The 55,359-nt window shown below is 51.2% G+C and carries 68 protein-coding genes, 2 rRNA genes and 1 other annotated feature (1 of these 71 only partly in view); of the genes, 3 read left to right on the top strand and 67 right to left on the bottom strand.

What is annotated here, in order from left to right; all coding sequences use genetic code 11:
• The 32 genes from BMW84_RS23465 to BMW84_RS23310 all read right to left on the bottom strand — a co-directional run.
• Positions 1-587, bottom strand: partial view of a DNA-directed RNA polymerase subunit alpha gene (locus BMW84_RS23465; protein WP_091072790.1) — the 5' portion only. The gene continues 358 nt to the left of window position 1, outside the view; 587 of the gene's 945 nt are visible here — the first part of the coding sequence; its start codon is at positions 585-587; the stop codon falls past the left edge of the window.
• A gap of 130 nt (positions 588-717) precedes the next feature.
• Positions 718-1,113, bottom strand: a complete 396-nt coding sequence (gene rpsK, locus BMW84_RS23460) for a 30S ribosomal protein S11 (RefSeq protein WP_020427052.1) — start codon at positions 1,111-1,113, stop codon at positions 718-720.
• 19 nt (positions 1,114-1,132) lie between these two features.
• Positions 1,133-1,501 (bottom strand): 30S ribosomal protein S13, encoded by a 369-nt coding sequence (gene rpsM, locus BMW84_RS23455; RefSeq protein WP_091072789.1) that lies wholly within the window; start codon positions 1,499-1,501, stop codon positions 1,133-1,135.
• Positions 1,502-1,521: 20 nt separating this feature from the next.
• A complete protein-coding gene (rpmJ, locus tag BMW84_RS23450; RefSeq protein ID WP_003322638.1) occupies positions 1,522-1,635 on the bottom strand; it encodes a 50S ribosomal protein L36 in 114 nt (37 codons plus the stop codon).
• Between the two features lie 106 nt (positions 1,636-1,741).
• Positions 1,742-1,957, bottom strand: coding sequence for a translation initiation factor IF-1 (gene infA / locus BMW84_RS23445; RefSeq protein WP_006212898.1), 216 nt, complete (start codon positions 1,955-1,957; stop codon positions 1,742-1,744).
• Between the two features lie 14 nt (positions 1,958-1,971).
• Positions 1,972-2,265 carry a KOW domain-containing RNA-binding protein gene (locus BMW84_RS23440; RefSeq protein WP_175499023.1) on the bottom strand — a complete coding sequence of 98 codons (294 nt, stop codon included), beginning with the start codon at positions 2,263-2,265 and terminating at the stop codon, positions 1,972-1,974.
• Between the two features lie 12 nt (positions 2,266-2,277).
• Complete coding sequence (gene map / locus BMW84_RS23435; RefSeq protein WP_091072787.1) at positions 2,278-3,030, bottom strand: type I methionyl aminopeptidase; 753 nt, start codon at positions 3,028-3,030, stop codon at positions 2,278-2,280.
• A 3-nt stretch (positions 3,031-3,033) separates the two neighbouring features.
• A complete protein-coding gene (locus BMW84_RS23430; protein ID WP_091072785.1) occupies positions 3,034-3,678 on the bottom strand; it encodes an adenylate kinase in 645 nt (214 codons plus the stop codon).
• 97 nt (positions 3,679-3,775) lie between these two features.
• Entirely contained in the window at positions 3,776-5,074 is a 1,299-nt protein-coding gene (gene secY, locus BMW84_RS23425; protein WP_091072783.1) for a preprotein translocase subunit SecY, read from the bottom strand.
• Positions 5,074-5,514 carry a 50S ribosomal protein L15 gene (gene rplO, locus BMW84_RS23420; protein ID WP_091072781.1) on the bottom strand — a complete coding sequence of 147 codons (441 nt, stop codon included), beginning with the start codon at positions 5,512-5,514 and terminating at the stop codon, positions 5,074-5,076. Before rplO ends, secY begins: the two co-directional genes overlap by 1 nt.
• A gap of 40 nt (positions 5,515-5,554) precedes the next feature.
• Positions 5,555-5,740, bottom strand: a complete 186-nt coding sequence (rpmD, locus tag BMW84_RS23415; protein WP_091072776.1) for a 50S ribosomal protein L30 — start codon at positions 5,738-5,740, stop codon at positions 5,555-5,557.
• Between the two features lie 14 nt (positions 5,741-5,754).
• Entirely contained in the window at positions 5,755-6,252 is a 498-nt protein-coding gene (gene rpsE, locus BMW84_RS23410) for a 30S ribosomal protein S5 (protein WP_091072774.1), read from the bottom strand.
• A gap of 27 nt (positions 6,253-6,279) precedes the next feature.
• Positions 6,280-6,648: a 50S ribosomal protein L18 gene (gene rplR, locus BMW84_RS23405; RefSeq protein WP_091072772.1), complete on the bottom strand. Its 369-nt coding sequence runs from the start codon at positions 6,646-6,648 to the stop codon at positions 6,280-6,282.
• Positions 6,649-6,733: 85 nt separating this feature from the next.
• Positions 6,734-7,276: a 50S ribosomal protein L6 gene (gene rplF / locus BMW84_RS23400; protein WP_091072770.1), complete on the bottom strand. Its 543-nt coding sequence runs from the start codon at positions 7,274-7,276 to the stop codon at positions 6,734-6,736.
• 30 nt (positions 7,277-7,306) lie between these two features.
• Positions 7,307-7,705: a 30S ribosomal protein S8 gene (gene rpsH, locus BMW84_RS23395; protein WP_039877390.1), complete on the bottom strand. Its 399-nt coding sequence runs from the start codon at positions 7,703-7,705 to the stop codon at positions 7,307-7,309.
• Positions 7,706-7,737: 32 nt separating this feature from the next.
• On the bottom strand, positions 7,738-7,923 hold the full coding sequence (locus BMW84_RS23390) for a type Z 30S ribosomal protein S14 (protein ID WP_036589425.1): 186 nt from the start codon (positions 7,921-7,923) through the stop codon (positions 7,738-7,740).
• 41 nt (positions 7,924-7,964) lie between these two features.
• Positions 7,965-8,507 carry a 50S ribosomal protein L5 gene (rplE, locus tag BMW84_RS23385; protein ID WP_091072767.1) on the bottom strand — a complete coding sequence of 181 codons (543 nt, stop codon included), beginning with the start codon at positions 8,505-8,507 and terminating at the stop codon, positions 7,965-7,967.
• A gap of 30 nt (positions 8,508-8,537) precedes the next feature.
• Positions 8,538-8,891: a 50S ribosomal protein L24 gene (gene rplX, locus BMW84_RS23380; RefSeq protein WP_091072764.1), complete on the bottom strand. Its 354-nt coding sequence runs from the start codon at positions 8,889-8,891 to the stop codon at positions 8,538-8,540.
• 49 nt (positions 8,892-8,940) lie between these two features.
• Positions 8,941-9,309, bottom strand: coding sequence for a 50S ribosomal protein L14 (gene rplN, locus BMW84_RS23375; protein ID WP_091072762.1), 369 nt, complete (start codon positions 9,307-9,309; stop codon positions 8,941-8,943).
• Between the two features lie 38 nt (positions 9,310-9,347).
• Entirely contained in the window at positions 9,348-9,614 is a 267-nt protein-coding gene (gene rpsQ, locus BMW84_RS23370; protein WP_091072760.1) for a 30S ribosomal protein S17, read from the bottom strand.
• 46 nt (positions 9,615-9,660) lie between these two features.
• Positions 9,661-9,858, bottom strand: coding sequence for a 50S ribosomal protein L29 (gene rpmC / locus BMW84_RS23365; RefSeq protein WP_091072758.1), 198 nt, complete (start codon positions 9,856-9,858; stop codon positions 9,661-9,663).
• A complete protein-coding gene (gene rplP / locus BMW84_RS23360; protein ID WP_091072755.1) occupies positions 9,848-10,282 on the bottom strand; it encodes a 50S ribosomal protein L16 in 435 nt (144 codons plus the stop codon). The genes rpmC and rplP overlap by 11 nt, the downstream gene beginning before the upstream one ends.
• A gap of 2 nt (positions 10,283-10,284) precedes the next feature.
• A complete protein-coding gene (rpsC, locus tag BMW84_RS23355; RefSeq protein WP_091072753.1) occupies positions 10,285-10,950 on the bottom strand; it encodes a 30S ribosomal protein S3 in 666 nt (221 codons plus the stop codon).
• A 13-nt stretch (positions 10,951-10,963) separates the two neighbouring features.
• Positions 10,964-11,296: a 50S ribosomal protein L22 gene (gene rplV, locus BMW84_RS23350; RefSeq protein WP_091072751.1), complete on the bottom strand. Its 333-nt coding sequence runs from the start codon at positions 11,294-11,296 to the stop codon at positions 10,964-10,966.
• 34 nt (positions 11,297-11,330) lie between these two features.
• Positions 11,331-11,609 (bottom strand): 30S ribosomal protein S19, encoded by a 279-nt coding sequence (rpsS, locus tag BMW84_RS23345; RefSeq protein ID WP_091072748.1) that lies wholly within the window; start codon positions 11,607-11,609, stop codon positions 11,331-11,333.
• A gap of 71 nt (positions 11,610-11,680) precedes the next feature.
• Complete coding sequence (gene rplB, locus BMW84_RS23340) at positions 11,681-12,511, bottom strand: 50S ribosomal protein L2 (RefSeq protein ID WP_091072745.1); 831 nt, start codon at positions 12,509-12,511, stop codon at positions 11,681-11,683.
• 28 nt (positions 12,512-12,539) lie between these two features.
• Positions 12,540-12,833, bottom strand: coding sequence for a 50S ribosomal protein L23 (rplW, locus tag BMW84_RS23335; protein WP_091072742.1), 294 nt, complete (start codon positions 12,831-12,833; stop codon positions 12,540-12,542).
• Entirely contained in the window at positions 12,833-13,456 is a 624-nt protein-coding gene (rplD, locus tag BMW84_RS23330; protein WP_091072739.1) for a 50S ribosomal protein L4, read from the bottom strand. The genes rplW and rplD overlap by 1 nt, the downstream gene beginning before the upstream one ends.
• Positions 13,457-13,482: 26 nt before the next feature.
• Entirely contained in the window at positions 13,483-14,106 is a 624-nt protein-coding gene (gene rplC, locus BMW84_RS23325) for a 50S ribosomal protein L3 (protein WP_091072737.1), read from the bottom strand.
• A gap of 37 nt (positions 14,107-14,143) precedes the next feature.
• Positions 14,144-14,452, bottom strand: coding sequence for a 30S ribosomal protein S10 (rpsJ, locus tag BMW84_RS23320; RefSeq protein ID WP_091072734.1), 309 nt, complete (start codon positions 14,450-14,452; stop codon positions 14,144-14,146).
• A 233-nt stretch (positions 14,453-14,685) separates the two neighbouring features.
• Positions 14,686-16,035, bottom strand: coding sequence for a globin-coupled sensor protein (locus tag BMW84_RS23315; RefSeq protein ID WP_091072731.1), 1,350 nt, complete (start codon positions 16,033-16,035; stop codon positions 14,686-14,688).
• Between the two features lie 171 nt (positions 16,036-16,206).
• On the bottom strand, positions 16,207-16,920 hold the full coding sequence (locus tag BMW84_RS23310; protein WP_091072729.1) for a Crp/Fnr family transcriptional regulator: 714 nt from the start codon (positions 16,918-16,920) through the stop codon (positions 16,207-16,209).
• Positions 16,921-17,084: 164 nt separating this feature from the next.
• On the opposite strand from BMW84_RS23310, the gene BMW84_RS23305 reads away from it, so the two are divergent.
• Both BMW84_RS23305 and BMW84_RS23300 read left to right on the top strand, forming a co-directional pair.
• On the top strand, positions 17,085-17,537 hold the full coding sequence (locus tag BMW84_RS23305) for a V4R domain-containing protein (RefSeq protein ID WP_091072726.1): 453 nt from the start codon (positions 17,085-17,087) through the stop codon (positions 17,535-17,537).
• Positions 17,538-17,561: 24 nt separating this feature from the next.
• Positions 17,562-17,906, top strand: a complete 345-nt coding sequence (locus tag BMW84_RS23300) for a cupin domain-containing protein (protein ID WP_254773124.1) — start codon at positions 17,562-17,564, stop codon at positions 17,904-17,906.
• 130 nt (positions 17,907-18,036) lie between these two features.
• On the opposite strand, the gene tuf is transcribed toward BMW84_RS23300, so the two are convergent.
• From tuf to BMW84_RS23175, 25 genes are all read right to left on the bottom strand, one after another.
• Positions 18,037-19,227, bottom strand: coding sequence for an elongation factor Tu (gene tuf / locus BMW84_RS23295; protein ID WP_091072720.1), 1,191 nt, complete (start codon positions 19,225-19,227; stop codon positions 18,037-18,039).
• A 115-nt stretch (positions 19,228-19,342) separates the two neighbouring features.
• Positions 19,343-21,421, bottom strand: a complete 2,079-nt coding sequence (gene fusA, locus BMW84_RS23290) for an elongation factor G (protein WP_091072718.1) — start codon at positions 21,419-21,421, stop codon at positions 19,343-19,345.
• Between the two features lie 45 nt (positions 21,422-21,466).
• Positions 21,467-21,937, bottom strand: coding sequence for a 30S ribosomal protein S7 (rpsG, locus tag BMW84_RS23285; RefSeq protein WP_091072715.1), 471 nt, complete (start codon positions 21,935-21,937; stop codon positions 21,467-21,469).
• Between the two features lie 46 nt (positions 21,938-21,983).
• Entirely contained in the window at positions 21,984-22,403 is a 420-nt protein-coding gene (gene rpsL, locus BMW84_RS23280) for a 30S ribosomal protein S12 (RefSeq protein WP_091072713.1), read from the bottom strand.
• A gap of 132 nt (positions 22,404-22,535) precedes the next feature.
• A complete protein-coding gene (locus tag BMW84_RS23275; protein ID WP_091072712.1) occupies positions 22,536-22,787 on the bottom strand; it encodes a ribosomal L7Ae/L30e/S12e/Gadd45 family protein in 252 nt (83 codons plus the stop codon).
• A 185-nt stretch (positions 22,788-22,972) separates the two neighbouring features.
• Entirely contained in the window at positions 22,973-26,584 is a 3,612-nt protein-coding gene (gene rpoC / locus BMW84_RS23270; RefSeq protein ID WP_091072709.1) for a DNA-directed RNA polymerase subunit beta', read from the bottom strand.
• Between the two features lie 119 nt (positions 26,585-26,703).
• Positions 26,704-30,249: a DNA-directed RNA polymerase subunit beta gene (gene rpoB, locus BMW84_RS23265; protein ID WP_091072706.1), complete on the bottom strand. Its 3,546-nt coding sequence runs from the start codon at positions 30,247-30,249 to the stop codon at positions 26,704-26,706.
• Between the two features lie 432 nt (positions 30,250-30,681).
• Positions 30,682-31,278 carry a class I SAM-dependent methyltransferase gene (locus tag BMW84_RS23260; protein ID WP_091072703.1) on the bottom strand — a complete coding sequence of 199 codons (597 nt, stop codon included), beginning with the start codon at positions 31,276-31,278 and terminating at the stop codon, positions 30,682-30,684.
• A gap of 99 nt (positions 31,279-31,377) precedes the next feature.
• On the bottom strand, positions 31,378-31,740 hold the full coding sequence (rplL, locus tag BMW84_RS23255; protein ID WP_091072700.1) for a 50S ribosomal protein L7/L12: 363 nt from the start codon (positions 31,738-31,740) through the stop codon (positions 31,378-31,380).
• 66 nt (positions 31,741-31,806) lie between these two features.
• Positions 31,807-32,310, bottom strand: a complete 504-nt coding sequence (gene rplJ, locus BMW84_RS23250) for a 50S ribosomal protein L10 (protein WP_091072815.1) — start codon at positions 32,308-32,310, stop codon at positions 31,807-31,809.
• A gap of 60 nt (positions 32,311-32,370) precedes the next feature.
• Positions 32,371-32,522, bottom strand: a sequence feature (ribosomal protein L10 leader region).
• Between the two features lie 65 nt (positions 32,523-32,587).
• Positions 32,588-33,280, bottom strand: coding sequence for a 50S ribosomal protein L1 (gene rplA, locus BMW84_RS23245; protein ID WP_091072698.1), 693 nt, complete (start codon positions 33,278-33,280; stop codon positions 32,588-32,590).
• An 80-nt stretch (positions 33,281-33,360) separates the two neighbouring features.
• The gene (rplK, locus tag BMW84_RS23240) at positions 33,361-33,786 is read right to left on the bottom strand and encodes a 50S ribosomal protein L11 (protein WP_025691673.1); all 426 of its coding nucleotides are present in this window, start codon (positions 33,784-33,786) and stop codon (positions 33,361-33,363) included.
• A gap of 79 nt (positions 33,787-33,865) precedes the next feature.
• Positions 33,866-34,399, bottom strand: coding sequence for a transcription termination/antitermination protein NusG (nusG, locus tag BMW84_RS23235; protein WP_091072695.1), 534 nt, complete (start codon positions 34,397-34,399; stop codon positions 33,866-33,868).
• Between the two features lie 21 nt (positions 34,400-34,420).
• Positions 34,421-34,612: a preprotein translocase subunit SecE gene (gene secE / locus BMW84_RS23230; protein ID WP_091072693.1), complete on the bottom strand. Its 192-nt coding sequence runs from the start codon at positions 34,610-34,612 to the stop codon at positions 34,421-34,423.
• 20 nt (positions 34,613-34,632) lie between these two features.
• Positions 34,633-34,782 carry a 50S ribosomal protein L33 gene (gene rpmG, locus BMW84_RS23225; protein WP_091072691.1) on the bottom strand — a complete coding sequence of 50 codons (150 nt, stop codon included), beginning with the start codon at positions 34,780-34,782 and terminating at the stop codon, positions 34,633-34,635.
• Positions 34,783-35,103: 321 nt separating this feature from the next.
• Positions 35,104-35,748 carry an RNA polymerase sporulation sigma factor SigH gene (gene sigH / locus BMW84_RS23220; protein ID WP_091072689.1) on the bottom strand — a complete coding sequence of 215 codons (645 nt, stop codon included), beginning with the start codon at positions 35,746-35,748 and terminating at the stop codon, positions 35,104-35,106.
• Between the two features lie 131 nt (positions 35,749-35,879).
• The gene (locus BMW84_RS23215) at positions 35,880-36,401 is read right to left on the bottom strand and encodes an NYN domain-containing protein (RefSeq protein ID WP_091072687.1); all 522 of its coding nucleotides are present in this window, start codon (positions 36,399-36,401) and stop codon (positions 35,880-35,882) included.
• Between the two features lie 2 nt (positions 36,402-36,403).
• The gene (rlmB, locus tag BMW84_RS23210; protein WP_091072684.1) at positions 36,404-37,165 is read right to left on the bottom strand and encodes a 23S rRNA (guanosine(2251)-2'-O)-methyltransferase RlmB; all 762 of its coding nucleotides are present in this window, start codon (positions 37,163-37,165) and stop codon (positions 36,404-36,406) included.
• Between the two features lie 43 nt (positions 37,166-37,208).
• On the bottom strand, positions 37,209-37,646 hold the full coding sequence (locus BMW84_RS23205) for a Mini-ribonuclease 3 (protein WP_091072683.1): 438 nt from the start codon (positions 37,644-37,646) through the stop codon (positions 37,209-37,211).
• On the bottom strand, positions 37,643-39,049 hold the full coding sequence (gene cysS / locus BMW84_RS23200; protein ID WP_091072681.1) for a cysteine--tRNA ligase: 1,407 nt from the start codon (positions 39,047-39,049) through the stop codon (positions 37,643-37,645). The genes BMW84_RS23205 and cysS overlap by 4 nt, the downstream gene beginning before the upstream one ends.
• Positions 39,050-39,093: 44 nt before the next feature.
• Positions 39,094-39,786 (bottom strand): serine O-acetyltransferase, encoded by a 693-nt coding sequence (gene cysE, locus BMW84_RS23195; protein ID WP_091072678.1) that lies wholly within the window; start codon positions 39,784-39,786, stop codon positions 39,094-39,096.
• Positions 39,787-40,263: 477 nt separating this feature from the next.
• Complete coding sequence (gene gltX / locus BMW84_RS23190) at positions 40,264-41,727, bottom strand: glutamate--tRNA ligase (RefSeq protein ID WP_091072675.1); 1,464 nt, start codon at positions 41,725-41,727, stop codon at positions 40,264-40,266.
• A 51-nt stretch (positions 41,728-41,778) separates the two neighbouring features.
• Complete coding sequence (gene ispF, locus BMW84_RS23185; RefSeq protein ID WP_091072673.1) at positions 41,779-42,267, bottom strand: 2-C-methyl-D-erythritol 2,4-cyclodiphosphate synthase; 489 nt, start codon at positions 42,265-42,267, stop codon at positions 41,779-41,781.
• Entirely contained in the window at positions 42,264-42,962 is a 699-nt protein-coding gene (gene ispD, locus BMW84_RS23180) for a 2-C-methyl-D-erythritol 4-phosphate cytidylyltransferase (protein ID WP_091072670.1), read from the bottom strand. Before ispD ends, ispF begins: the two co-directional genes overlap by 4 nt.
• A 94-nt stretch (positions 42,963-43,056) precedes the next feature.
• Positions 43,057-44,145, bottom strand: a complete 1,089-nt coding sequence (locus BMW84_RS23175) for a PIN/TRAM domain-containing protein (protein ID WP_091072668.1) — start codon at positions 44,143-44,145, stop codon at positions 43,057-43,059.
• A gap of 165 nt (positions 44,146-44,310) precedes the next feature.
• Here BMW84_RS23175 and BMW84_RS23170 point away from each other — a divergent pair, with 165 nt between their 5' ends.
• A complete protein-coding gene (locus BMW84_RS23170; RefSeq protein ID WP_091072666.1) occupies positions 44,311-44,706 on the top strand; it encodes a nucleoside triphosphate pyrophosphohydrolase family protein in 396 nt (131 codons plus the stop codon).
• A gap of 96 nt (positions 44,707-44,802) precedes the next feature.
• On the opposite strand, the gene pssA is transcribed toward BMW84_RS23170, so the two are convergent.
• The 10 genes from pssA to BMW84_RS23120 form a co-directional block, all read right to left on the bottom strand.
• On the bottom strand, positions 44,803-45,540 hold the full coding sequence (pssA, locus tag BMW84_RS23165) for a CDP-diacylglycerol--serine O-phosphatidyltransferase (RefSeq protein ID WP_091072662.1): 738 nt from the start codon (positions 45,538-45,540) through the stop codon (positions 44,803-44,805).
• A 65-nt stretch (positions 45,541-45,605) separates the two neighbouring features.
• Complete coding sequence (gene disA, locus BMW84_RS23160; protein ID WP_091072660.1) at positions 45,606-46,682, bottom strand: DNA integrity scanning diadenylate cyclase DisA; 1,077 nt, start codon at positions 46,680-46,682, stop codon at positions 45,606-45,608.
• Between the two features lie 13 nt (positions 46,683-46,695).
• Positions 46,696-48,063 carry a DNA repair protein RadA gene (radA, locus tag BMW84_RS23155; protein WP_091072658.1) on the bottom strand — a complete coding sequence of 456 codons (1,368 nt, stop codon included), beginning with the start codon at positions 48,061-48,063 and terminating at the stop codon, positions 46,696-46,698.
• Positions 48,064-48,285: 222 nt separating this feature from the next.
• On the bottom strand, positions 48,286-50,760 hold the full coding sequence (gene clpC, locus BMW84_RS23150) for an ATP-dependent protease ATP-binding subunit ClpC (RefSeq protein WP_091072656.1): 2,475 nt from the start codon (positions 50,758-50,760) through the stop codon (positions 48,286-48,288).
• Positions 50,761-50,797: 37 nt separating this feature from the next.
• Positions 50,798-51,862 carry a protein-arginine kinase McsB gene (locus BMW84_RS23145; protein WP_091072653.1) on the bottom strand — a complete coding sequence of 355 codons (1,065 nt, stop codon included), beginning with the start codon at positions 51,860-51,862 and terminating at the stop codon, positions 50,798-50,800.
• A gap of 26 nt (positions 51,863-51,888) precedes the next feature.
• A complete protein-coding gene (locus BMW84_RS23140) occupies positions 51,889-52,413 on the bottom strand; it encodes a protein-arginine kinase activator protein McsA (protein ID WP_091072651.1) in 525 nt (174 codons plus the stop codon).
• Positions 52,414-52,442: 29 nt separating this feature from the next.
• The gene (locus tag BMW84_RS23135) at positions 52,443-52,904 is read right to left on the bottom strand and encodes a CtsR family transcriptional regulator (RefSeq protein ID WP_091072648.1); all 462 of its coding nucleotides are present in this window, start codon (positions 52,902-52,904) and stop codon (positions 52,443-52,445) included.
• 309 nt (positions 52,905-53,213) lie between these two features.
• Complete coding sequence (locus BMW84_RS23130) at positions 53,214-54,383, bottom strand: GNAT family N-acetyltransferase (RefSeq protein WP_091072647.1); 1,170 nt, start codon at positions 54,381-54,383, stop codon at positions 53,214-53,216.
• 435 nt (positions 54,384-54,818) lie between these two features.
• A 5S ribosomal RNA gene (gene rrf / locus BMW84_RS23125) occupies positions 54,819-54,935 on the bottom strand.
• Positions 54,936-55,072: 137 nt separating this feature from the next.
• Positions 55,073-55,359, bottom strand: a 23S ribosomal RNA gene (locus BMW84_RS23120); the annotation flags it as partial.

The raw sequence follows: 55,359 nt of genomic DNA, 5'->3' as shown, positions 1-55,359 counted from the left end.
AGCGTCAATTTATCGTAGTTGGTCACTTGACCAACACGAGTGTTGTCGATGACATAATTAACGCGGGAAATAGGCGTGTAGATGGAGTCAACCGGAATGACACCGATTGGCTGGTCTTCGCGTTTATTCCGATCCGCTTGGACATAGCCACGGCCCCGACCTGCAAAAATACGCATATGAAGTCTCGCACCTGGTCCCAGCGTTGCAATATGAAGATCCGGATTCAGGATTTCGACATCGCTATCCGCACGGATATCTCCGGCGGTCACGATGCCTTCCCCTTCGGCGTCGATTTCAAACACTTTCTCTTCGTCTGAATGGATTTTCAGAGAAAGAGCTTTAAGGTTCAAAATGATCTCCGTCACGTCTTCCATTACGCCAGGAACGGTGGAGAACTCATGCAGAACGCCGTCAATTTGAACCGATGTTACTGCTGCTCCCGGCAGGGAGGACAACAGAATCCGGCGAAGCGAGTTCCCCAGCGTCGTGCCATATCCACGTTCCAGCGGTTCAACTACGAATTTCCCATAGGTTCCTTCATCATTCGCTTCTACGGTTTCAATCTTCGGCTTTTCGATTTCTATCACGAGTGTACCCTCCTTCAAACGTCGCTCCTATATGAAACTGTCACCCCATCAGGTGTATCATGTAGTATGCCTAAACACCTATTATTAGCAGATGCGTCAGAATTATACCACAATCACAATTCTGATTTCACTATACGCGACGACGTTTTGGCGGACGGCATCCATTGTGAGGAACCGGAGTTACGTCTTTAATAAGGTTTACTTCAAGACCAGCGGCTTGAAGGGAACGGATGGCTGCTTCGCGGCCCGCGCCCGGTCCTTTAACCATAACTTCAACGGATTTCATGCCGTGTTCCATAGCTGCCTTAGCGGCAGTTTCGGCTGCCATTTGCGCTGCAAACGGAGTCGATTTACGGGAACCCTTGAATCCTTGGCCGCCGGAGCTTGCCCAGGAAATTGCATTGCCGTGCGGATCCGTGATGGTAACGATGGTGTTGTTGAACGTGGAACGGATGTGTGCCACGCCACTTTCGATATTTTTACGGTCGCGACGTTTTGTACGTACGACTTTTTTCGGTTTAGCCATTGTCTCTTATCCCCCCTTATTATTTCTTTTTGTTTGCTACCGTACGACGCGGGCCTTTCCGGGTACGGGCATTGGTTTTGGTACGTTGACCGCGAACAGGCAATCCACGACGGTGGCGAACACCGCGGTAGCAACCGATCTCGGTAAGACGTTTAATATTCAAGGAAATTTCACGACGCAGGTCACCTTCAACCTTGACCGATTTGTCGATCGTTTCACGAAGTTTGCTGACCTCATCTTCCGTCAGATCACGGACACGTGTGTTAACGTCAATGCCTGTTTCTTTAAGGATTTTCTGGGAAGTCGTTTTACCGATTCCGAAAATATAAGTCAAGGCGATCTCAACGCGTTTGTCACGTGGCAAATCCACACCAGCTATACGAGCCATTTTACGCTACACCCCCTTCTTTAACCTTGTTTTTGTTTGTGTTTCGGATTTTCGCAAATCACCATTACTGTACCTTTGCGGCGAATGACTTTGCATTTTTCGCAAATCGGTTTTACAGAAGGTCTAACCTTCATGTTCATTACCTCCTCAACGTTTTACATTAGTAAAACTGACTTCATAAATGATTCACTCAGTTTTACTTAAGTAAAACTGGGTTCGAAAGCATACGTATAGTTCCGTCTATTTACGGTAAGTTATACGGCCTTTGGTTAAATCATAAGGCGATAACTGCACGACTACTTTGTCCCCGGTAAGGATACGGATGAAGTGCATCCGCAATTTGCCGGACACATGAGCCAGAATTTGATGACCGTTCTCGAGTTCGACCTTAAATGTTGCATTAGGCAGCGGCTCAATGACCGTTCCTTCCACTTCAATGACATCTTCCTTAGCCACAGTCAGTCTCCTTTCTAATCAGCACTTATTACAGCGGGTTTGCCGTACTTCGCGACCGCGAAGCGCAGCTTTCCGTTGGTTACCCTTCCGGTCTCCTGCAGGCTGTTCACAATCTCACTGGCAACGAAGGGGATAAGCTCGAGGTGCTGAATGTTTTTCTTCTTCGGCCCGTCGAACTTCCGTTTCTCTCCGTCGGCAATGAATACGAATCTGCTATCGATAACTGCGATAACAACGGCAACCTCTCCGGCATCTTTGCCTTTGAGAATTCTCACCAATTGACCAACCTGCGGGGTATTTCCACTCATCACGGAGATCACCTACGCATTCAGTTTTGTGAAAATTTCCATGCCGTCCGGCGTAACCGCCACTGTATGCTCGAAATGGGCGCACAGCGAGCCGTCGACCGTAACGACCGTCCAGTTGTCTTCCAATGTTTTGACATATCGTTCCCCTGCGTTTACCATCGGTTCAATCGCGAGCACCATGCCCGGCTTCAGACGAGGTCCGCGGTCCGCTATGCCATAGTTTGGAATTTGCGGTTCTTCATGCAGTTCTGTCCCGATGCCATGCCCGACATACTCGCGGACGACGGAAAATCCGGCATCCTCGATATATTTCTGGATCGCATGGGAGATTGTAAACAGGCGCACGCCCGGTTTGACTAACGCCAGTCCCGCGTACAGCGAGCCTTCCGTGACGTCCAGCAATTGCTGGGCCTCTGCAGAAATGCTGCCTACGCCGTAGGTCCAGGCGGAATCTCCGTGGTACCCGCGGTACTCCGCACCGATATCCAGCGTCACGATGTCGCCTTCAACCAGTTTGCGTTTCCCCGGAAACCCATGCACCAACTGTTCGTTGACTGAAGCGCAAATGTTGGCAGGAAAACCGTTGTACCCTTTGAAAGACGGCACAGCACCTTGACTGCGGATGTACTCATCGGCGATTCTGTCGAGTTCCCCCGTTGTGATCCCGGGCTCAATAGCCTCAGCAATCAGACGGTGACTCTCGGCAACAATTCGACCAGCTTCCCTCATAAAGGCAAGTTCCTGTTCGGATTTACAGATGATCATACATTAACCCCGCAGCAAAGATACGATTTCGGAAGTAACGGCGTTGATTTCGTTCTCTCCGTTTACCTGACGCAAAAGACCTTTATTGTCATAAAATGCGAGCAGCGGCGCTGTTTTGTTATCATACTCATCCAGGCGTTTGCCCACACTCTCTTCATTGTCATCAGGACGTTGATACAATTCGCCGCCATCCACATCGCAAATGCCTTCTTGCTTCGGCGGGTTGAAAATTAGATGGTAGGATCTTCCGCAAACTTTACAGATCCGGCGGCCGGTCAGGCGCGCCATGAGCAGTCCACGGTCCACATTCAGGTTGATGACATGATCCAGCGAAGCGTTTCGGCGGCTCAGAATCTCATCCAGCGCTTCCGCTTGCGAAAGGGTTCTTGGAAAACCATCCAATAAGAAACCTTTTTCGCAATCGGACTGCTGCAGCCGTTCTTCCACGATACCGATGGTTACGTCATCAGGCACAAGCAATCCTTGGTCCATGTAGGACTTGGCTTTAAGGCCAATCGGAGTATTCTGCGAAATCGCCAGGCGAAATGCATCGCCCGTAGAAATATGCGGAATCCCCATCTCCTTCACGATCTCAGCCGCTTGCGTACCTTTTCCTGCCCCAGGAGGGCCCATGAATAAAATGTTCACGATTTTCTTTTCCCCCCTAAAACTTCGCACCAAGCAAGAAACAGCACAATAGGTGCCGGGAAGTCAATGAAACGAGCGCTTCGCCGGAACCTATCGCCTATTTATTGATGAAGCCTTTGTAATGGCGTTTGATCAATTGGCTTTCGATCTGCTTCATCGTGTCCAGTGCTACGCCGATAACGATCAGCAGCGAGGTACCGCCAATCTTAACGGAGCGAGGCAGGCCTGACAAGTTCGCAAAGACTATCGGCAGCAAGGAGATCAGGGCCAAGAAAATCGCGCCGGACATTGTCAGGCGAGTCAATACCTTGGTCAAATATTTCTCGGTTGCTTTCCCTGGACGAACACCTGGGACGTAGCCGCCATTCTTCTTCATATTCTCAGCCATTTGCTGCGGGTTCATCTGGACGAACGTGTAGAAGAACGTAAATCCGATGATCATGATCACATAGAGTACCATGCCGAGCGGCTTGTCATATGCAAGATTGCTGGCAACCCATTTAGCCCATTCATGCGTGGACCAGAAACTCGATATTACAATTGGGAACTGGAGCAGGGACACGGCGAAGATGACCGGAATAACGCCTGCCGCATTGATTTTAAGCGGAATATGCGTATTCTGTCCACCGTACATTTTGTTACCAACAACGCGCTTGGCGTATTGTACCGGAATTTTCCGGATACCTTGTTGTACAAAAATGACCGCTGCAATAATCGCGATAACCACGATTACTACAATAACGACTTTAAGAATATTCAGGAAAGTCTGATCCGGTTGGATAAAGCTCGATGAAGCTGCTGCAGAGAAATATCCCGGTATGGCGGCGACGATTCCCGCAAAAATCAGGATCGAAATCCCGTTACCTATTCCCTTTTCCGTGATCTGTTCACCAAGCCACATCAAGAACGATGTGCCCGCTGTCAGGACGATCGCAATGAGCAGATAATCCGCAAATGTAGCATTCGGAATCATTTCGGTGTTATACAACCGGTTGAACCCGATCGATGTTGCAAACGCCTGAATCAGACCGAGTACTACAGTACCGTAACGTGTGACTTGCGCAAGCTGCTTTTTCCCGTGCTCCCCTTGTTTAGCCCATTCGGCAAACTTAGGAATAACATCCATCGACAAGAGCTGCACGATGATGGATGCTGTGATGTACGGGTAAATGCTGATTGCGAAAATCGAGAAGTTTTTGAGCGCTCCACCCGAGAAGGTGTTCAAAAGACCCATCAAAGCTTCTCCGCTTTGATTCGCTGCTTCCAGTGCTTCCTTGTTCACACCTGGAACCGGTACATACGAACCGATACGGTAGATGATCAGAACGAACAGGGTAAACAGGATCTTTTTGCGCAAATCTTCAACATGCCAAATATTCTTAAGCGTCTTGAACATTAGATCACCTCGGATTTACCGCCGGCAGCCTCGATTTTCTCTACCGCAGATTGGGAGAACTTATTTGCTTGGACAGTCAATTTAACTGTAAGTTCGCCATTGCCGAGGATCTTGATGCCGCTCTTGGTATTCTTGACAACACCAGTCTCAACAAGCAACTGTGGAGTCACTTCTGTACCTTCAGCAAAGCTGTTCAGATCTTCCAGGTTTACAATCGCATACTCTTTACGGGTAGGATTGAGGAAACCACGTTTAGGCAGACGACGATAGAGTGGGTTTTGACCACCCTCGAAGCCAGGACGGACACCACCGCCGGAACGAGCGTTTTGACCCTTGTTACCGCGACCGGAAGTTTTACCGTTACCGCTACTAGGACCGCGACCAACGCGGTTGCGTTCTTTGCGGGAGCCAGGAGCTGGAGCAAGTTCATGTAACTTCATCGTTTGCACCTCCTTATGTTTGTGTTTGTATGTGTGGCGTTTAGCCTTCGATTTCGGTGACTTTCAGCAAGTGGCTAACTTGGTTGATCATTCCGCGAATTGCCGGAGTATCGTTGTGAACCACTGTGGAATTCGTCTTACGCAGGCCGAGCGTCTTAACCGTAACACGTTGTGTTTCAGGACGTCCGATTACACTGCGAACGAGGGTAATTTGCAATTTTGCCATTGACGTTCCCCTCCTTAACCGCGCAGTTCTTCGACAGATTTGCCGCGAAGTTTCGCGACTTCTTCAATACGTTTCAGGCGGGAAAGTCCCTCCAGAGTCGCATTGACCATGTTCATGGAATTCGAAGAACCCAGAGATTTTGTCAAGATATCGCCAACGCCTGCCAGTTCCAGTACCGCACGAACAGGACCGCCGGCGATAACGCCAGTACCTTCGGATGCCGGTTTCAAGAGCACGCGTCCTGCGCCGAAATGTCCGGTAACCAGATGCGGGATCGAAGTTCCTACGATTGGAATGTGAATCAGGTTTTTCTTGGCGTCTTCAATGCCTTTACGGATGGCATCCGGAACTTCGCCGGCTTTACCGATTCCTGCACCGACATAGCCTTTGCCGTCGCCCACAACTACGAGTGCGCTGAAGCTGAAACGGCGTCCGCCTTTTACAACTTTTGCAACACGGTTGATGTGTACAACTCTTTCTGTCAGTTCTAAACTGTTCGGATCTACACGCAAGTCGTTAACCTCCTTTTAAGAATTGTTCTAGAATTCAAGACCAGCTTCACGAGCTGCGTCAGCCAAAGCTTGAATCCGTCCATGGTACAGGTATCCACCGCGATCGAATACAATCGCTGTATGTCCTTTTGCTTTTGCACGCTCAGCGATCAGTTGACCTACTTTAGCTGCAGCTTCTACGCTGCCGCCGTTGCCGATGGATGCAGTCAGCTCTTTATCAAGTGTCGAAGCGGAAGCGAGCGTTACGCCAGCCACGTCATCGATCAGTTGTGCATAAATGTGTTTCGAAGAACGGAACACGTTCAAACGCGGACGCTCAACAGTACCCTGGATCTTCGTGCGAACACGCAGGTGTCTTTTGAGACGAGCCTTGTTTTTATCGCCTTTAGTAATCATGACTTCCTATTCACTCCTTTCAGTTTGCCGCTAGGCAGCTTCACTTACAGACGCACGGAGTATCTTACGAAGAAGAAGAGGCCGGTTATTTCTTCTTACCGGCTTTACCTTCCTTACGGATGATACGTTCGCCTTCATATTTGATACCTTTGCCTTTGTATGGCTCAGGTTCGCGTACGGAACGAATTTTAGCGGCATATGCGCCAACGCGTTCTTTGTCGATGCCTTTAACGATGATCTTGGTGTTGGCAGGAACTTCGAACTCGATGCCTGCTTCCGGTGTGATTTCAACCGGGTGGGAGTAGCCCACGTTCAGGACGATTTTATCTCCGGATTTGCTTGCACGATATCCGACCCCAACCAATTCCAGAGATTTCGAGAACCCTTCAGTTACACCGCTAACCATGTTGCTGACAACGGAGCGGGTTGTGCCGTGAAGCGAACGATGCAATTTGTTGTCCGACGGGCGAACAACGAGGATTTCGTTATTTTCAACCGTAACCTTCATGTCTTTATGAAGTTCACGAGTCAAAGTGCCTTTTGGACCTTTAACTGTAATCACGGTGTTGTTCAGTGTTACATCTACACCGCTAGGTACTGCGATTGGCTTGCGACCAATACGAGACATGTGTTGCACCTCCTTATCTTGTGACGTTTATTACCAAACGTAGCAGACAACTTCTCCGCCCGATTTAGATTGACGAGCTTCTTTGTCGGTCATAACTCCCTTGGAAGTGGAGATAATCGCGATGCCCAGACCGCCGAGTACACGAGGAACTTCGTTGCTCTTCGTGTAAACGCGAAGGCCTGGTTTACTGATTCTTTTCAGACCAGAGATAACGCGCTCTTGGTTAGGACCGTATTTCAGGAAAATACGGATAATCCCTTGTTTGCTGTCTTCGACGAATTCAGCATCACGAATGAAGCCTTCACGCTTCAGAATGTCCGCGATTTGTTTCTTCATAGTAGAAGCAGGCATTTCTACTGTTTCGTGACGCACGATGTTGGCGTTACGAATACGAGTAAGCATATCTGCAATAGGATCAGACATAGTCATGTGTGTAAACCTCCTTCCCGTTTATAAACTTCTTACCAACTTGCTTTTTTCACGCCAGGAATCTGGCCTTTATAAGCTAACTCACGGAAGCAAATTCTGCAAATTTTGAACTTTTGCAGTACCGAGTGTGGACGACCGCAACGCTCGCAGCGTGTATATGCACGCACTTTGAATTTAGGCTCGCGTTGTTGTTTGACTTTCATCGAAGTTTTTGCCACTTTAGCCTGACACCTCCCAAACCTTTTCGGAGAATTTGTTGTTACTTAGTGAAAGGCATTCCCAGCTGGTTGAGCAGCTCACGGGATTCCTCGTCCGTCTTAGCAGTCGTTACGATAACGATATCCATACCGCGTACTTTATCAACTTTATCGTACTCGATTTCCGGGAAAATCAGTTGTTCTTTCAGACCCAGCGTATAGTTGCCGCGTCCGTCGAACGCTTTGGTCGACACGCCGCGGAAGTCGCGTACGCGTGGAAGCGTTACGTTGAACAATTTGTCCAGGAAGTAGTACATCCGTTCGCCGCGCAGGGTTACTTTAACACCGATCGGCATGTTTTCGCGCAGTTTGAAACCGGCGATGGATTTCTTTGCTCTGGTGATAACCGGCTTTTGACCAGCGATCAGCTGCATGTCGTTTACTGCGGAATCAAGCACTTTCGAGTTTTGTACGGCGTCACCCACACCCATGTTGATGACAACCTTCTCGATCTTAGGTACTTGCATAACCGTTGTATAGTTGAACTTCTGCATCAGAGCAGGCGTGATTTCATTCAAATAACGTTCTTTCATTCTTGCTGCCATGAAGAATTTACCTCCTTTCTTTAGGACTTATTAGTCGATAATCTCTCCGGATTTCTTAGCTACGCGCACCTTTTTGCCGTTGTCGAGCACTTTGTAGCCGATACGGGTAACTTTACCGCTCTTCGGATCAACATGCATTACGTTGGACACGTGGATCGAAGCTTCCTGTTCGATGATTCCGCCTTGCGGATTCAGCTGGTTCGGCTTTTGGTGTTTCTTCACCATGTTCACGCCTTCGACCAGCACGCGGTTTTCGCGAGGATAAGCAGCGATGACACGGCCTTTTTTGCCTTTGTCCTTACCGCTGATCACGATCACCACATCATCTTTTTTCACGTGCAGATTATTGTTATGGGATTCCAGAACTTTTTTTACTCTAGGCATTCATTACACCTCCTAAAACACTAAATGGCCAGGCTCTATATGGAACTTCTTAGATAACTTCCGGTGCCAAGGAAACGATCTTCATGTAGTCCTTATCGCGAAGTTCGCGGGCCACAGGTCCGAAGATACGAGTTCCGCGTGGGCTTCTGTCGTCTTTAACAACTACAGCCGCGTTTTCGTCGAATGCGATGTAAGAACCGTCTTTACGGCGAACGGAACGTTTCGTACGAACCACAACCGCTTTAACTACATCACCTTTTTTGACAACGCCGCCTGGTGTTGCTTGTTTTACGGAGCAAACGATCAGGTCACCGATGGCTGCTGTACGACGTCCAGTACCACCCAGTACACGGATACACATCAGTTCCTTCGCACCGGAGTTGTCAGCCACTTGCAAACGTGTAAATGGTTGAATCATTATTAATTTCCTCCTTCCGGGAAAACTTTCTGATTATCTTAGATGATAACCGCTTTTTCAACCACTTCAACCAGTCTCCAGCGTTTGTCTTTGGAGAGCGGACGAGTTTCCATGATTTTCACGGTGTCACCGATTTTTGCGATGTTTTCTTCATCATGTGCCTTGAATTTCTTCGTGGACTTGATGCGTTTGTGGTACAGGTCATGCTTCTTGTAGGTTTCAACGGCGATTACGATCGTTTTGTCCATTTTGTCGCTGACCACTTTACCGATTTGCACTTTACGTGCGTTACGTTCTTCGCTCATTAGTTAGCCTCCTTCCTGAATACGGATCATAGTATCCGTCCTCAACTTAACTAATCCCAAGTACTCTTTCATGGATGACGGTTTTAGCACGAGCTATTTCCTTACGCACATCACGAATCCGAGTCGGGTTATCCAGCTGGCCGGTAGCCAATTGGAAACGGAGATTGAAAAGCTCTTCCTTGAATCCGGCGATCTTTTGTTCAATCTCGGCAGTGGTTAAGTTGCGAAGTTCATTAGCTTTCATTTGCTTCACCACCCAATTCTTCACGTTTCACAAACTTAGTCTTAACAGGCAGCTTGTGAGCCGCAAGACGCATCGCTTCACGAGCGATCTCTTCCGACACGCCTCCGAGTTCGAACATAATCTTGCCCGGTTTAACGACTGCTACCCACTTTTCTACGTTACCTTTACCGCTACCCATCCGGACCTCAAGAGGCTTTTGAGTAATCGGTTTGTCAGGGAAAATCTTGATCCAAACTTGGCCGCCCCGTTTGATGTAACGAGTCATCGCGATACGGGCTGCTTCGATTTGGCGGTTAGTTACCCAGGATGGTTCAAGAGCTTGCAGACCGAATTCGCCGAAGTTCAGCGTGGTGCCGCCTTTTGCCATACCTTTCATGTGACCGCGTTGTTGCTTGCGGTGTTTAACGCGTTTTGGTACCAACATGATTAGTTGCCTCCTTCCTGAACAGCTTGTTTCTTAGCTGCGGGAAGAACTTCTCCACGGTAGATCCATACTTTTACGCCGATACGGCCATAAGTGGTATGAGCTTCAGCCGTTCCGTAGTCGATATCGGCACGAAGCGTATGAAGTGGAACTGTTCCTTCGCTGTAACCTTCAGAACGGGCGATCTCAGCGCCGCCAAGACGACCGCCAACTTGTGTTTTGATTCCTTTGGCGCCTGCACGCATAGTTCTTTGGATAGCTTGTTTCAGCGCACGACGGAACGATACACGACGTTCCAATTGTTGCGCGATGCTTTCAGCAACCAAGATTGCGTCCAGTTCCGGATGTTTGATTTCATTGATGTTAATATGCACTTTTTTGCCGCCGGCGATAGCGGTAACCGCGCTGCGAAGTACTTCCACTTCAGCGCCGCCTTTACCAATTACCATACCCGGTTTAGCAGTGTGAATTGTAACATTCACGCGGCTTGCCGCTCTTTCGATCTCAATGCGGGAAACAGCGGAATCCTTCAATTTGCCCTTCAGGTATTCCCGGATTTTAACGTCTTCCATTAAAAGAGTACCGAAATCTTTGCCTGCATACCATTTGGATTCCCAATCACGAATGATACCGATTCGGAGTCCGACTGGATTTACCTTTTGACCCACGTGTTATCCCTCCTTATTTCTCAGATACCACCAAAGTGATGTGGCTCGTGCGTTTATTGATCCGGCTAGCGCGGCCCATAGCGCGCGGACGGAAACGTTTCATCGTTGGACCTTGGTTAACGAAGATCTCGCTAACGAACAAGTTGTTCACGTCCATCGAGTAGTTGTGCTCGGCATTGGCGATCGCCGAGTTCAGCAGCTTCTCAACGACCGGAGAAGCGGACTTCGGAGTGTGGCGAAGAATTGCAATGGCTTCCCCCACTTGCTTGCCGCGAATCAGGTCAACAACCAGTTTCGCTTTACGAGCAGAAATCCGTACCGATCTAGCGTGTGCTTTTGCTTCCATTTGTTTACCCTCCTCTCGAACAGAGAACTAGTTCTTATCTTCTTGTTTTCTTATCGTCATTCGCGTGGCCTTTGTAAGTACGTGTTGGCGCGAACTCGCCCAACTTGTGACCTACCATATCTTCCGTTACGTATACAGGCACGTGCTTACGGCCGTCATATACACCAAACGTATGTCCGATAAATTGAGGGAAAATGGTTGAGCGACGGGACCAGGTTTTAACCACGACTTTCTTTTCTGCCGCGTTCAGTTCCTCAACTTTTTTCAGCAGGTAGCCATCGATGAACGGCCCCTTTTTCAAACTGCGACCCATGTGTAAATCCTCCCTTCATCCGGTTTCTCAAACCGCGAATCGACGCTTCGCGCTAACTTGCTTGAAGCGTCTTATTTCGTGCGGCGGCGTACGATATATTTATCAGAAGCCTTGTTTTTCTTACGCGTTTTGTAACCGAGGGTTGGTTTGCCCCAAGGAGACATAGGCGATTTCCGTCCGATTGGAGCGCGGCCTTCACCACCACCGTGAGGGTGATCGTTAGGGTTCATGACGACACCGCGTACTTCAGGACGTTGTCCGAGCCAGCGGCTACGTCCGGCTTTACCGATCTTCACGAGTTCGTGATCTTCGTTGCCTACGGAACCGATGGTAGCGCGGCAAACGCTGAGGATTCTGCGAACTTCGCCGGAAGTCAGGCGTACGGAAACGTATTTTTCTTCTTTACCAAGAAGTTGAGCTTCAGTACCGGCAGCGCGTACCAATTGTCCGCCTTTGCCTGGTTTCAGCTCGATGTTGTGGATAACTGTACCTACCGGAATATTTTCCAGAGGAAGGCTGTTACCGATTTTGATGTCGGAATTAGGTCCCGATTCAACTTTATCCCCAACTTTAAGGCCTTTAGGAGCGATGATGTAACGTTTCTCCCCGTCGGCATAGTGGATCAAAGCGATATTCGATGTACGGTTCGGGTCATACTCGATTGTAGCAACGGTTCCTGGTATGCCGTCTTTCGTACGTTTGAAGTCGATGATACGGTATTTACGTTTGTGTCCGCCGCCATGGTGACGAACCGTAATTTTACCTTGGTTGTTGCGGCCGGCTTTTTTGCTCAGCGGCGCCAACAACGATTTCTCAGGCTGGTTTGTGGTGATTTCCTCAAACGTCGACACGGACATGCCGCGTCTTGCCGGAGATGTCGGTTTGTACTTTTTGATTGGCACTTAAGTTCCCTCCTTACTTCAAGAGTTATTATTCTACCGCTTCAAAGAACTCGAGCGGCTTGCTGTCCGGGCTGAGCTTCACGATGGCTTTTTTCCACTCTGGAGTATATCCGGAGTATTTGCCATAGCGTTTCAGTTTGCCAGGTACGCGCATCGTGTTCACACTAACAACTTTAACTTTGAAAATAGCCTCAACGGCCTGTTTGATTTCGGTTTTGTTAGCACGGATATCCACTTCAAAAGCGTACTTCAAATCGCTCATGTATTCGGATGTGCGTTCCGTAATCACCGGACGCTTGATAATATCGCGAGGATCTTTCATTATGCGAACACCTCCTCAACCTTCAGAACTGCATCCTTCGTGATGATCAGTTTGTCATGCGTCAGGACGTCAAGAACATTGATGCCGTCAGCTGCTACAAACTTCACTCCAGGGATGTTACGGGCGGAAAGAGCAACGTTGTCGTCGTAGCTAGGAGCTACGATCAGCGCTTTGCTGTCCACTTTCAGATTGTTCAGAATGGCTGCGAATTCTTTCGTCTTCGGAGCATTCAGGGTCAGGCTGTCAAGTACGATGATGTCCTGCTCAAGCACTTTAGAGGACAATGCGGATTTGATGGCCAGACGGCGAACTTTCTTAGGCAGTTTCCAGGAATAGCTGCGTGGAGTTGGTCCGAAGACTACGCCGCCGCCTTTCCATTGTGGAGCACGGATAGAGCCTTGACGAGCGCGACCTGTACCTTTTTGTTTCCAAGGCTTACGTCCGCCGCCACGCACTTCAGAGCGTCCTTTAACTTTATGTGTACCGCGACGAAGGGAAGCTCTTTGCAGCAGCACAGCTTCGTGCAGGACATGCACGTTCGGTTCGATACCGAATACTGTTTCGCTCAATTCAACTTCGCCGACTTCGTTGCCGCTGATATTAAACAGTGTTACTTTTGGCATTTCATGTTCCTCCTTTCTTCGAGAAATTATTTCTTAACTGTTTGTTTCACTTTCACAAAGCTGTTCTTAGGGCCTGGGATGGCGCCTTTAACCAGCAATACATTGCGTTCTGCGTCTACGCGGATGATCTCCAGCTTTTGAACCGTTACGGTCGTGTGACCCATATGTCCTGGCAAGTGTTTGCCCTTAGGAACGCGGTTAGCTTGGATGGAACCCATGGAACCCGGTCTTCTATGGTAACGGGAGCCGTGAGCCATTGGTCCGCGGCTTTGTCCCCAACGTTTGATAACGCCTTGGAAGCCTTTACCCTTGGTTGTGCCGGTTACGTCAACAAATTCGCCTTCTGCAAAAATGTCGGCTTTCAGCTCTTGTCCAACCTCGAGTGTCCCGAGGTCAACACCGCGAATTTCGCGAACGTAGCGCTTAGGTGTTGCGTTTGCCTTTTTGGCGTGACCTTGTTCAGGCTTGTTGGAACGGCTTTCTTTCTTGTCGGAGAAACCGAGTTGAACCGCTTCGTATCCATCAGTAGCCAGGTCTTTCTTTTGCAGTACCACACAAGGGCCAGCTTCGATTACAGTAACAGCTACTACGTTACCTTCCGGAGTGAACACTTGAGTCATACCGAGTTTTTTTCCCAAGATACCTTTCATGTTGACACCTCTTTTCTTTACCTAAATGGCAGTATTATTACAGTTTGATTTCGATATCTACACCGGACGGCAGGTCCAAGCGCATCAAGGCATCCACAGTTTGCGGCGTAGGATTCACGATGTCGATCAGACGTTTGTGAGTACGCATTTCAAACTGCTCACGGGAATCCTTGTACTTGTGCACCGCACGGAGAATAGTTACTACTTGCTTCTCGGTTGGCAGCGGGATCGGCCCGGATACACCAGCACCGGAACGTTTTGCTGTTTCAACGATTTTCTCTGCGGATTGATCAAGAATTCTGTGGTCGTATGCTTTCAAGCGGATACGAATTTTTTGCTTTGCCATTTTAGTCCCTCCTTCTATCGCCCAATTTATTATCGGACATACTCCGTGAAAATTTTCTGACGTCGACCTCATGGCAAAGGGGCCGGGTGTGTCAGTAACCTCTCACATCATCGCAACGTCTCAGAACAACATTCATTATTATATAGAATAGGCGAACACTTTGCAAGCAAAAATAAAAAACAACGCATAATTTTTTTCATACGTTGTTTTTCTTCTATATATATGCGGTTCCATTAAAGATTCTGGGTCGCCGACTTAAAGTATTCTGCCGATGCTGCGGTCTGCGCGGTTGTGGAACCAATTCCTTCGATGGTCTGAATCAGCACCTTGATTTCTTCTTCTACGGTTACAATCTCCTGCGTACTAGTCTGCATGGACTCCACAATATCTTTAAACAAACGGCTTGTATTGGCGGATTGATGTTTGCCGCTTTCGGTCAATTCCTGTACCTTGCGGATCTCATCCACGACCTGTGCGGTTAACGCTCCGGATTTACGGGTTAAGTCGCCAATTCGGACGACAGTCGTACGTGTATCCTCCGCCAGCCGGCTAACCTCATTGGCCACAACGCTGAAACCTCGGCCGTGCTCGCCGGCTCTGGCTGCTTCAATTGTAGCATTTAGCGCTAGAATTTTGGTCTGCGAGGCAATGCCTTCAACGGCGGCGACGATTTTCTGGATCTGCAGCGATGAGCCATTCAGCTCATTAACGGAACGTTCCATCTCATTCGTACTCTCATAGATCAGGTTAATCTGACCGGAAAGGCTATCCAGATGCTCATGCCCGTCTTTAGCCATTCCCTGCGAATCGAGCGCCGATGCGGCCGTACGCCGAAATGTATTGTTCACTTCGTTGCTGCTTGCAACGAGCTGTTCTACTGCCGCATTCGTATCCATGCTGAGGTCGATCAGCTCTCCGCTGAATTCGGCGATTTTCTGCTTCAACTCATCCTTCACCAGCTGGTACTGCATTTCTTTTTCTTCAATATTCGCTTTCTCGTACGCTTCAAGCACCAGCTGCTGTTCGAGGCTGAGAAGCTTGGTAACGGTCTGCACAATCTTTAGACGTTCCATATCATTACCGGTCTCATTATAGATCTCTGCGATAAAGACATTTTGCAAATTCTGAAACGCGGACAAATACCACTTCGGCTCCAACCCCACTCGCTTATGTATATTGGCGATTGTCAGTCGTTTGGCGATATACTGCTCATCCACTTTACCGTCAAAAATCTCGATAATATGCTGCCGGAGCGTTTTCTTGAGCCGCTCGATACTGCTGTGCTCCTGAATAATGGCCTCCAGCTTCTCCACACCCAGTACTGTATTGTAGAATTGCTCTGTGATGTAGTCGATGTTTTGTTCTACAATCGGTTTCAACCGGCGGAGAAGCACAAGATCCTCCTCCGTCAAATCAATCATGCGCATCTGTTCATTTAGTTCTCCATGCCCGGATAGGTTATGGAATGCCTGTGTGACAGCGGGAGCAGAATTGTGGCCGTCCTCGGACTGGCGGGCGGGAGAACCCTCATTGAAACTTCGTGAATCTTTGCCATGCAAAAACGAAAAAGGACATTTACCCATATTCTACACTCCCTAAATCTCTCAAATAGCTGCAGACGTTACAAATGTAGTGTACTCGATAGATCGGGAATATGTAAAGAATTTTAAGTAAAATTTTGGTGAAAAATGCCGAATATAGCGTGTATATTGTTATTTCATGTCGAATACTTAGGCACAAAGTACCTTTCTTCTTTAATAGGCGTGCTCGGCTAACTCTCTTAGCGCACCTATATCCAGAATTTCTACCCTCCGCCGGTGCATGGCGATCATCCGGCCAGCTTCAAATTTACCTAGTTTGCGGCTAAGCGTTTCGGCTGAAGTTCCGATCATAGCAGCAACTTCTTTTTTTGCGGCCGGCAACTGAATGACTGGATTACCCTCGGTAACATACAAATCCGCGTCGTTTCGGGAATACAGATATAAAATCAGCCTGGCTAGCCTTTTCTCCACCTCCAGGATATGCATCGCCCCAGCCTGCTCATCGGCTTGATGTAATTGCTCGCTTAACGACATTAAAAAGCTGTACGATAGCGCTGCGCTTTGCTCCAATAGCGGCAGGAATTCATCGCGGTGAATCCGGCAAATACCACCTCCCTCAACGACTTCCGCATTCACATAATTTTTTTTCTGATGCAAAAGGGCAAATTGGCCAAAATAGTCGCCCGGAAATAAAAAGCGAAGAACATGCTGTCTGCCTTCTTTGCTGCCTTGGGTCAGTTTTATCAGACCGCTTCTTACGATATATAATGAATCCGATGGTTCTCCCTCTCTAAATATCACGCTTCCCCGCATATAATGCCGAGTGTCGACGATCGCTTCTACGGCCTTACGTTCAACCTCGGGCAACCCTTTGAATACCGGTACCTCTCGGATACAGGAATTAGCACCGCATGCCGAGCATTTCATGGACTTCCCCCCAATCAGGTTCTATTTTTACCATAACAAGGATCTGTCTTCGTTCTCGTGATTGCCCTCACAAATTTATAAATTCTTGATTTGAATCAAGGAATCGCCTGCCGGCACCGTATACAATGGAAGCATAGACAAAGCATCGCTGGGAGAGATTGAAGATGGAACAATACCGTTTTTCGGATATGAAAAAAATCGAACGCACCCAATTAGGCGAATCGGTTCCGCTTGAATTATTCCGTACCATCCGGTTGATCGGGATGAATCAGGGGCTGCCTATGGGCGGCAAAGCCACCACAGTCACGATTGGCCGAAAAATCGGCGAAAGCCTGCCCGTTTCCACAGTCGAGGAACTGCTTCAGCTATTTGAGGAACTTAAGATTGGTTTACCCCGCATCGTTCATAGCAGCCAGCATAAAATCAACATTGCCGTGGAGGATTGTTTTTGTAAAGGTCTCCCCTCCCTCGATGATGAGAAAATGGTATGCGATCTGGAAGGTGCAATACTGGAAGGCGCGCTGGGTAAAATAATGGGAAGACGTGTAACCGTACGAGAAATTAAATGCAATGTTGCCGGTCATGAACACTGCGAATATGAAGTCACGTTGTATTAAAATTAAACCGAAGGGTTGGAGAAAATGATGGAGAAAAAGAATTTATCCGAAGCTATTCAATACATGGAAGAGCGTTTTACAAAGAAAATTTTATTTCAACGCGGAGAGAGCGTCGTTTTTGTACTGAACTTTATGCCTGGCCAGCAGCTCCCCGCGCATAAACATCCCGGATCGGATGTTTATATTCTGGCACTGGAGGGCAGCGGCACGATGCTTGTAGATGAATCCGAGCATTCGCTGTCCAAAGGCGAAACGATTCATATTGGTGGGGAAGAAACCTTTGCTTATCGCAATGACGGGGCCGAACCCGCCAGTCTGCATGTCGTTTTAAGCAAAGTGCCTAGCCCGGCTTATGCCAAAGAGATTTAATGAGCACCTTAAAAACCCGGTCGCTACGAAAGTGGCAACCGTTTTTTTTATCCACAGCAAAAAGAAAAGACCCTTCATATGAAGGGTCTTATTCTTATCCACATGAGGATATCCCAAAGGATATCTTCAATTATTTTTGGATGGAAGCAACGGAACCGGCGCCAACTGTACGGCCGCCTTCACGAATGGAGAACTTAGTTCCTTCTTCGATAGCGATCGGGGAGATCAGTTGAACGGTAACGGTGATGTTGTCACCAGGCATAACCATTTCAGTACCTTCTGGCAGGTTGATGATACCAGTTACGTCCGTTGTACGGAAGTAGAACTGTGGACGGTAGCCAGTGAAGAAAGGTTTGTGACGTCCGCCTTCTTCTTTGGTCAGGACGTAGATTTGCGCCGTGAACTCAGTGTGTGGGTTAACGGAGTTTGGCTTAGCCAATACTTGACCGCGCTCGATTTGGTTACGGTCAACACCGCGCAGCAGGGCGCCGATGTTGTCGCCAGCTTGAGCGGAATCCAGGAGTTTACGGAACATTTCAACGCCCGTAACAACGGATTTTTTCTTGTCTTCATGAATACCAACGATTTCGACTTCTTCGCCAACTTTAACTGTTCCGCGTTCTACGCGGCCAGTTGCCACGGTACCGCGGCCAGTGATGGAGAATACGTCTTCGACTGGCATCAAGAAAGGCTTGTCAGTTTGACGTTCTGGCAGTGGGATGTAAGTATCGATCGTTTCGAACATTTCAACGATCTTTTGAGCCCATTCGCCGTCTGGGTTTTGCAGAGCTTCACGAGCGGAACCGCGAACGATTGGAGTATCGTCGCCTGGGAAGTCGTATTCGCTCAGCAGATCGCGAACTTCCATTTCAACCAGTTCCAAGAGCTCTTCGTCTTCAACCATGTCGCATTTGTTCAGGAATACGACGATGTAAGGAACGCCTACTTGGCGGGACAGCAGGATGTGTTCGCGAGTTTGCGGCATTGGGCCGTCAGCTGCGGATACAACCAGGATCGCGCCGTCCATTTGAGCAGCGCCGGTGATCATGTTTTTAACATAGTCGGCGTGTCCTGGGCAGTCAACGTGTGCATAGTGACGAGCAGGTGTTTCATATTCAACGTGAGCGGTGGAGATAGTGATACCGCGTTCGCGTTCTTCTGGAGCTTTGTCGATTTGGTCGAATGCTACAGCAGCACCGCCGTATTTTTTGGACAATACAGTTGTGATTGCAGCAGTCAGAGTCGTTTTACCATGGTCGACGTGACCGATAGTACCGATATTAACGTGCGGTTTAGTACGTTCAAACTTTGCCTTTGCCATTTGAACAGTTCCTCCTTAATATGGGGTTTCCTTATATTTTAGAGCCGCCCGGACGAATTGCTGAACAAGGATGACTGACGAGAGGATCGTCCGGCCGGCAAATCAAACAAACGTATTAGTCGTTGCCTTTGTGCTTGGACACGATTTCTTCAGCAATGGTCTTAGGCACTTCTTCGTAGTGCGAAAGCTCCATCGAGAATACGCCGCGGCCTTGTGTACCGGAACGGAGTGTTGTCGAGTATCCGAACATTTCGGAGAGAGGCACTTTGGCACGGATAATTTGCGCGCCACCACGGGAGTCCATACCTTCGATACGGCCGCGGCGGGAGTTCAGCATACCCATAACATCGCCCATGTACTCTTCAGGCACCGTTACTTCCACTTTCATGATCGGCTCGAGCAGGACAGGTTTACACTTGTCTTTAGCTGCTTTGAGCGCCATCGAACCGGCGATTTTGAACGCCATTTCGTTGGAGTCGACATCATGATAGGATCCGTCAACGATTGTTGCTTTAACGTCTACCAGCGGGAAGCCAGCAAGGACGCCGTTTTTCATTTGTTCTTCAATACCGGCAAGTGCAGGAGCGATGTATTCTCTAGGAACGGAACCACCGACAACTTTACTTTCGAATTGGCTGCCAGTGCCGGCTTCGAGAGGTTCAAATTCAACCCACACGTGACCGTACTGACCGCGACCGCCGGATTGGCGAACGAATTTACCTTCGACGCGAGCAGGCGCTCTGAACGTTTCGCGGTAAGCAACCTGTGGTTTACCCACGTTGGTTTCTACTTTGAATTCGCGGCGCATACGGTCGATGATAATGTCAAGGTGAAGCTCACCCATACCTGCCAGGATCGTTTGGCCTGTTTCTTCATCGGTATGCGCACGAAGAGTTGGATCCTCTTCAGTCAGCTTGCCGAGAGCAACGCCCATTTTATCTTGGTCAGCTTTGGTTTTAGGTTCAACCGCGATTTCGATAACCGGATCAGGGAAGTTCATCGATTCCAGGATAACCGGATGTTTTTCGTCGCAGAGGGTATCGCCGGTACTTGTATCTTTCAAACCAACGGCTGCCGCGATATCACCAGCGTATACGATGGAGATTTCTTGGCGGCTGTTCGCATGCATCTGCAGGATACGGCCGATACGTTCACGTTTGTTCTTAGTAGCGTTAACTACATAAGAACCGGATTCCAGGATACCGGAGTATACACGGAAGAACGTGAGTTTACCAACATAAGGGTCAGTCATGATCTTGAATGCCAGTGCTGCGAACGGCTCTTCGTCGGAAGAGTGGCGCTCGGTTTCAGTACCGTCGTCAAGGTGACCTTGGATCGCAGGTACATCCAGCGGAGATGGCAGGTAATCAACAACTGCGTCCAGCATCAGCTGAACCCCTTTGTTGCGGTAGGAAGAGCCGACGATAACAGGGAAGATCTTAACTTCACATACGCCTTTGCGCAGAGCAGCTTTGATCTCGTCAACTGTAATTTCTTCGCCTTCCAGGTACTTCATGGTCAATTCCTCGTCGAGTTCGGCAACCTTCTCGATCAGTTCGAGACGCAGCTCCTCAACTTGTTCCAGATATTCCGCAGGAATTTCTGTAACTTCAATATTTTGACCCAGGTCATCTTTGTACATGTGAGCTTTTTGCTCAACCAAGTCAATGATGCCGATGAAGTCGTTTTCTGCACCGATCGGCAACTGGATCGCTACCGAGTTCGCTTGCAGGCGGTCACGCATATCCTTAACTACGTTAAGGAAGTCGGCACCGATGATATCCATTTTGTTAACATAAGCGATCCGTGGAACGCCGTAACGGTCAGCCTGTCTCCATACGGTTTCGGACTGAGGTTCTACGCCCTCTTTCGCACTAAAAACGCCTACTGCCCCATCCAATACACGCAGGGAGCGTTCAACTTCAACAGTGAAGTCAACGTGCCCCGGGGTATCAATGATATTGATGCGGTGACCTTTCCAAGAAGCGGTAGTCGCAGCGGAAGTAATCGTAATCCCGCGCTCCTGTTCCTGCTCCATCCAGTCCATTGTCGCAGCACCTTCGTGAACTTCACCGATTTTGTGCGTACGGCCTGTGTAGAACAGAATACGTTCCGTGGTAGTGGTCTTGCCGGCATCAATATGTGCCATGATCCCGATATTGCGTGTATTTTTTAAGGAGAACTCTCTTGCCATGAATTGGGTCTCCCTTCAAAATAGTTTATTTTTACGGGCTAGATCCTACCAGCGGTAGTGAGCAAACGCTTTGTTCGCTTCAGCCATTTTGTGCGTATCTTCGCGTTTCTTAACAGAAGCGCCTGTGTTGTTGGAAGCGTCGATGATCTCAGCCGCCAAACGCTCTTCCATAGTCTTCTCGCCGCGGTTGCGGGAGTAGTTCACGAGCCAACGTAATCCGAGCGCAGTACGTCTCTCAGGTTTAACCTCGATAGGTACTTGGTAGTTGGCACCGCCGACACGGCGTGCTTTAACTTCCAATACCGGCATGATATTCTTGATGGCCGCTTCGAAAACTTCCATCGGATCTTTACCCGTACGGTCTTGAATCAGTTTGAACGAATTGTACAGAATGCTTTGAGCGACACCTCTTTTACCATCCAGCATAATGCGGTTGATCAAACGAGTAACCAACTTGCTGTTATACACCGGATCCGGCAGCACGTCTCTCTTAGTAACTGGACCTTTGCGTGGCATGGATATCCCCCTTTCTTGTATGGTTCTTTCTTAAATCAGTTTGTCCTTATTTTTTCGCTTTAGGACGTTTTGCGCCGTATTTGGAGCGAGCTTGCATCCGGTTGTTCACGCCTGCTGTATCCAGCGCGCCGCGAACGATATGGTAACGAACCCCTGGAAGGTCCTTAACCCGTCCTCCGCGAATCAGTACCACGCTGTGCTCTTGCAGGTTGTGTCCGATCCCCGGGATGTAAGCAGTAACCTCGACCTTATTCGTCAAACGCACACGGGCGTATTTACGAAGTGCAGAGTTCGGTTTCTTAGGAGTCATTGTGCCTACACGAGTGCACACACCGCGTTTTTGCGGGGAGCTCAAATCTGTAGCCTCACGCTTCAGGGCGTTAAAACCTTTTTGAAGAGCAGGAGATTTGGATTTGTCGATTTTGGCTTGACGGCCTTTACGAACCAATTGATTAATAGTTGGCATGTTGTGCCACCCCCTTCCTGAAATTATAAATCCATTTACGAACTTTAAGTCCACAGACCCAGGTGGTTCATAAAAAGACAAATGAAAAGTTTTTGCCGCCGGGTTAGCCCCGGTACAAAAACGATCCTGTTGCTATTCTTTTAAGACGGCCGCCATGGCGGCACCAACTTCTATACCACAGGCTTTGCCCAAGTTCAGCATTGTATCCACATAAGTGACTTTAACGCCTTGCTTGTTGCAGAGCAAAATAATTCTGGAAGTAAGCCGTTGATCTCCGTCCTCTGCCACATAGACTTCTGCGGCTTGGCCCAATTCAACCGCCTTGACGGTTTGCTTGGTACCGATCTTGACCTGAGCATCCTGAAGCCTTCTATCATTAGTCATGATAAACAGTACCTCCGATAAGAAAGAGTAACAAGTCTGCTCACGCACCTTAGATATATTAGCATTATCATCCGGCGATGTCAAGAATAACAATAATGTTTTTTAGGTTTATATCATAAGGCCGCGCTGCAGCACAAGCTCAGCCGCAGCGCGGTAAACCGCCTTAGATAATAAGCTACTCAGTGTTACTCGGCAGGAACCGCCTCAAGCGCTTCGAGCTCGCCCTCTTCGTTCGGATCGTTCAGCTTCACGTTGCGGTAACGGTTCATGCCCGTTCCGGCAGGGATCAGCTTACCGATGATAACATTTTCCTTCAGGCCGAGCAATTTATCCACTTTGCCCTTGATGGCCGCATCGGTAAGGACGCGGGTCGTTTCCTGGAAGGATGCCGCGGACAGGAAGGAGTCGGTTTCGAGCGATGCCTTGGTGATACCAAGCAATACCGGCTTGGCGACCGCAGGCTCATTGCCGGACAGAATCGCTTCTTTGTTCGCTGCTTCATATTCATGAATATCCGCAAAGGAACCTGGCAGGAGATTGGTGTCTCCGGCGTCGATAATGCGGATTTTGCGCAACATTTGTTTGATCATAACTTCGACGTGCTTATCATTGATTTCTACGCCTTGGTTACGATATACGCGTTGAACTTCCTGCAGGATGTAGTTTTGTACCCCGCGGATGCCCTTAATGCGCAGCATTTCTTTAGGGTCGATCGAACCGTCGGTCAGTTCGTCGCCGGCTTCGATTTCTTGGCCTTCGCTTACGCGCAGACGCGATCCGTAAGTGATGGAGTACACGCGGGATTCCGCTTCACCTTGCACTTCGATTTCGCGGCGGTCTTTCGTTTCACGAATCTCCTTAACGATACCGTCGATTTCACTGATTGTCGCCTGGCCTTTAGGGTTACGGGCTTCAAACAGCTCCTGGATACGCGGCAAACCTTGCGTGATGTCATCGCCGGCAACACCGCCGGTATGGAATGTACGCATGGTGAGCTGGGTTCCCGGTTCACCGATGGATTGGGCGGCAATAATGCCGACTGCTTCGCCGATCTCAACATGCTTGCCGGTTGCCAAGTTACGTCCGTAGCACTTTTTGCAGACGCCGTGACGGGCGCGGCAGCTCAGTACCGAACGGATTTGCAGCTTGGTAACACCGGCGTTCACGATTTCTTCGGCCTTATCGGAGTCGATCAGGTCGTTACGGTGAACGATAATTTCTTTCGTTTCCGGATGGCGGACAGTCTCGAAACAGTAGCGGCCTTCGATACGGTCGTACAGATCCTCGATAACTTCCTTGCCGTCCTGAATGCGACTGACGGTAAAGCCTTTGTCTGTGCCGCAATCTTCTTCGCGGACGATAACGTCCTGTGCTACGTCGACCAGACGACGGGTCAGGTAACCCGAGTCCGCCGTACGAAGCGCGGTATCCGCCAGACCTTTACGCGCACCGTGCGTCGAGATAAAGTACTCGAGGACGGTCAGGCCTTCACGGAAACTTGCTTTGATCGGCAACTCAAAGATCCGGCCGGATGGCGTTGCCATCAGACCCCGCATGCCGCCCAGCTGGGTGATCTGCGATTTGTTACCGCGCGCCTTGGAATCAACCATCAGCATGATGGAATTGAAGCGGTCCATAGACTTCAGGAGCACGTTGGTCAGATCGTCTTTGGTCTTCGACCAGATTTCGATGACGCGGTCATAACGTTCATCGTTCGTGATCAGACCGCGGCGGTACTGGTTCGCTACCACGTTGACTTTAGCTTCGGATTCCTTCAGCATTTCAACTTTCTCTTCCGGTACGACAACGTCTGCTACCGCAACGGTTACACCGGAACGCGTGGAATACGTGAAGCCGAGCTGTTTGATCTTATCCAGAATAACGGATGTTTCCGTCGTATGGTAAGTCTCAAAGCAGCGGGCGATAATGAGACCCAAATATTCTTTGCCGACGGCGTTCGCATCCGCTGCACTCATGATGCGTTCGCGGACGTCTGCACCTTTTTCATAAATGAAATATTTCTCAGGCGTTCCCTGCAGCAAGTTAGCTTTGGTCGCTTCGTTGATGTACGGGAAGCTCTTCGGATAGATTTCATTAAAGATGATTTTACCAACCGTCGTGATCAGCAGAGCATCCTGTTGTTTTTCCGTAAAGCTGGTTTTGCCCAGAGCTTTAACCGGAATCGCAACGCGCGCATGCAGACCGGCAGTTCCGCGTTGATAGGCGGATACAGCTTCGTTGACGTTGCGCAGGATCATGCCTGTGCCCTTTTCTTCTTTGTTGTCCATGGTCAGGTAGTACGTACCGAGGACCATATCCTGGGAAGGAGTAACGACAGGCTTGCCGTCTTTCGGGTTCAGGATGTTGCCCGAAGCCAGCATCAGAATGCGTGCTTCAGCTTGAGCCTCTGCGGACAGCGGAACGTGTACGGCCATTTGGTCACCGTCGAAGTCGGCGTTGTACGCCGTACATACGAGCGGGTGAAGACGGATGGCATGGCCTTCGACCAGAATCGGTTCAAATGCCTGGATCCCGAGTCTGTGCAGCGTAGGCGCACGGTTCAGCAGAACTGGATGCTCACGGATAACTTCTTCGAGAACGTCCCATACCTCTGGACTGACGCGTTCCACTTTGCGTTTCGCGCTCTTGATGTTGTGGGCAAGGCCTTTGTTTACCAGTTCTTTCATAACAAACGGTTTGAATAGTTCCAGCGCCATTTTCTTCGGCAGGCCGCATTGGTACATCTTGAGGTACGGACCTACGACGATAACGGAACGGCCGGAGTAGTCAACGCGTTTACCGAGCAAGTTTTGCCGGAAACGTCCTTGTTTACCCTTCAGCATATGGCTGAGGGACTTGAGCGGACGGTTACCCGGACCGGTTACCGGACGTCCACGGCGGCCGTTGTCGATGAGGGCATCGACGGCTTCCTGAAGCATCCGCTTTTCATTTTGTACGATAATATCGGGAGCGCCGAGATCAAGCAGTCTTTTCAGACGGTTGTTGCGGTTGATGACACGGCGGTACAAGTCGTTCAAGTCGGATGTCGCAAAGCGGCCGCCGTCGAGTTGAACCATCGGGCGAAGCTCCGGTGGGATAACAGGCAGCACATCCATGATCATCCAATCAGGTTTGTTGCCGGAGTTGCGGAACGCCTCGATCACTTCCAGACGTTTGATGGCCCGGTTGCGGCGTTGGCCTTGGGCCGTACGCAGTTCTTCCTTGAGGAATTCCAGCTCTTTGTCGATGTCGATATCTTGAAGCAGCTTTTTCACCGCTTCCGCACCCATGCCGGCTTGGAATCCGTAGCCGTATTTTTCACGGTAGCTGCGGTATTCTTTTTCGGACAACAGTTGCTTCTTCTCCAGCGGAGTTTCACCTGGATCCGTTACAACATAAGATGCAAAATAAATGATCTCTTCAAGAGATCTTGGTGACATGTCCAGAGCCAGACCCATACGGCTTGGAATGCCTTTGAAATACCAGATATGGGATACCGGAGCCGCCAGCTCAATGTGGCCCATCCGTTCGCGGCGGACTTTGGCACGGGTAACTTCAACGCCGCAGCGGTCGCACACGACGCCTTTATAGCGGACGCGTTTGTACTTGCCGCAATGACATTCCCAGTCCTTTTGCGGTCCGAAGATGCGCTCGCAGAAAAGGCCTTCTTTTTCCGGTTTCAGCGTACGGTAGTTGATGGTTTCCGGTTTCTTTACTTCTCCGCGGGACCAAGAACGAATTTTTTCCGGGGAAGCGAGCCCGATTTTCATAAATTCAAAATTGTTAACGTCCAACAAGGAGCAACCCTCCTTAACCTATATCCTGATTTAGTACCGGAGGCCCTCCCTTGATCCTGGGATCAAAAGAGGGCACGGTCCATTTTTCTAAATGCAATTGAGTGGCAAACGCCTGAGCCTTATTCGATGCCGACTTCCGCGCCTTCGAGGTTGAGGCTCAGCTTATCGCCGGACGTCTCGTCTTCATCATCCAGTTCTTTCATTTCAATTTCCTGCTCGTCGCCGCTGAGGATTTTGACGTCCATACCGAGCGACTGCAGTTCCTTGATGAGTACTTTGAACGATTCCGGAACACCCGGCTCCGGCACGTTCTCGCCTTTGACGATCGACTCGTACGTCTTCACGCGGCCGACCACGTCATCGGATTTCACGGTCAGGATTTCTTGCAGTGTATAAGCTGCGCCGTAGGCTTCAAGCGCCCACACTTCCATCTCCCCGAAACGTTGTCCGCCGAACTGGGCTTTACCGCCGAGAGGCTGCTGCGTAACGAGCGAGTAAGGACCGGTGGAACGTGCATGGATTTTATCGTCAACCATGTGCGCCAGTTTGATCATGTGCATGACACCGACGGTAACTTCGCGTTCGAAACGCTCGCCCGTACGTCCGTCATACAGAATCGTTTTACCGTTGCGCTGCATGCCGGCTTCTTCCATGGTGTCGAACACATCATACTCGCGTGCGCCGTCGAATACCGGCGTCGCAACATGAATGCCGAGCTGCAGGGCAGCCATACCCAGATGGACTTCCAGCACCTGGCCGATGTTCATCCGCGAAGGTACGCCCAGCGGGTTCAGGACGACCTGTACCGGCGTACCGTCCGGAAGGAACGGCATATCTTCTTCAGGCAGAATGCGGGCAACGACACCTTTGTTACCGTGACGTCCGGCCATCTTATCGCCTTCGGAAATTTTACGTTTTTGCGCGATATATACACGAACCAGCTGATTCACGCCCGGAGGCAGCTCGTCGCCGTTTTCGCGTGTAAATACTTTGACATCGACGATGATACCGTCACTGCCGTGCGGTACGCGCAGCGAGGTGTCGCGCACTTCGCGTGCCTTCTCACCGAAGATCGCGTGGAGCAAACGCTCTTCCGCAGTCAGTTCCGTTACGCCCTTCGGAGTAACCTTACCGACCAGGATGTCCCCGGCATTGATTTCCGCACCGATGCGGATAATGCCGCGCTCATCCAGGTTACGGAGAGCTTCTTCGCCGACGTTCGGAATGTCGCGGGTGATTTCTTCCGGTCCGAGCTTCGTATCGCGGGCTTCGGATTCGTATTCCTCGATATGGATCGAAGTATATACATCTTCCTTCACCAGCTTCTCGCTCAGCAGGATCGCATCCTCATAGTTGTAACCTTCCCATGTCATGAAGGCAACGACTACGTTGCGGCCAAGCGCCAATTCGCCCATTTCGGTCGAAGGTCCGTCTGCCAGGATGTCGCCTTTCTTCACCACGTCGCCGCGTTTGGCCAGCGGACGCTGGTTAATGCAGGTTCCTTGGTTCGAACGCATAAATTTGTGTAATTTATATTTAACGATGTCGCCTTTGACCTCACGGCCATCGACCGTTTCAACGCGGCGCAGCCAAATTTCATTGGCCGAAGAGCGTTCAATCACACCGTCATATTTGGAAACAATACATACGCCGGAGTCTTTCGCCGATTTGTGCTCCATTCCGGTTCCGACGAGCGGAGCCTTAGGAATCAAAAGCGGAACGGCCTGACGCTGCATGTTCGATCCCATCAGGGCGCGGTTGGAGTCATCGTTCTCGAGGAACGGAATGAGCGCCGTCGCGACCGACACGACCTGCTTAGGCGATACGTCCATGTAATCGACGCGGTTGCTCGGCATTGTCGTGATATTGTCGGAATCTTTGTTGTACCGGACGATAACTTCGCTTTCCAGGAATGTACCTTCCTCATCGATAAGCACGTTCGCCTGAGCGATTACATAGTTATCTTCTTCGTCGGCAGTCAGATAGTCGACTTGTTCCGTAACCTTGCCGGTCTTCGGATCCACCCAACGGTACGGCGCTTCGATAAAGCCGTATTCGTTGATGCGGGCAAATGTGGACAAGGAGTTGATCAAACCGATATTCGGACCTTCCGGCGTTTCGATCGGACACATCCGGCCGTAATGGCTGTGATGGACGTCGCGCACTTCAAAGCCCGCGCGCTCCCGGGTCAGACCGCCCGGTCCGAGTGCGGACAGACGACGTTTATGCGTAAGTTCTGCCAGCGGGTTCGTTTGGTCCATGAACTGGGACAACTGCGAACTGCCGAAGAACTCTTTGATCGATGCGATAACCGGACGAATGTTGATCAATGCCTGCGGCGTAATCGCGTTCGCATCCTGAATCGACATCCGTTCGCGTACCACCCGTTCCATACGGGACAAGCCGATGCGGAACTGGTTTTGCAGCAGTTCGCCGACCGAACGCAGACGTCGGTTACCCAAATGGTCGATGTCGTCGGTGTTGCCGATGCCATGCAGCAGATTAATAAAGTAGCTGATTGAGGAGATAATATCAGCCTGAGTGATATGCTTGACCGACTTGTCGATGTTGCCGTTGGCGATCAATTTAATGACCCGGCCCTCTTCAAGCGGCGAATACACCTCGACAACCTGCAGCGGAATATCATCGCTATCAGTTACGCCGCCGCTTACGCGGTAAGTCTTGGAGGCGATATTCTTCTCAAAGTAAGGAATCAGCTCATCCAGCAGGCGGCGGTCAACCATTTGACCCGTTTCTGCCAAAATTTCACCCGTAGCTTCATCTACGAGCGGCTGGGCAAGACGTTGGTTGAACAGACGGTTTTTGATGTGCAGCTTTTTGTTGATCTTATAACGGCCGACGTTCGCCAGATCATAACGTTTTGGGTCAAAGAAACGCGCTACCAGGAGGCTCTTCGCATTCTCCAGTGTCGGCGGTTCACCCGGACGCAGGCGTTCGTAAATCTCAATGAGCGCCTTCTCGGTGGAATCCGTGTTGTCTTTGTCCAGCGTATTGCGAATATATTCATCATTGCCAAGCAGATCCAGAATTTCGGCATCCGTGCCGAAACCAAGTGCGCGCAGAAGCACAGTAACCGGGATCTTACGGGTCCGGTCGATGCGGACATACATAATGTCCTTCGCATCGGTTTCAAGCTCCAGCCAGGCACCGCGGTTTGGAATCACTGTGGCGGTGTATGTTTTCTTGGCGTTTTTATCCACTTTCGTGCTGAAATAGACGCTAGGAGAGCGAACCAACTGGCTGACAATTACCCGTTCCGCACCATTGATAATAAATGTGCCGGTCTCCGTCATCAGCGGGAAATCCCCCATGAACACTTCCTGCTCTTTGACCTCGCCGGTCTCTTTGTTGATGAGCCGGACCTTTACCCGCAGAGGAGCCGCATACGTTACGTCACGCTCCTTGGCATCATCAACCGTATATTTCGGTTCACCCAGGCTGTAATCAATGAACTCGAGTACCAGATTGCCAGTGAAATCCTGGATTGGCGAGATGTCTTGAAACATTTCGCGCAGTCCTTCCTCCAAAAACCAGTCATACGATTTTTGCTGGATCTCAATCAGGTTAGGGACCTCGAGTATTTCGTTAATTCTCGCATAGCTCCGCCGAGTGCGTCGACCATACTGAACAAGATGTCCTGCCAACTTTACTCACCCCTCATGTCTACTCACTTAAAAATTGATTGCGAACCCCTGTTTGGAACCGTATAATGGAACCATACCACAAGGATTCAGCCATAAATAATAAAAAGCCCTTGATCGAATTCTTCGAAAAAAGAGCGCATTTTTATCCATGGCCAAAGTACTCCTTAACCAGTAGATTTGCCCAAAACGTACATATTATACGTCGCCAAGCGACAGTTTATGCATCATAATTCTTACTTCTGCAGGCTTACCCGCAACAAGTCCGGATCATGATCTTTGCATAAAACTGCCAGCGTTTGCCGGACGGCTGCGCTTGCCGGTCGACAATAAAATATCTTGACATTTCAGCAAACTAAAGACATGGAGCCTATCTTAATACTGACATTTAATAATAATAACACTAGCTATATCTCATGTCAATATTTTCTCCGTCTATTTTTTCGCCCGAATGATTCGGTACCCCTTGTCTTTCCCCAGCTCTTCCACTTCCGGAAACAAACTTTCCAATTTAGCCACCGCCGATGGCGATCCCTGCTTTTTCTGAATGACGATCCACAGACTTCCGCCTTCATTTAACTGCCGGTACGCCTCTTCAAAAATCTGATGCACTACCGCCTTGCCCGCACGAATCGGCGGATTGGTCAGCACAACGTCAAACTTTTGTTCAACTACGGCGGACAGCACATCGCTCTGCAGGACCGTCACATTCCCGATCCCATTGTTGCGGGCATTCTCGCGGGAAAGTTCAACCGCACGGTTATTGATATCCACCATCGTCACATGACCGGCCGGATTAAGCGACGCTGCCGCAAGACCGATCGGGCCGTAACCGCAGCCCACATCGAGCACGTCTGAGCCATCCGGTATCTCCATCGCTTCAATCAACGCGCGGCTGCCATAATCGATATCGCCTTTGGAAAAAACACCGGCATCACTGATCAAATGAAACTTTTTGCCCCTAAGCACAGTCTGGATCTCGCGACGGTCGTGACGCGTCTCCGGCTGCTGCGAGTAATAATGCTGCGACATGCCATTCATCCCTTCATTTTCATATCTTCATGGCATTCATTATACAACAACCCCCTTGAACAAGTTCAAGGGGGTTGTCCTGAAGCTTATGGAAGCAAATTACTTCACTTCTACGGAAGCGCCTGCTTCTTCCAATTTTGCTTTGGTAGCGTCGGCATCTTCTTTGCTTACTTTTTCTTTGATTGGCTTAGGAGCGTTGTCTACGAGGTCTTTAGCTTCTTTCAAGCCAAGGCCTGTGATTTCGCGAACGATTTTGATAACGTTGATCTTGGAAGCGCCAGCGCTTGCCAGGATTACGTCGAATTCGGTTTGTTCTTCTTCAACAGCTGCAGCAGCGCCGCCAGCAACAGCTACTGGAGCTGCAGCAGTTACGCCGAATTCTTCTTCGATTGCTTTAACCAGGTCGTTCAGTTCCAGTACGCTCATGCCTTTAATTGCTTCCAAGATTGCTTCTTTACTCATGGTTGAACCTCCATTTTATAATTAAATTTGGTTTGTGGTATTGATTAACTCACAAGAATCAAAGGCTTACGCGCTTTGTTCTTCTTTCTCGGCCACAGCTTTAACTGCAAGCGCGAAGTTGCGGATAGGCGCTTGAAGCACGCTGAGGAGCATGGACAAGAGACCTTCGCGGGATGGCAGTTCTGCCAGCGCCTTAACTTGATCCATACCGATGACACGGCCTTCGACCACGCCGCCTTTCAGTTTCAATGCGTCGTTTTTCTTGGCGAAGTCATTCAGAATTTTTGCAGCTGCCACCGCATCAGTTTCACTGAATGCGATTGCTGTAGGACCAGTCAGGACAGCGTCCAGCTCAGTCAGTTCAGCCACAGCAGTTGCACGGCGGAGCAATGTGTTTTTCAGGACTTGAAAGTCAACGCCCGCTTCGCGAAGCTGCTTGCGCAGTTCGGTCGCTTGAGCAACGTTCAATCCACGGTAGTCAACAACAACTGTAGAAATACTGTTTTGCAGTTTTCCAACAACCGCGTCCACCGCTTCCTGTTTAGCTTGGATTACTTTTGCATTTGCCAATGTGTACACCTCCTGAAAATTTATGTCGTGGACACCCTGATCAGGGATATCCATTCCTACGCAGGCATGAGAAAAGCCTCCGCAGATTCACGAAGGCTTGATAAAACGATAGTCGCGGGCCAAACCCGGAACCTCTTGTTTCTATCACAACACCTCGGTAGGAAATTAAGCCTTCCGGCACCTACTGTCTACGGTAAGCATATTCAAGTTCAAGAACTAGCCTTAAATTCACAACTGCCTTAGTTTATCAAAGATGACTCAAGGAGTCAACCCTTAATTATCTGTAAGCAGCAGCGTTCACGCGAGCGCTTGGTCCCATAGTGGAGGAAATCGCGATGCCTTTCAGGTATACACCTTTAGCGGCAGCCGGTTTCGCCCGGTTCAAAGCGTCGATGAGAGCTTTAAGGTTGTCGTTCAGCTTTTCAGCGTCAAAAGACACTTTGCCGATTGGCGCGTGAATTTGACCTGCTTTATCGAGACGGTATTCGATTTTACCGGCTTTGATTTCTTGTACAGCCTTAGTAACGTCGAATGTAACTGTGCCGGCTTTAGGGTTAGGCATGAGGCCTTTACCACCGAGCAGACGACCGAGTTTACCGACTTCGCTCATCATATCAGGTGTAGCTACGCAGACGTCGAAATCAAACCAGCCTTGTTGAATTTTGTTGATCATGTCTTGATCGCCAACAAAATCAGCGCCGGCAGCTTCGGCTTCTTTCGCCTTGTCACCTTTTGCGAATACAAGCACGCGTTTCGTTTTGCCTGTGCCGTGTGGCAGGACAACAACGCCGCGGACCGCTTGGTCTTGTTTACGAGGGTCTACGCCCAAACGCACTGCTGCTTCAACGGTTTCGTCGAACTTCGCAGTTGCGGCTTTTTTTACAAGCTCTACAGCTTCAGCTGGCTCGTAAGTCGCTTCGCTGTTGATCAGCTTGGCGGATTCCAGGTATTTCTTACCGTGTTTAGCCATGAAATTGTTCCTCCTTTGTGGTGTTAGCGGAAATTCCTCCCACATGATGCGGCCTTAAAGGCCGTGTGACCGGGACTCGATTAGTCTTCGATCGTGATGCCCATGCTGCGGGCAGTACCTTCGACCATACGCATTGCAGCTTCAACAGACGCAGCGTTCAGGTCGGGCATTTTTTGCTCAGCGATTTCGCGCACAGCGGCACGGTTCAGCTTGGCAACTTTTTTCTTGTTTGGTTCACCGGATCCTTTTTCTACTTTAGCAGCGATGCGGAGCAGAACGGCAGCCGGAGGAGTTTTGGTGATGAATGTAAAGGAACGGTCTTCAAACACTGTAATTTCAACCGGGATGATCAGACCAGCCTGGTCGGCAGTACGAGCATTGAATTCCTTACAGAATGCCATGATGTTGACACCCGCTTGACCAAGCGCCGGACCTACTGGAGGGGCTGGGTTCGCTTTACCTGCAGGAATTTGCAGTTTCACCATTTTAATAACTTTTTTAGCCATGAGTGACACCTCCTTGCGTGAATAGTGGTATTCGAACACGCCTTACGACGTATTCTCCCACAAGAAACCCTTGCGAGTGTTATATTTTCTCCACTTGAGTGAAATCCAACTCCAGCGGGGTTTCCCGTCCAAACATGTTGACATGAACTTTGATCTTGCTCTTGTCAGCCAAAATCTCTTCCACGGAGCCCACAAAATTCGCAAACGGACCAACCATAATACGTACGGATTCCTTAATTTCGAAATCGATCTTCGCTTTAGGCTCAACCATGCCCATATGCTTCAGGATTTGGTCAACCTCTTCCGGAAGCAGAGGAGTAGGCTTGGACCCGGAACCTGTCGAACCGACAAATCCGGTTACACCCGGCGTATTGCGAACCACATACCATGAATCGTCCGTCTGAATCATTTCGACCAAAACGTATCCGGGGTAAACTTTACGCATAACGGTCTTTTTCTTCCCGTCTTTGTTTACCATTTCTTCTTCCATCGGAACAAGAACGCGGAAAATTTTGTCCTCCATGCCCATGGACTCTACGCGTTTCTCCAAATTGGCCTTAACCTTATTCTCATACCCGGAATAGGTATGAACAACATACCATCTTTTTTCCATACCAAGCCACCTGGGACCTCTCTAAATAATCGCTTCAATCACAGCGGAAATACCGATGTCCAGAACCCAGAAGTAAATTGCTACGGCTACAATTGTACCAAGTACGATCAATGTGTAGTTTTTGAGCTCTTTACGATTAGGCCAGCGAACTTTTTTGAGCTCGCTCCAGCTCTCAGTGAAAAAGGAAAACAAAGACTTGAAACTACGTTTCACTCCGACTACACCTCCACAGACTATCTGGTTTCGCGATGAGGAGTTTGCTCGTTACAGAACTTGCAAAATTTCTTCATCTCCAAGCGGTCAGGGTGATTGCGCTTGTTTTTGGTAGTTGTATAGTTTCTTTGCTTACAACTTGTACAAGCCAAAGTGATAATTACCCGCATGATTTGCACCTCCCGAAGACGTCCCTCCGACCCAGGGGCCAGAAGACGTAAATATTGATCCTAAAAAAAACCTGCGAATTTAGGCCTACCTAAAACACTTTAGCATAATCTCAGCATCCGTGTCAACGAGAGAATTGCCTGTCTGTCTGGGTAAAAATGCGGTTTTTACCATCGTCGGTTAGCCGTTCGTCCTTGTTCCCCCATGCTTCACATCCGCTGCTGTCATCCTACCATTATTGGACATTCCGCCGGAAGATAAACCTGCGTGTTTCTGACAACTAAAAAAAGACTCGAAGCCCGAGCCTTTCGTTTATTATAGCATTAATTGTCACGCACTTCCAGATATCTTTCGAGTTTCCGCTTTACCCGCTGGAGCGCATTGTCGATGGACTTTACATGCCGCTTCAGGTCCTCGGCGATCTCCTGATAAGACCGTCCGTCGAGGTAGAGCATCAGCACTTTGCGTTCCAGATCGCTCAGGATCTCCGCCATCTTATCTTCCAGGCCGATAAACTCTTCTTGGTTGATAATCAGTTCTTCCGGATCGAGTACCTGCGTACCGCAAATGATATCCATAAGGGTCCGGTCCGAATCCTCATCATAGATCGGCTTGTCCAGAGAAACATAAGAATTGAGCGGTATATGCTTCTGACGGGTAGCCGTCTTGATCGCCGTAATAATCTGGCGGGTAATGCAGAGCTCGGCAAACGCTTTGAACGAAGAAAGCTTGTCGCCCTTAAAGTCGCGAATGGCTTTATAGAGACCGATCATACCCTCCTGTACGATATCCTCACGGTCAGCGCCGATTAAAAAATAAGAACGCGCCTTAGCCCGGACAAAGTTACGGTATTTGTTGATCAGGTGCTCCAATGCCCCACTGTCGCCACCACGGAAGATCTCGACAATTTCTTCATCGCTTATGAAATCATACTCGGAAAGCATTATTTCCTTGAGGTCGACACTCACCAGAATCCCCCCGGCTGCAACGCAAGACACATCGTCACTTCGCGAAATATAGCAACAGTATATATTATGTTACCTTTCACCGTCAATAAGGATTGTCCAAAAACAATCTTCAATAGAAGAATATGGCATTTTCATTGTCGCCGCCAATCCTCCAGCCGCTTGCGAAGCTCCATGGGCAGTTTGTCCTGAATGGGGTGCCGCTTTCCGGCAACCGACTTCGGCTCGATGGCCTGCTTCACCTGCTTCTGGTTCTCTTCAATCTCGACCAGCAATTCCCGTGCGGAGATGCGCAGCGCTCCCTGGGCAAAGATGACATGCTGCTCTACAAAATCGCTCGTCGCCACATAGATCTGCCGGCGGCGGTGGCTGTATTCCCCGACCAGCCGTTCGATGCATTCGTCGGCGGTTTCTTTTTCCTTCGTGAAATAGACTTGTACCTTGCCCTGCACGAAGGATCGGCCCAGTCCGGGAACGCGGTACGCATCGAACACGGCAATGACGCGCCTCCCGGAAAAAGCCTGGTAGTCTGCCAGCTGATCCAGCAGCCGGTCGCGCGCGTTCTGCATGCCGGTCTGGGACAGCGCCGCCAGCTCGGGCCAGCCGCCGATCATGTTATATCCGTCCACAAGCAGCACATCGCGCCAGTCCGACATCGTTAGCCCAGCTGCTGCCGGCGGCGCAGCACTTCGTACATCACAACGCCTGCGGCGACCGAGGCGTTCAGGGAATTGATTTTGCCGTTCATCGGCAGCTTGAGCAGCACGTCGCATTTTTCACGGATCAGGCGTCCCATCCCCTTGTTCTCATTGCCAATGACCACCGCGACCGGTCCGTTGAAAATATCCGACTGGAACAAATTCTGCTCCGTGTCGACATCCGTGCCGACGACCCAAATCCCCTGCTCCTTGAGCCGGTCAATGGTCTGCCCCAGATTGGTCACCTTCGCAACCGGCACATATTCCACCGCGCCGGCCGAAGTTTTAGAAACCGTGGCCGTAATCTGCGCTGAGCGCCGCTTCGGCACGATCACGCCGTGTACCCCGGTGCAGTCCGCAGTCCGCAGAATCGAACCCAGGTTATGGGGATCTTCGATTTCGTCGAGCAAAATCAGGAACGGCGCTTCACCCTTAGCCGCCGCCGCGGCGAGCAAATCCTCCACTTCGGCATAAGCAAACGGAGCCGCCTGGGCCACTACGCCCTGGTGCTGCACGCCTGGAGCCAGCTGGTCAAGCTTGCGCTTGTCCACATGCTGAATGACGATTCCCGCTTTGCGCGCTTCCGCGATGATCGGGGCGGTCAGGTGTTTTTGCGCCGTTTCGGCGATCCAGATTTTATTCAGGGTGCGGCCGGCACGCAGCGCTTCCAGCACCGAATGCTTCCCGGCCAACACCTCTTCTTCCGTTTTGAATTCTTCCATATTTCAAACCTCCTGTAATTTCTGTTTCAAGCTTGCCGATGCTCTATTCCGATCGGTTCAGCATATATTCGATTCCGCTATGGGCAAGTTCCCGAATGCGTTCCTGCTGTCCCGTATAATATAAATAACCGATCAGGCATTCGAAAGCGGTGGCATGGCGGTACTCCAGCACATCCGCGTTTTTCGGAACGGAGCCCGATTTAGCGTTGCGCCCTTTGCGTACGGTATCTTTCTCTTCTTCTGTGAGCGATGGCTCCAGAAAAGCCAAAATCGTACTCTGCGCTTTGGCCGAAACCAGCCCGGTCGCCGTACGGTGCAGGTGGTTCGGCCGAAGATTCGGCAGCGAAATCAAATATTGGCGGACCGCTACCTCATAGATGGCATCCCCGATATAAGCAAGCACGATCGGAGGAAGCAGGCGCGCTTCTTTGGACGGCGGATATGGAAACCAGCTGCTGTCCAGGTTAAAATGTCCACTCATTTACGACGCCACCGCATCCCCTGCGCCGTATCTTCCAGCACGATGCCCATGTCGTTCAGCAGGTCGCGGATTTCATCGGCGCGGGCCCAGTTCTTGGTCTTACGCGCTTCCGTGCGTTCGGCAATCAGCTGTTCCACTTCCTCGTCGGTCTGATCTGCGGCCTGCTCCGGCACCAGGCGGAGCACCGCGTTCATTCCGGAAAAAGCCTCCAGCAGCGCCGCAAAGTCGGCCGGTGCGGTTTCTTCGTCCGCAAGCGCCTGGTTGGCCAATTTCACCCAGTCGAATACGGCCGTGATCGCGTCCGGCGTGTTGAAATCGTCCTGCATTTTGCTGTGGAACATGCTGCTGATTTCTTGAAGCCGTGCGGTCAGCTCGCCGCTTGCCGCCGCGCCGGCTTCCGGCGCCGCCAGCTCCAGGCGGTGCTTCACGTTGCCAGCGGCCAGGGCGATGCGCTCCGCGCTTTTCTCCGCCGAGATCAAGGCTTCCTCACCGAAGTTCAGCGGGTTGCGGTAATGCGTGGACAGCATGAAATAACGGATCGTTCCGGCTTTGAAGCGCTGACGGATATCCTTGACGAGCAGCCCGTTACCGAGCGATTTCGACATTTTTTCATCGCCGATATTAAGAAATGCGTTGTGCATCCAGTAGTTGGAGAGCGGCTTGCCGGTCAGCGCTTCGGTCTGCGCGCATTCGCATTCATGATGCGGGAATTGCAGGTCGACGCCGCCGCCGTGGATGTCGATGGTGTCGCCCAGATACTCCTTCGCCATCGCCGAGCATTCGATATGCCAACCCGGACGGCCATTCCCCCAAGGGCTTTGCCAGAAGACTTCGCCCGGTTTGGCCGCTTTCCACAGCACGAAATCCTCCGGATTCTCTTTGCGCGCGTCCACTTCAACGCGGATGCCGAATTGAAGCTCCTCAAGATTTTGCCGGGACAGCTTGCCGTAGTCCGCGAATTTTGCCGTGCGGTAGAAAACGTCCCCGCCGCTCTCATAAGCAAAGCCTTTTTCCTCAAGCGCTTTAATGAAATTGATGATCAGGTCCATGCTTTCGGTGACCCGCGGGTTCTTCGACGCCGGCTTCACGCCAAGCCCGACGATGTCCTCGTTATACGCACGGATGAAGATCTCCGCCACCTCGGCTACTGTCGTGTTCATTTCTTCCGCTTTACGGATCAGCTTATCGTCCACATCGGTGAAATTGGTAATGTAATTGACGTCATACCCGATGCTTTCCAGATAATTGCGCACAGTATCGAATACGATAATCGGCCGTGCGTTTCCGATATGCATGTACCCGTATACGGTTGGTCCGCATACATACATTTTTACTTTTCCCGGTTCCAGCGGCACAAAATCCTGCTTGCTCCGGCTCATTGTGTTATAAATTTGCAATGCCATTGTGTTGTCCAATCCTTTCTGCGTTGCGGTTCTCCCGCAGGTTCTTATATTTCATAATCGCCGATATACTGCTGCGTCTCCAGGCGCCGCTGCTCGGCCTTTTGCTTATCCTCGTTGCCGAGCTGCTCGCGGATTTCCTCGATCTCCTTCTGCAGGAAACGGAGCGAGTCGATCCATGGATCGGGCATTTGGGTATGATCCAGCCGGTCGGATACCCGTTCGCCGTTGCGTTTGACGACACGTCCGGGATTCCCTACCACCGTACAATTATTCGGCACTTCGCGCAAGACCACTGCATTCGAGCCGATATTGCAATTATCGCCAATCCGGAAGGAACCGAGTACCTTGGCTCCCGAGCCGATTACCACATTATTGCCGATCGTCGGATGGCGCTTGCCTTTCTCCTTGCCCGTTCCTCCCAGCGTAACCCCCTGGTAAATGATGACGTCATCGCCGATTTCGCATGTCTCCCCGATAACGATGCCCATGCCGTGGTCGATGAACAGGCGCTGCCCGATGACCGCACCGGGATGGATCTCCACGCCGGTCATAAACCGGCTGATTTGAGAGATGATCCGGGCGAGCGTAAACCAGCGGCGTTTGTAGAATCCGTGGGCAAGACGATGGGCCCAGATCGCATGAAGCCCGGCATAGGTGAAGACAACCTCGAATCGGCTGCGGGCGGCTGGGTCGTTGTCGAATACCGCGCGGATGTCCGATCTCATTTGCTTAAGCATGACGTTCCCCTCTTCTCGACTTCCCGCCTCCTGTGAACAGGTACGCAAGGGAAGGAATTATTCCCCTCTGCCCGGGTTTTCTCTCTAAAATTCAAAAACGCCCCTGCAGCATTATGCTGCAGAGACGTTTATACGCGGTTCCACTCTGCTTGGACGAGCGCCTGCTACGGCCTTGCCGATTACGCGGCATAACCTTGCGGCAGCTCCATCCCTCTTGGCGTCGTTAACGGCGACGATTCCGGCCCGCTCTAACCTTCCGCTCTGGCGGATGGATCGAAGGGGCAGCTCACAGGCGCATCTTCCGCGCGTAGACATTGAATAACTTCCAGCCTGGCAGAAGGTTCCCTCTGCGCGGTTATTCTCTCTGGCAAATGTCTGTATGACGCGTACTTTTCCTGGTCCCAGCTGATGCAATATGCTTCTATCTTAGCGAAAAGCGCGCGGGCTGACAAGGGCGAAAGCCCTTTCCCGGGCGGTCTAGGCGCCCTTGATTTGCGATTTCAGCCGCTGGATCACCAGATCGCGGCCCAGCAGTACGATGGTCGCGTTCAGATCGCGGCCATGCGTTTGTCCGGTCAGGGCGACACGGATCGGCATAAACAGCGCTTTTCCTTTATGCCCGGTTTCTTTTTGCACTTCTTTGATGAGCGCGCCAATCTGTGCAGCGGTGAAGTCCTCTGCTCCTTCGATCTTGGTCAGGAACGCTGCAAGTACTTCCGGCACCTGCGGTTCGGCCAATACGCCGGCAGCTTCTCCGTCCAGTTCCAGATGGCTGCGGAAGAACAGCTCTGACAGTGCCACGATATCCGAGGCGGCGGTCATTTGCTCCTGGTAGAGCGCAACGAGGCTTTCTGCCCATGCCTGCTTGGCTTCGTCCAGTTCGGCAGGAAGTCTGCCGGCCTGCTGCAGATGAGGAATGGCGAGCGCGGCAATCCGCTGCGGATCGGCATTCTTGATGTAATGGTTGTTTAAGTGCGCCAGCTTGGCCGCATCGAATACCGCAGGGCTCTTGGACAAACGGTTCGCGGAGAAGATCGAAATGAGCTGTTCCTTGCTGAAGATCTCTTCTTCGCCTTCCGGCGACCAGCCGAGCAGCGCGATAAAGTTGAACAGCGCTTCCGGCAAATAGCCCAGTTTATCGTATTGCTCGATGAACTGGATAATCGATTCATTTCGCTTGCTGAGCTTCTTATGGTCGTCACCGACAATCAGCGTCATATGGGCGAAGAGCGGTGCTTCCCAGCCGAGCGCTTCATAGATCATCAGCTGGCGCGGCGTGTTGGAGATATGGTCTTCCCCACGCAGCACGTGGCTGATCTCCATCAAATGGTCGTCGACCGCTACAGCGAAGTTGTAGGTTGGAATACCGTCTTTTTTGACGATGACAAAATCGCCCATATCCTTCGTATTGAAGGAAATGCTGCCTTTGACCATATCGTCGAACGTGTACGTGCGGTCTTCCGGCACCCGGAAACGGATGCTGGCCAGGCGGCCCTCCGCTTCATAAGCGGCGCGTTGTTCTGCAGTCAGGTCGCGATGCTTGCCGGAATAACGCGGCGTTTCGCCGCGGGCAATCTGTTCCTCGCGTTCCGCTTCCAGCTCTTCCTCCGTGCAATAGCAGCGGTAAGCCAATCCGCGATCGATCAAATCCTGCCAATACACACGGTAGATGTCCAGACGTTCGGTTTGACGGTACGGGCCGTAGCCGCCGCCGACATCGACGCTTTCATCCCAGTCGATCCCCAGCCATTTCAGGTATTTCAGCTGGCTTTCTTCCCCGCCGGCCACATTCCGCTTCACGTCCGTATCTTCGATCCGGATAATGAATTTGCCGCCCAGATTGCGGGCGAATAAATAATTGAATAATGCCGTTCTGGCATTGCCGATATGTAAATGTCCCGTAGGGCTCGGCGCATAACGCACCCGGACTTCGCTTGCCATGTTGTTCCCTCCGCTTCTTAAATGTTGAAACAGACTACCGTTCCAGCCATCTCAAGATGATACCACATCTTGGATGAGGCAGACAATAGACTGCGCCGCGATTCCCTCGCCGCGTCCCGTAAAGCCGAGCTGTTCCGTCGTTGTCGCCTTGACATTGACCTTGGAAGACTGCGCTTCGAGCGCACGCGCGATAATCTCCGTCATTTGCGGAATGTACGGCGCCATCTTCGGCTTCTGGGCGATGATGGTCGAATCGATATTGCCCAGCTTGTATCCCCGCTCTTTGGCCAGCGCCCATACATGCTCCAGCAGCTTCAGGCTGTCGGCGTCTTTGAAAGCTTCATCGGTATCGGGAAAATGCTTGCCGATATCGCCGAGGCCCAGTGCGCCTAGAATCGCATCGCTGATCGCATGCAGCAAAACGTCGGCATCGGAATGTCCGAGCAAGCCCTTTTCATAAGGGATCGTGACTCCCCCGATAATGCACGGCCTTCCTTCTACGAGTTGATGTACGTCAAATCCCTGTCCCACTGCAATCATGTCTGACTCTCTCCCCTTGTTCTGACTGTAAATTCGGCAAACACCAGATCCTCCGGCGTCGTGATCTTGATGTTGGCATAGCTGCCTTCGACCACCGATACCTTTATGCCGGCCCGTTCGGCCAGGCTGGAATCGTCGGTGCCAAGAAATCCTTCGCGCTCCGCCGCCTCATAAGCGGCAAGCAATGCAGACAGACGAAAAGTCTGCGGGGTCTGAATCGCCCACAGACTTCGCCGATCCGGCGTATGAACGACAAACCCGCCGCCGTCCACCTGCTTGATCGTATCTTTAACCGGCGCTGCCAGAACGGATGCGCCTACTTCCTTCGCCCGTTCAAAGCAGGCGTGAATTTCACGGTCCTGTACAAACGGCCGGACCCCGTCATGCACCATCACCCAGGTGGTGTTCAGCGCTTCAAGGCCCCGCCGTACGGAATGCTGCCGTTCTGTTCCGCCCGGCAGCACCGCTTTGACTTTATCCAGGCCGTAAGCCTCGATCCATTCCCGGCAGCGCGGCACATCCTCTTCGCCCGTCACGAGCACGATTTCGGAAATGAACGCCTGCCGCTGGAACACTTCCAGCGTATGAACGAGGATCGGCTTGTCCTGAAGCAGCAGGTACTGCTTGCTCTCCGCCGTGCCCATCCGCGTTCCTTTGCCCGCCGCCACGATGACGACTCCCACACTGTTCGACATGCTGTAGACTCCCGTCTTTCACGTATATTTCCATCATAACGCGTTTGCCGGGCATTTCCAAGCCTGCGAGGAGCAAAGTATCCGGCGCGGCTGTTTATTGCGCTTTTTCCAGAAGCTTCGGTTTGGCAAAAATCATCCGTCCCGCGGAGGTCTGCAATACGCTGGTTACCAGCACCTCCATGGTGGAGCCGATAAAATCGCGGCCGCCTTCGACAACGATCATCGTCCCGTCATCCAGATAAGCAACGCCTTGCCCATGTTCCTTGCCGTCCTTGATCACTTGGACAATGATCTCCTCGCCCGGCAGGACCACCGGCTTCACGGCATTCGCCAGATCGTTGATGTTAAGAACGGAAACGCCCTGCAGTTCACATACCTTATTTAAATTGAAGTCGTTCGTAACGACTTTGCCGTGCAGTACCTTGGCCAGCTTGACCAGCTTGCTGTCAACCTCGGAGATTTCCTCGAAATCGCCTTCGTAGATCAACACTTTCACATCGAGTTCTTTCTGAATTTTGTTCAAAATGTCGAGCCCGCGGCGCCCGCGGTTTCGTTTGAGCAGATCCGAGGAGTCGGCGATATGCTGCAGCTCCTCCAGCACGAACTCCGGAATAACGATGGTTCCCTCAATAAAGCCCGTTTTGCAGATATCCGCGATCCGTCCGTCAATAATGACGCTGGTATCGAGAATCTTGTGTTCCTCCAGTCCGCGGCCTTCCGGCTCGCCGCTCTGACCAAAGCGGCCGGTCGCCCATAATGCCGCCAGCTCCGTCTTTTTCTCAAGGCCGATTCGTACTCCGACATAACCGAGACAGAGCATGACGGCTACCTGCAGCAAATCGCCGCCTGCTCCCAGCCATTTCAGCGCCGGATAGACCAGCAGGGACAAGAGCAGACCACCCGTCAACCCCGCCGCTCCCGCAGCCATTTCGTTCATCGGAATCCGTGATCCCGCCATAACCGCCCTGCGTAGCTGCGATATCGCCCACTGCGCGCATAAATTCCCCGCAATCAAAAAAATAATGGCTCCCAGCACCGTAAAAAGAATGCTTCCCTCTACCGGCAGACGATCGCTGAATCTCGCCGTCCCCGCCGCAAATTCAGTTTCCGCCGTATGGTAGAGCGAATAACCGGTCCAGGCCCCGCATACCCCGGCAAACGCCAATATCAGCTTTTTCCACATCGCCTTGCGCACCTCCTGTTTATTCTAAAAATAATTGATACATCACCAGTATGTTCCAATTCTTCGCGCGATAATCCGGTAGGCGACGATTTTTTCTCTTCGCTTGAAATAAAAGCAAGCCCTGGCATATAATGAACTCAATTCCGAACCTAGAGGTGAGTGGTCATGAGCGCACCAACGTTACAGGCTTTTCAGGATCAAGTCTCCGAACTGCTGCTCCGTCACCGCAGTCTGCTCGATGTGATGTCCAAGAACGGCCAAAGCAGCGCATCCGTCAACCGCGCCGTAGCCAAGGCGATTACCGAATGCGGCTGCATTGAGCTGCACGCAAGCAAACAGGTGTTTGAACCTTCCCTCGGCCTGGAACAAGCCAAGGAGCTGGCCGGCACCCATCTGCAAGGCCATTTATGCGAAAATTGCCGGGAGGTCATCTCCTCCGAACTCGGCAGGGAACTGTTTTATATGTCCGCACTTTGCAATCTGCTTGATATCAACATGGACGAGGTTGTGGAGAAGGAGTCGCAGAAATGTGCTACCCTTGGCTTGTTTAACCTGTCCTGATCGGCATTTCCTTTTCCAATTTAAGACGAACGTCAAAAAGGCGTTGCCGCCGCTGAATGTCAGCGGAAGCAACGCCTTTGGCTTGCCGGGGATGCATTACCCGTTCTTGGAATGGTACACTTTGTCGTCCGACCGGCTTCTCCGCCGATGGCGGCGCCGCGCGGTAAGACGGTCGATATTCTGCTTAAAGCCGTACAGCGCGTACAGCGCCAATAATCCGAAGATCAGCATTGCGATCTGTTCCGGGAAAATTACAGCCACGGCTACGGCCACAACAATGACAATCGGTGCGCCGACGACCGCCTTTTTAGGGAGCCCGAGCTTTTTAAAATTAGGATATTTAACAGTGCTTACCATCAAATAGGACAGCAGCAGGGTCACCACGATCATAAACGGAGCGGACACATCTTTATGAAAGAGCGCCAGGGTGGCAAGCACGCCGCCCGCAGCGGGAATCGGCAAACCTAAAAAGTATCCGGGAATGCCCGGCTTCACATTAAAGCGGGCCAAGCGAAGCGCACCGAATACCGGGAAAATCGCGGTAACGGTCCAGCCGAGCGCGGAATGCAAATCATGCAGACTGGTGAAATACATAATCAGCGCCGGTGCCACCCCAAAGGATACGACGTCGGACAATGAATCAAGTTCTTTGCCAAACTCACTTTCACAACCCAGCGCGCGCGCCATACGGCCATCCAGCCCGTCAAGAAGCATAGCGATAATCACCATGATAGCGGCCATGCTAAGTTTTCCGTCAAACGCCATCATGATACCAAACATTCCAAGCATCAGGTTACCGATGGTAAAAAGACTCGGAATTGATTTCTGTATCATTTCTTCACCTCTATGTTCATTACTTTGGGGCTTAACGTCTCCAATATTACGTGATTGTATGTTATTTACATTTGCCTGTCAATAAGAACTTGCTTCTGCAGGCGCTTCAATCCGTCTTGGATGTTGCGTGCCCGGATTTCGCCGATTCCGTCCACTTCGTCCAATTCGGCAATACTTGCGGTCATCAGATTCGGCAGCATTTCAAAACGTTCAACCAGATTGTGGATGATGACATTCGGCAGACGCGGGATTTTGTTCAGCAGCCGGTAGCCGCGAGGAGTCACCACTTCCTCGGATGCCACCGCGGTGGACGAGTAGCCCAGCAGCTTCGCAATGTGATTGTCATCCATCAGATCCTCATCGCTGGCCCGCTTCAGCCCGGCGATGATTTCGCGGATCTTCTCCTCCTGCTCCTCTCTGGCATAGTCTCTGTACAGAAGCCACGCTTCTTCCTCGGTATTTCCGACCACTTCTTCCATCTGCATGCTGATGAGGCGGCCTTCGTTGCCGAGTTCGTTGATGTAACGTTTGATTTCCATTTTAATCCGGAGCACCATTTCAACACGCTGGATGACGCTCACGACCTCGGCGACGGTAACGATTCCCTCATATTCCGAAGCGGACAGATTGGTAAGACTTTGATTCAGCACCGTTTTGTACTTCTCCAGCGTCTGTATCGCCTGGTTGGCTTTTGTCAGGATAGACCCGATTTCCTTAAGCGCGTAGCGGATGGAACCTTGATACAAGGTAATGATATTACGCCGCTGGGAAATGGAGACGACCAGCTTGCCGGTCTGCTTCGCTACCCGTTCCGCCGTCCGGTGACGGATTCCCGTTTCGATCGAAGAGATGGAGGAGTCGGGAATAAGCTGGGTGTTCGCATACAGAATCCGCTTCAGATCCTCGCTCAGAATGATGGCGCCGTCCATTTTGGCCAGCTCATACAAATAGTTGGGTGAGAAATCGCAGTTAATGGAAAATCCGCCGTCCACAACCTCCATCACCTCCGGGCTGTACCCGACAACGATCAGCGCGCCCGTCTTCGCGCGCAGCACGTTCTCCAGTCCTTCCCGGAAAGGCGTTCCCGGCGCGGCCATACGGAGCAGATCATTCATATTGTCCGATTGGTTGTTCTCTTTCATCTTCCTAGGCCCCCTAACCTAACGCGACCGATAGTGCTTCTGCTACCGTGTTTACGCCGATAATCTCGATATGCTGCGGATGTTTCCAGCCTTTCAGGCTTTTCTCCGGCATGATGACGCGCCGGAAACCGAGCTTTGCCGCTTCCTTCACCCGGGTCTCCGCACGGCTGACGCCGCGGACTTCCCCGGTCAAACCCACCTCGCCAAAGAACACATCATAAGGCTGGGTAGGAATATCCCTAAAGCTTGAGGCGATGCTGATGGCGACGGCCAGATCGATGGCCGGCTCATCCAGCTTGACGCCGCCGGCGACATTGAGGTAGGCGTCCTGCGTCTGCAGGAACATGCCCATCCGCTTCTCCAGCACGGCGATGATCAGCGCCATCCGCTGATGATCCATGCCGGTGCACATTCGCCGCGGCGACGGGAAATGCGTGGCGGCTACCAGCGCCTGCAGCTCCACCAGCACGGGGCGGGTGCCCTCCATGCTGGCTACCACCGCCGAGCCGGCTACGCCCAGCGGGCGCTCCGACAGGAACAGCTCCGAAGGGTTCTCCACCTCCGCAAGTCCTTCCTCGCCCATCTCGAAGATTCCGATCTCATTGGTCGAACCAAACCGGTTCTTGACCGCACGCAGAAGGCGGTACGTGTGATGCCGCTCTCCTTCGAAATAAAGCACGCAATCCACCATATGCTCCAGCATCCGCGGTCCGGCGATGGCGCCTTCCTTAGTGACATGACCGACCAGCACGGTCGCGATGCCGCGGATTTTGGCGATCCGCATGAAACGTGTCGTACATTCCCGAACCTGGGACACGCTGCCCGGTGCGCTGGTCACCTCAGGCAGAAATACGGTCTGTATGGAGTCGATAACCAGGAAGCTCGGCTGAATCTGCTCGATGGCTTCCTCGATGCTCTCCATATTCGTTTCGCACAGCACGTACAGCTCTCCTGACAACGCGCCGAGGCGGTCGGCTCGCAGCTTCGTCTGCCGCACCGATTCTTCACCGGAAATATAGAGCACGCGCAGCCCCTGCGTCGTGAGGGCATGGGAGGTCTGCAGCAGGAGCGTCGACTTCCCGATCCCCGGATCGCCGCCTACCAGTACCAGGGAACCAGGTACAATACCGCCGCCCAGTACCCGGTTCAACTCGCCGATGCCTGTCAATATACGCGGCTCTTTGTCACTTTCTATGTTTATGATCGACTGCGCCTTTTCTTTACTCTGAAAAATCGGCGCGTTCATGCCTTGGGTTTTGACGACGCTTTCCGTTTCTTCCACCATCGTATTCCAGGCTTGGCAGCCCGGGCATTTCCCGAACCATTTGGGCGACTCGTAGCCGCATTCGGTACAATAAAATTTTGTTTTCGCTTTGACCATGTGCTCTCCTCGCCGCCTGAACTCCTTTAACTTACGGATCAGTCCTTTAATTAAAAGTTTACCATTTCTCCACCTTGAGCGAAAGGTCGCGAAGTTCTATTTACGGTCCGGTATTCCTTTAAGTTTCCTGATTTACGGATGCTTTAAACCACAGAAATTTCTGCGCGCAAAAAAAAGCCTCCGCCCCTCTTATACGGAGGAACGGAGACCGCGGATTCAAGCTTATTGTTTTTCGGCTTCTGCTTCTTTTTCCAAAGAAGGCGCCGCCGGCGCATTGGTCGTCGTTACGGTCAATTCGCCATTTGCTTCGTCGATGACAATAGAGTCGCCCTTCTTGATATTGCCTTTCAGCAATTCCTCGGAGAGGCGGTCTTCGATATGCTTCTGGATCGCCCGGCGCAGCGGACGGGCGCCGAAGGCCGGATCGTAGCCTTCCTTGGCAAGGAACGCCTTGGCTCCATCGGTAAGCTCGAAGTCCACGTTGTATTCACGCAGCCGCTTGCGCAGCTCGTCGGCCATCAGCGTGACGATCTCGGCGATATGCTTCTCTTCCAGCGAGTGGAAGACGATGATTTCGTCGATCCGGTTCAGGAACTCCGGACGGAAGCTCTTCTTCAGCTCTTCCATTACTTTGCCCTTCATGCTGCTGTACTCGGCGCCGGCATCCTGCACGGCAGTGAAGCCCAGCGTCGAATTGCGTTTGATCGCCTGCGCCCCGACGTTCGAGGTCAGAATGATCAAGGTGTTGCGGAAGTCGACGACACGGCCCTTGGAATCAGTCAGACGGCCGTCTTCCAGTACCTGCAGCAGGATGTTGAATACTTCCGGATGCGCTTTTTCGATTTCGTCCAGCAGGACGACCGAGTATGGCTTGCGGCGTACTTTTTCAGTGAGCTGGCCGCCTTCTTCATAACCGACGTATCCCGGAGGCGCTCCGACGAGACGCGACGTGGAGTGTTTCTCCATGTACTCCGACATGTCAATGCGGATCACGGCGTTCTCATCGCCGAACATTGCTTCGGCAAGCGCACGCGCCAGCTCGGTTTTACCAACCCCGGTAGGCCCGAGGAAGATGAAGGAGCCCATCGGACGTTTCGGATCTTTCAGACCCGCACGCGCCCGGCGCAGCGCCCGGCTGACGGCTTTAACCGCTTCGTCCTGGCCGATGACGCGCTCATGAAGCAAAGCTTCCATGTTGAGCAGTCGGTCGGTCTCTTCTTCCTTCAGCTTGTTAACCGGAATGCCGGTCCAGCTGGCGACGACTTGGGCGATATCGTCCGGCGTCACTTGGGAATCGGCACGGCCTTGTTTTTCTTTCCATTGGTTTTTGGTCGTATCCAGCTCTTCCCGGATCTTCTGCTCGGTGTCGCGCAGCGCGGCCGCTTTCTCGAATTCCTGGCTTTGTACAGCGGAATCCTTCTCTTTGCGGATATCCTCCAGGCGCATCTCGAGTTCCTTGAGGTTTGGCGGAATCGTGTAAGAGTTCAGCCTTACTTTGGAACCCGCTTCGTCGATCAGGTCGATCGCTTTATCCGGCAGGAAGCGGTCGGAGATGTAACGGTCGGACAGCTTCACGGCTTCCACGATAGCTTCGTCCGTAATTTTAACCCGGTGGTGGGCTTCATAACGGTCACGCAAACCGTACAGAATTTGCACGGCTTCTTCCGGCGAAGGCTGATCTACGGTGATCGGCTGGAACCGGCGTTCAAGCGCAGCGTCTTTTTCAATATATTTGCGGTATTCGTCAAGCGTTGTTGCCCCGATGCACTGCAGCTCGCCGCGGGCGAGCGCCGGCTTCAGGATGTTGGAAGCATCGATGGCGCCTTCCGCGCCGCCTGCACCGATCAAGGTGTGCAGCTCGTCGATGAAGAGTACGATGTTTCCGGCCTGACGGATTTCATCCATGATTTTTTTGAGACGGTCTTCGAATTCGCCGCGGTATTTCGTACCGGCAACAACGGAACCCATATCCAATGTCATCACGCGTTTGTCGCGCAGCGTTTCCGGGATTTCGTTGTTAATAATGCGCTGTGCAAGACCTTCGGCAATCGCCGTTTTACCAACCCCAGGCTCCCCGATCAACACCGGATTGTTTTTGGTCCGGCGGCTCAGGACCTGAATGACGCGTTCGATTTCCTTGCTGCGGCCGATAACCGGATCCAGATTGCCGTCTTTGGCGTAAGCAGTCAAATCGCGGGCCAGGCCGTCAAGCGTTGGGGTGCTGACATTTGCAGGTGCTCCGCTGTGGCTGGAAGTTGCTTCGCTGCTGCCCAGCAGCTGCAGCACTTGCTGGCGGGCCTTGTTCAGGCTGATGCCCAGATTGTTCAGGACACGGGCGGCAACGCCTTCGCCTTCGCGGATCAGGCCGAGCAGGATATGCTCGGTGCCCACATAGGTATGTCCCAGCTTGCGGGCTTCGTCCATCGACAGCTCGATGACTTTTTTGGCGCGAGGAGTATAAGCGATGTTGGTAGGCTGTTCCTGTCCTCTGCCGATCAGTGTTTCGACCTCATCCTGGATTTTCTCCAATCCGAGTCCGAGTCCAATCAAAGCCTTGGCGGCAATGCCGTCTCCTTCGCGAATCAGGCCAAGCAAAATATGTTCTGTGCCAATATTGTTGTGTCCCAAACGAACGGCTTCTTCCTGCGCCAGCGCGAGCACTTTTTGCGCACGTTCCGTAAATCTTCCAAACATCATATCCCCTGCACCTCCACGTATGATAAATATCTATAAATTAATGTTGTAACCCCAGTGTCTCCCGGAGCAGCTTCGCCCGGTACATATCGCGTTCCGTCGCGTCCAGCTCATCCCCGAACATCTTTTGCAGGAATCCGGGCTGAGTCTTGACGTTCAGCTCATTCAGCGTCGACAGGGACGGTCCTTCCAGAATGCCGAGATCGACGCCGAGCCGGACATCGGACAAGCGCTGTGCCGCCTCCTTCAGCTCCATTACCGCCGCATAAGAGAGGATCCCGTAGGAACGCTTGATGCGGTCGGTAATCCGCAGGGCGGATTCGGCCAGCAGGCGCTCTCTGGCGCTCCGTTCATGCTCGATAATCTGAACCACCACGCCGTGCAGATTCTCGATAATCTCGCTTTCGGTCTGTCCTAGCGTAATCTGGTTGGAAATTTGAAAAACGTTACCTACTGCTTCGCTGCCTTCACCGAAAATTCCTCTAACGGTCAATCCCACTTGATTAACTGCCGATAAAATCCGGTTGATCTGGTGAGTCATGACGAGCGCCGGCAAATGTACCATGACGGAAGCCCGGAGGCCCGTTCCCACATTGGTGGGACAACTGGTCAAATACCCCCTGCGATCGTCAAACGCGTAATCGACTGCAGCTTCGAATATATCGTCAATGGCTGTCGCCCGTTCCCAGGCTTCTTTCACCTGGAGTCCGGGAAAAAGACACTGGATACGTAAATGATCCTCTTCGTTAATCATGATGCTGACGGACTCGTCTTCGTTCAGAATGACGGCGCCGCCCCGTGAATCATTTGCGAGATTGGGGCTGATCAAATGCTTCTCGACCAATACTCTGCGATCCAGCTCATCCAGTTCATCCAGCTTCAGCAGTTGAAACGTGCCGAAATCCTTGGCGGCCTCTGCCGTAAATACGGGGGCAAGCTGGTTCAGCACTTCTTCCGCCTGTTCCTGGGAAGCGAGCAGAGGGAAGGGCAGATGCTTCAGGTTGCGGGCGATACGCATGCGGCTGCTGATGACAATCTCGGAATGGCTGCCGCCGCTGCGCATCCAGTTGCTAAGTGCTTGCTCGGTAAACCGGAGACTTGACATGTCGTATCCCCCCTGTATCAATGACTTTACTCTTGTGGCATTTCTTTTTCAAGTTTGCGGATCCGGTCGCGCAGCTCGGCGGCGGTCTCGAATTCCTCATTCGCAATGCTTTGCTGCAGCTGCTGCTTCAGGTCATCGATTTGACGCTTGCACATGATCTGTGCACCCGCACGTTTCGGCAGCTTGCCTACATGGGCAGTACTGCCATGCACTCTGCGGAATAGCGGATCCAGCGTACTGTCAAAATATTTGTAACAGGAGCTGCAGCCAAACCGGCCGAGCTTGCTGAACTGGGAATAGGTCATGCCGCAGTTCTCGCAATGCAGCCCTTGCACGGTCTTGGTGGCCGCAGATTTTTCCTTGCCTGCGCCTTCAAGATCCAAGAGGCCTGACAGCAGGCTGTGAATAGAGAACCCGCCGGCCGTACCGGGGATCAGTTCCCCTTTTTCACGGGCGCAGCTCTCACAAATATGAAACTCAGTCTTCTCCCCATTTACGATCTTCGTAAAATGAAGCGTGGCCGGCTTAACGCCGCATTCCTGACATACCATAGCGAAGTCCCTCCCTTTAGAAGTGACGATTATTTGCCCAATAAGGAGACCAGCATAGCCTTCATAATCTTCGCACGAATTTCGTCCCGATAAGGCAGACTGACCGTCAGGCAATCCCGGGATACGGCTGCGCGCATAAGACAAGCCTCTCGTTTATTCAGAAATCCGGCTTCCTCCAGCTGATAAATCAAACCTTCGGCGGAATTCTGATCCATATCGCTGCCGATGGTGGCCTTTAAATGTGCATAAAGCGCCACGTTCTGCGGCAGTTCGAAACGCTGTATACGGATATAGCCTCCGCCCCCGCGTTTGCTTTCGACTACATAGCCCTTCTCGAGCGTAAACCGGGTGCTGATCACATAATTGATCTGCGACGGTACGCAGGAGAACTGATCCGCCAGCTCATTGCGCTGAATTTCCACCGTGCCTTCGGGACTTTCATGCAAAATATGCTTCAGATATTGTTCAATAATATCGGAGATATTACGCATCACTCATCCTCCAGTGTAAAACAGTATCGTATTTCCTGTTGTGCCCGCCGGTGGGACCTCTAACCCATTTAACCGAAGGGTAATGCCCCGAATCCAAGCCCAGCCATTGAAACAAATTCTTCACATTGCGTTGACTTTGACTTTCTTTGACTTTCTATATTATATCATATTCTCGCGGAATTCCAAGTGTTTACTTCTTATTTTTTGCGAATGGCGTTCATTCTATTCCGGCCTGCACCGTTTTGCGAACGAAAAAAGCCCTTTCCGCTGCCATGAGCAGACGGAAGGGCGGCTTAATATCAGAATAAGTCAGAAAAAATCGAACAATGCGGTTTTGGCCTTCGGCAGCAGCTGCTCCAGCCATTCCAGAGCTTCCCTGTCTCCCTCCAGCTTCCCGTAGCTGGACATGTCGTTAGGGCGCTTGTATCCAAAAAGCATAGCCGTCAACGTACCAATATCACAAGCGAGATCAGTGTCCGTGCCTTGAGGCAATTTGACAAAAGACGACTCGCCCTGCGGACTGACCGTCCACTGCCACACACCGTCATTCCATGGGGCATAGCGGTCTGTTAAGGCAATGTTTTTCGGTTCGAGTCCCTCACGGCCGTTCAGCTCCAATCTGCCGATAAAAGCCGGCGCATTAACGATCCGGGCCATAAAATAAGGATGAATCTCCTGCGTGATCCGCGGATCGGGAAGCATATAGGGAAGCATGTCGTCGGAAGGAACCATAAGCAACCGGGCGCCTGTAACCATGGAGTCATGATTGGCAAAAAAAGTCCAAATGGCCTGCCGCGCTTGTTCATTGAGCGTAACCCATTCATCGATGACCAGCTCTTGCTTTTCAATCTTATAGAGCGCATAACCCTGCGCCGCGCCTTCAGGCGTATAAAACACGCAGTGATGCATGGAATCATCGAGCACCCGTTCTTTCCACCATTCTTCATCACGCTTTAGTGTACCGTTATACTGTACGGCGTAAGCATCATAAAGCTCCTGTAACGTCTCAAGCGGCGCTGCATCTCTGCGGACAGTGCCCGTTATATCTGTCTTAGGCGGGAACTTCGCAGTCGGAAGCGTGTACTTCTTGTATTCGCAATATACTTCCCAACCGAACTTACGGTAAAAAGGAATAAGGAACGGGTGGAGAAAGGACAGTTCCTGGCCTTGCTCATACATTACCTTTAGCGTATTCGTAAGCAGCTTGGCGACATTGCCTTGTCTGCGATGCTCCGGCCAGGTGGCAACTCCGGCAATCCCGCCCATGGGCACAGCCTTTCCTTGTATGTATGCTTCCAGCGGCAAAAGCGTCAGTTTAGCTTGCAAAACGTCCTCTTCAAAAAGGGCCCACACTCTTTCCGGTTTAAACTTCTTCTCGGATTGTACCCGATCCTCACCGGCTACCTTATATTGAAAGGCGTATTCCGATAAGGTCAGACTCGCTTCAAATTCCTCCTGGCGCAGTGGCCTGATACTCATGTACGCTCAACCCCCATGTGAGAATATCCTCGTTATTCTCCAAGTATACCAAAGCGTAAAAACAAAGCACATCTTAAGCGCTTCAAAAACTTATCCACAAACCATGGACAGAAATTATTGCCAAACTGCAAATAAGGGATAATCAAAAGAAATTGTCCACAGGAAAGAATATGTTATAAACATTATCCAGAGCTTTATCCACATTATCCACTATCTTATCCACGGATTTCGATATTTTCGATGTTTTTCTCTTGACTTATAGGGATTTTATGCCTTAGCAAGGTTCTAATTCACAACGCTGATTGTACAGCGGGGATAATAAAACCCCAAACTTTGTAAGTTTCTTATGAAATACTGAAAATTGTCCACAAGTTTTCCACAACCCTGCACAACGCAAAAAAGCCACTGTCGAATGTTCGACAGTGGACATTATGCGCTTGGCAACGTCCTACTCTCCCAGGACCCTGCGGTCCAAGTACCATCGGCGCTGGAGGGCTTAACGGTCGTGTTCGGGATGGGTACGCGTGGAACCCCTCCGCCATTGTTACCAAACATGATTTTTCGAAGCTTCCGCTTCTCGAAATCGCTGCGAGAAAAGATCAGTCCTCAGAAAGGACATGCAGCTTAATGGATTGCAGGCTTGATCGCCTGAAAACTGGATCGAAACGAAACTTGCGTCATAGATGTTTTTGGATAAGCCCTCGACCGATTAGTATTGGTCAGCTCCATGCATTGCTGCACTTCCACCTCCAACCTATCTACCTCGTCGTCTTCAAGGGGTCTTACTAATTGGGAAATCTCATCTTGAGGGGGGCTTCACGCTTAGATGCTTTCAGCGCTTATCCCGTCCGTACGTAGCTACCCAGCCATGCTTCTGGCGAAACAACTGGTGCACCAGCGGTACGTCCATCCCGGTCCTCTCGTACTAAGGACAGCTCCTCTCAAATTTCCTGCGCCCACGACAGATAGGGACCGA

This window comes from Paenibacillus sp. NFR01 (assembly GCF_900111565.1).
In the GTDB taxonomy this organism is placed as follows: Bacteria; Bacillota; Bacilli; order Paenibacillales; family Paenibacillaceae; genus Paenibacillus_AQ.
Note: the sequence above shows the minus strand (reverse complement) of the source record. Positions and strands in the feature narration are given on the sequence as shown.

What these genes read in the sequence shown, in the direction of transcription:
- rpsM (WP_091072789.1), bottom strand. Translation starts at nt 1,501, where the DNA reads ATGGCTCGTATAGCTGGTGTGGATTTGCCACGTGACAAACGCGTTGAG.
- BMW84_RS23145 (WP_091072653.1), bottom strand. Translation starts at nt 51,862, where the DNA reads ATGTCAAGTCTCCGGTTTACCGAGCAAGCACTTAGCAACTGGATGCGC.
- BMW84_RS23260 (WP_091072703.1), bottom strand. Translation starts at nt 31,278, where the DNA reads ATGTCGCAGCATTATTACTCGCAGCAGCCGGAGACGCGTCACGACCGT.
- rpsL (WP_091072713.1), bottom strand. Translation starts at nt 22,403, where the DNA reads ATGCCAACTATTAATCAATTGGTTCGTAAAGGCCGTCAAGCCAAAATC.
- BMW84_RS23215 (WP_091072687.1), bottom strand. Translation starts at nt 36,401, where the DNA reads ATGTCGGACTGGCGCGATGTGCTGCTTGTGGACGGATATAACATGATC.
- rlmB (WP_091072684.1), bottom strand. Translation starts at nt 37,165, where the DNA reads ATGGAAGAATTCAAAACGGAAGAAGAGGTGTTGGCCGGGAAGCATTCG.
- BMW84_RS23310 (WP_091072729.1), bottom strand. Translation starts at nt 16,920, where the DNA reads ATGAAATGCTCGGCATGCGGTGCTAATTCCTGTATCCGAGAGGTACCG.
- BMW84_RS23205 (WP_091072683.1), bottom strand. Translation starts at nt 37,646, where the DNA reads ATGAGTGGACATTTTAACCTGGACAGCAGCTGGTTTCCATATCCGCCG.
- rpmJ (WP_003322638.1), bottom strand. Translation starts at nt 1,635, where the DNA reads ATGAAGGTTAGACCTTCTGTAAAACCGATTTGCGAAAAATGCAAAGTC.
- rpsH (WP_039877390.1), bottom strand. Translation starts at nt 7,705, where the DNA reads ATGACTATGTCTGATCCTATTGCAGATATGCTTACTCGTATTCGTAAC.
- tuf (WP_091072720.1), bottom strand. Translation starts at nt 19,227, where the DNA reads ATGGCAAAGGCAAAGTTTGAACGTACTAAACCGCACGTTAATATCGGT.
- rplR (WP_091072772.1), bottom strand. Translation starts at nt 6,648, where the DNA reads ATGATTACTAAAGGCGATAAAAACAAGGCTCGTCTCAAAAGACACCTG.
- BMW84_RS23175 (WP_091072668.1), bottom strand. Translation starts at nt 44,145, where the DNA reads ATGTGGAAAAAGCTGATATTGGCGTTTGCCGGGGTATGCGGGGCCTGG.
- cysE (WP_091072678.1), bottom strand. Translation starts at nt 39,786, where the DNA reads ATGCTTAAGCAAATGAGATCGGACATCCGCGCGGTATTCGACAACGAC.
- BMW84_RS23440 (WP_175499023.1), bottom strand. Translation starts at nt 2,265, where the DNA reads ATGAGTGGAAATACCCCGCAGGTTGGTCAATTGGTGAGAATTCTCAAA.
- fusA (WP_091072718.1), bottom strand. Translation starts at nt 21,421, where the DNA reads ATGGCAAGAGAGTTCTCCTTAAAAAATACACGCAATATCGGGATCATG.
- pssA (WP_091072662.1), bottom strand. Translation starts at nt 45,540, where the DNA reads ATGATACAGAAATCAATTCCGAGTCTTTTTACCATCGGTAACCTGATG.
- rplD (WP_091072739.1), bottom strand. Translation starts at nt 13,456, where the DNA reads ATGCCAAAAGTAACACTGTTTAATATCAGCGGCAACGAAGTCGGCGAA.
- gltX (WP_091072675.1), bottom strand. Translation starts at nt 41,727, where the DNA reads ATGGCAAGCGAAGTCCGGGTGCGTTATGCGCCGAGCCCTACGGGACAT.
- radA (WP_091072658.1), bottom strand. Translation starts at nt 48,063, where the DNA reads ATGGTCAAAGCGAAAACAAAATTTTATTGTACCGAATGCGGCTACGAG.
- BMW84_RS23170 (WP_091072666.1), top strand. Translation starts at nt 44,311, where the DNA reads ATGAGCGCACCAACGTTACAGGCTTTTCAGGATCAAGTCTCCGAACTG.
- rpmG (WP_091072691.1), bottom strand. Translation starts at nt 34,782, where the DNA reads ATGCGGGTAATTATCACTTTGGCTTGTACAAGTTGTAAGCAAAGAAAC.
- rpsK (WP_020427052.1), bottom strand. Translation starts at nt 1,113, where the DNA reads ATGGCTAAACCGAAAAAAGTCGTACGTACAAAACGTCGCGACCGTAAA.
- nusG (WP_091072695.1), bottom strand. Translation starts at nt 34,399, where the DNA reads ATGGAAAAAAGATGGTATGTTGTTCATACCTATTCCGGGTATGAGAAT.
- rplO (WP_091072781.1), bottom strand. Translation starts at nt 5,514, where the DNA reads ATGAAGTTACATGAACTTGCTCCAGCTCCTGGCTCCCGCAAAGAACGC.
- secY (WP_091072783.1), bottom strand. Translation starts at nt 5,074, where the DNA reads ATGTTCAAGACGCTTAAGAATATTTGGCATGTTGAAGATTTGCGCAAA.
- rpsJ (WP_091072734.1), bottom strand. Translation starts at nt 14,452, where the DNA reads ATGGCAAAGCAAAAAATTCGTATCCGCTTGAAAGCATACGACCACAGA.
- rplL (WP_091072700.1), bottom strand. Translation starts at nt 31,740, where the DNA reads ATGAGTAAAGAAGCAATCTTGGAAGCAATTAAAGGCATGAGCGTACTG.
- ispD (WP_091072670.1), bottom strand. Translation starts at nt 42,962, where the DNA reads ATGTCGAACAGTGTGGGAGTCGTCATCGTGGCGGCGGGCAAAGGAACG.
- map (WP_091072787.1), bottom strand. Translation starts at nt 3,030, where the DNA reads ATGATCATCTGTAAATCCGAACAGGAACTTGCCTTTATGAGGGAAGCT.
- BMW84_RS23140 (WP_091072651.1), bottom strand. Translation starts at nt 52,413, where the DNA reads ATGGTATGTCAGGAATGCGGCGTTAAGCCGGCCACGCTTCATTTTACG.
- BMW84_RS23305 (WP_091072726.1), top strand. Translation starts at nt 17,085, where the DNA reads ATGGAACAATACCGTTTTTCGGATATGAAAAAAATCGAACGCACCCAA.
- rpsQ (WP_091072760.1), bottom strand. Translation starts at nt 9,614, where the DNA reads ATGAGCGAAGAACGTAACGCACGTAAAGTGCAAATCGGTAAAGTGGTC.
- rplP (WP_091072755.1), bottom strand. Translation starts at nt 10,282, where the DNA reads ATGTTGGTACCAAAACGCGTTAAACACCGCAAGCAACAACGCGGTCAC.
- rplE (WP_091072767.1), bottom strand. Translation starts at nt 8,507, where the DNA reads ATGGCAGCAAGAATGAAAGAACGTTATTTGAATGAAATCACGCCTGCT.
- rpsS (WP_091072748.1), bottom strand. Translation starts at nt 11,609, where the DNA reads ATGGGTCGCAGTTTGAAAAAGGGGCCGTTCATCGATGGCTACCTGCTG.
- BMW84_RS23275 (WP_091072712.1), bottom strand. Translation starts at nt 22,787, where the DNA reads ATGACTAATGATAGAAGGCTTCAGGATGCTCAGGTCAAGATCGGTACC.
- rplK (WP_025691673.1), bottom strand. Translation starts at nt 33,786, where the DNA reads ATGGCTAAAAAAGTTATTAAAATGGTGAAACTGCAAATTCCTGCAGGT.
- rplX (WP_091072764.1), bottom strand. Translation starts at nt 8,891, where the DNA reads ATGCCTAGAGTAAAAAAAGTTCTGGAATCCCATAACAATAATCTGCAC.
- BMW84_RS23315 (WP_091072731.1), bottom strand. Translation starts at nt 16,035, where the DNA reads ATGGGTAAATGTCCTTTTTCGTTTTTGCATGGCAAAGATTCACGAAGT.
- clpC (WP_091072656.1), bottom strand. Translation starts at nt 50,760, where the DNA reads ATGATGTTTGGAAGATTTACGGAACGTGCGCAAAAAGTGCTCGCGCTG.
- rpmC (WP_091072758.1), bottom strand. Translation starts at nt 9,858, where the DNA reads ATGAAAGCTAATGAACTTCGCAACTTAACCACTGCCGAGATTGAACAA.
- ispF (WP_091072673.1), bottom strand. Translation starts at nt 42,267, where the DNA reads ATGATTGCAGTGGGACAGGGATTTGACGTACATCAACTCGTAGAAGGA.
- rplC (WP_091072737.1), bottom strand. Translation starts at nt 14,106, where the DNA reads ATGAAAGGTATCTTGGGAAAAAAACTCGGTATGACTCAAGTGTTCACT.
- rpmD (WP_091072776.1), bottom strand. Translation starts at nt 5,740, where the DNA reads ATGGCAAAATTGCAAATTACCCTCGTTCGCAGTGTAATCGGACGTCCT.
- rplV (WP_091072751.1), bottom strand. Translation starts at nt 11,296, where the DNA reads ATGGAAGCAAAAGCACACGCTAGATCGGTACGGATTTCTGCTCGTAAA.
- cysS (WP_091072681.1), bottom strand. Translation starts at nt 39,049, where the DNA reads ATGGCATTGCAAATTTATAACACAATGAGCCGGAGCAAGCAGGATTTT.
- rplA (WP_091072698.1), bottom strand. Translation starts at nt 33,280, where the DNA reads ATGGCTAAACACGGTAAGAAATACCTGGAATCCGCCAAGCTGATCAAC.
- rplW (WP_091072742.1), bottom strand. Translation starts at nt 12,833, where the DNA reads ATGAAAGATCCTCGCGATATTATCAAGCGTCCGGTGATTACGGAACGC.
- BMW84_RS23135 (WP_091072648.1), bottom strand. Translation starts at nt 52,904, where the DNA reads ATGCGTAATATCTCCGATATTATTGAACAATATCTGAAGCATATTTTG.
- disA (WP_091072660.1), bottom strand. Translation starts at nt 46,682, where the DNA reads ATGAAAGAGAACAACCAATCGGACAATATGAATGATCTGCTCCGTATG.
- BMW84_RS23300 (WP_254773124.1), top strand. Translation starts at nt 17,562, where the DNA reads ATGATGGAGAAAAAGAATTTATCCGAAGCTATTCAATACATGGAAGAG.
- BMW84_RS23130 (WP_091072647.1), bottom strand. Translation starts at nt 54,383, where the DNA reads ATGAGTATCAGGCCACTGCGCCAGGAGGAATTTGAAGCGAGTCTGACC.
- rplN (WP_091072762.1), bottom strand. Translation starts at nt 9,309, where the DNA reads ATGATTCAACCATTTACACGTTTGCAAGTGGCTGACAACTCCGGTGCG.
- rplF (WP_091072770.1), bottom strand. Translation starts at nt 7,276, where the DNA reads ATGTCTCGTATTGGTCGCAAGCCAATCGCAGTACCTAGCGGTGTAGAT.
- rpsG (WP_091072715.1), bottom strand. Translation starts at nt 21,937, where the DNA reads ATGCCACGCAAAGGTCCAGTTACTAAGAGAGACGTGCTGCCGGATCCG.